This is a genomic window from Apibacter sp. B3546, assembly GCF_009827885.1.
GTDB lineage: Bacteria > Bacteroidota > Bacteroidia > Flavobacteriales > Weeksellaceae > Apibacter.
Window position 1 is genome coordinate 1 of record NZ_WINW01000004.1, and the last position, 57,671, is coordinate 57,671.

General features: G+C 28.8%; 50 protein-coding genes and 1 tRNA gene (1 of these 51 running past the window's edge). 26 read left to right on the forward strand and 25 right to left on the reverse strand.

Annotation, left to right across the window (positions count from 1 at the left end; genetic code table 11):
• Positions 1-45 precede the first annotated feature (45 nt).
• Together GFU93_RS03255 and GFU93_RS03260 are read right to left on the reverse strand one after the other, a co-directional pair.
• Positions 46-119, reverse strand: a tRNA-Arg gene (locus tag GFU93_RS03255).
• Between the two features lie 30 nt (positions 120-149).
• On the reverse strand, positions 150-3,599 hold the full coding sequence (locus GFU93_RS03260) for a DUF2723 domain-containing protein (protein WP_160567239.1): 3,450 nt from the start codon (positions 3,597-3,599) through the stop codon (positions 150-152).
• 194 nt (positions 3,600-3,793) lie between these two features.
• On the opposite strand from GFU93_RS03260, the gene GFU93_RS03265 reads away from it, so the two are divergent.
• A complete protein-coding gene (locus GFU93_RS03265) occupies positions 3,794-5,296 on the forward strand; it encodes a GH3 auxin-responsive promoter family protein (protein ID WP_160567241.1) in 1,503 nt (500 codons plus the stop codon).
• A gap of 48 nt (positions 5,297-5,344) precedes the next feature.
• Complete coding sequence (locus GFU93_RS03270) at positions 5,345-6,199, forward strand: glycosyltransferase family A protein (RefSeq protein ID WP_160567243.1); 855 nt, start codon at positions 5,345-5,347, stop codon at positions 6,197-6,199.
• 42 nt (positions 6,200-6,241) lie between these two features.
• Here GFU93_RS03270 and GFU93_RS03275 read toward each other — a convergent pair whose 3' ends face one another.
• Positions 6,242-6,958, reverse strand: coding sequence for a class I SAM-dependent methyltransferase (locus GFU93_RS03275; RefSeq protein WP_160567245.1), 717 nt, complete (start codon positions 6,956-6,958; stop codon positions 6,242-6,244).
• Positions 6,959-7,013: 55 nt separating this feature from the next.
• Between GFU93_RS03275 and GFU93_RS03280 the strand changes: the two genes are divergently transcribed.
• The 4 genes from GFU93_RS03280 to GFU93_RS03295 all read left to right on the forward strand — a co-directional run bounded on the left by GFU93_RS03280 (position 7,014) and on the right by GFU93_RS03295 (position 10,891).
• Entirely contained in the window at positions 7,014-7,901 is an 888-nt protein-coding gene (locus GFU93_RS03280; protein ID WP_160567247.1) for a glycosyltransferase, read from the forward strand.
• A complete protein-coding gene (locus GFU93_RS03285) occupies positions 7,902-9,383 on the forward strand; it encodes a lipopolysaccharide biosynthesis protein (RefSeq protein WP_160567249.1) in 1,482 nt (493 codons plus the stop codon). It begins immediately after the preceding gene.
• Positions 9,384-9,476: 93 nt separating this feature from the next.
• Entirely contained in the window at positions 9,477-10,301 is an 825-nt protein-coding gene (locus tag GFU93_RS03290) for a hypothetical protein (RefSeq protein WP_160567251.1), read from the forward strand.
• Between the two features lie 74 nt (positions 10,302-10,375).
• Positions 10,376-10,891 (forward strand): PaaI family thioesterase, encoded by a 516-nt coding sequence (locus GFU93_RS03295; protein ID WP_160542157.1) that lies wholly within the window; start codon positions 10,376-10,378, stop codon positions 10,889-10,891.
• Positions 10,892-10,972: 81 nt separating this feature from the next.
• Here the strand turns inward: GFU93_RS03295 and GFU93_RS03300 are convergent, their stop codons facing one another.
• The 4 genes from GFU93_RS03300 to prmA form a co-directional block, all read right to left on the reverse strand.
• Positions 10,973-11,926 (reverse strand): electron transfer flavoprotein subunit alpha/FixB family protein, encoded by a 954-nt coding sequence (locus GFU93_RS03300; RefSeq protein ID WP_160567253.1) that lies wholly within the window; start codon positions 11,924-11,926, stop codon positions 10,973-10,975.
• Positions 11,927-11,969: 43 nt separating this feature from the next.
• The gene (locus GFU93_RS03305; RefSeq protein ID WP_160567255.1) at positions 11,970-12,716 is read right to left on the reverse strand and encodes an electron transfer flavoprotein subunit beta/FixA family protein; all 747 of its coding nucleotides are present in this window, start codon (positions 12,714-12,716) and stop codon (positions 11,970-11,972) included.
• A 120-nt stretch (positions 12,717-12,836) separates the two neighbouring features.
• On the reverse strand, positions 12,837-13,124 hold the full coding sequence (locus GFU93_RS03310) for an ATP-dependent Clp protease adaptor ClpS (protein ID WP_105298139.1): 288 nt from the start codon (positions 13,122-13,124) through the stop codon (positions 12,837-12,839).
• On the reverse strand, positions 13,121-13,951 hold the full coding sequence (gene prmA, locus GFU93_RS03315) for a 50S ribosomal protein L11 methyltransferase (RefSeq protein ID WP_160567257.1): 831 nt from the start codon (positions 13,949-13,951) through the stop codon (positions 13,121-13,123). The genes GFU93_RS03310 and prmA overlap by 4 nt, the downstream gene beginning before the upstream one ends.
• Before the next feature lie 226 nt (positions 13,952-14,177).
• Between prmA and GFU93_RS03320 the strand changes: the two genes are divergently transcribed.
• Together GFU93_RS03320 and GFU93_RS03325 are read left to right on the forward strand one after the other, a co-directional pair.
• A complete protein-coding gene (locus GFU93_RS03320; protein WP_160567259.1) occupies positions 14,178-15,011 on the forward strand; it encodes a hypothetical protein in 834 nt (277 codons plus the stop codon).
• An 11-nt stretch (positions 15,012-15,022) separates the two neighbouring features.
• Positions 15,023-15,637, forward strand: a complete 615-nt coding sequence (locus GFU93_RS03325; protein WP_105297521.1) for a deoxynucleoside kinase — start codon at positions 15,023-15,025, stop codon at positions 15,635-15,637.
• Between the two features lie 128 nt (positions 15,638-15,765).
• Here the strand turns inward: GFU93_RS03325 and recQ are convergent, their stop codons facing one another.
• The gene (recQ, locus tag GFU93_RS03330) at positions 15,766-17,961 is read right to left on the reverse strand and encodes a DNA helicase RecQ (protein ID WP_160567261.1); all 2,196 of its coding nucleotides are present in this window, start codon (positions 17,959-17,961) and stop codon (positions 15,766-15,768) included.
• Between the two features lie 84 nt (positions 17,962-18,045).
• Here recQ and GFU93_RS03335 point away from each other — a divergent pair, with 84 nt between their 5' ends.
• The gene (locus tag GFU93_RS03335) at positions 18,046-19,008 is read left to right on the forward strand and encodes an SIS domain-containing protein (protein WP_370456876.1); all 963 of its coding nucleotides are present in this window, start codon (positions 18,046-18,048) and stop codon (positions 19,006-19,008) included.
• A 40-nt stretch (positions 19,009-19,048) separates the two neighbouring features.
• Complete coding sequence (gene tatC / locus GFU93_RS03340; RefSeq protein ID WP_160567263.1) at positions 19,049-19,870, forward strand: twin-arginine translocase subunit TatC; 822 nt, start codon at positions 19,049-19,051, stop codon at positions 19,868-19,870.
• 48 nt (positions 19,871-19,918) lie between these two features.
• On the opposite strand, the gene GFU93_RS03345 is transcribed toward tatC, so the two are convergent.
• Positions 19,919-20,767, reverse strand: coding sequence for a fructosamine kinase family protein (locus GFU93_RS03345; protein WP_160567265.1), 849 nt, complete (start codon positions 20,765-20,767; stop codon positions 19,919-19,921).
• 351 nt (positions 20,768-21,118) lie between these two features.
• On the opposite strand from GFU93_RS03345, the gene GFU93_RS03350 reads away from it, so the two are divergent.
• Complete coding sequence (locus tag GFU93_RS03350) at positions 21,119-21,661, forward strand: plastocyanin/azurin family copper-binding protein (protein WP_160567267.1); 543 nt, start codon at positions 21,119-21,121, stop codon at positions 21,659-21,661.
• A gap of 68 nt (positions 21,662-21,729) precedes the next feature.
• Here GFU93_RS03350 and GFU93_RS03355 read toward each other — a convergent pair whose 3' ends face one another.
• The 3 genes from GFU93_RS03355 to GFU93_RS03365 form a co-directional block, all read right to left on the reverse strand.
• Positions 21,730-22,497, reverse strand: a complete 768-nt coding sequence (locus GFU93_RS03355) for a hypothetical protein (RefSeq protein ID WP_160567269.1) — start codon at positions 22,495-22,497, stop codon at positions 21,730-21,732.
• Between the two features lie 591 nt (positions 22,498-23,088).
• Complete coding sequence (locus GFU93_RS03360) at positions 23,089-24,375, reverse strand: adenylosuccinate synthase (RefSeq protein WP_160567271.1); 1,287 nt, start codon at positions 24,373-24,375, stop codon at positions 23,089-23,091.
• A 252-nt stretch (positions 24,376-24,627) separates the two neighbouring features.
• Positions 24,628-26,088: an aminoacyl-histidine dipeptidase gene (locus GFU93_RS03365; RefSeq protein ID WP_160567273.1), complete on the reverse strand. Its 1,461-nt coding sequence runs from the start codon at positions 26,086-26,088 to the stop codon at positions 24,628-24,630.
• Between the two features lie 327 nt (positions 26,089-26,415).
• Between GFU93_RS03365 and GFU93_RS03370 the strand changes: the two genes are divergently transcribed.
• The 3 genes from GFU93_RS03370 (at position 26,416) to GFU93_RS03380 (ending at position 28,953) form a co-directional block, all read left to right on the forward strand.
• Positions 26,416-27,714 carry an aminopeptidase P family protein gene (locus tag GFU93_RS03370; RefSeq protein ID WP_160567275.1) on the forward strand — a complete coding sequence of 433 codons (1,299 nt, stop codon included), beginning with the start codon at positions 26,416-26,418 and terminating at the stop codon, positions 27,712-27,714.
• 29 nt (positions 27,715-27,743) lie between these two features.
• Positions 27,744-28,613 (forward strand): cupin-like domain-containing protein, encoded by an 870-nt coding sequence (locus tag GFU93_RS03375; RefSeq protein WP_160567277.1) that lies wholly within the window; start codon positions 27,744-27,746, stop codon positions 28,611-28,613.
• A 97-nt stretch (positions 28,614-28,710) separates the two neighbouring features.
• A complete protein-coding gene (locus GFU93_RS03380) occupies positions 28,711-28,953 on the forward strand; it encodes a hypothetical protein (protein ID WP_160567279.1) in 243 nt (80 codons plus the stop codon).
• A gap of 75 nt (positions 28,954-29,028) precedes the next feature.
• Here the strand turns inward: GFU93_RS03380 and GFU93_RS03385 are convergent, their stop codons facing one another.
• Both GFU93_RS03385 and ahcY read right to left on the reverse strand, forming a co-directional pair.
• Positions 29,029-30,240, reverse strand: coding sequence for an acetate/propionate family kinase (locus GFU93_RS03385; protein ID WP_160542172.1), 1,212 nt, complete (start codon positions 30,238-30,240; stop codon positions 29,029-29,031).
• 376 nt (positions 30,241-30,616) lie between these two features.
• Positions 30,617-31,930, reverse strand: a complete 1,314-nt coding sequence (gene ahcY, locus GFU93_RS03390; RefSeq protein ID WP_160567281.1) for an adenosylhomocysteinase — start codon at positions 31,928-31,930, stop codon at positions 30,617-30,619.
• A gap of 300 nt (positions 31,931-32,230) precedes the next feature.
• Here ahcY and GFU93_RS03395 point away from each other — a divergent pair, with 300 nt between their 5' ends.
• Positions 32,231-33,013 (forward strand): nitrilase-related carbon-nitrogen hydrolase, encoded by a 783-nt coding sequence (locus GFU93_RS03395; protein WP_160567283.1) that lies wholly within the window; start codon positions 32,231-32,233, stop codon positions 33,011-33,013.
• Positions 33,014-33,121: 108 nt separating this feature from the next.
• Here the strand turns inward: GFU93_RS03395 and GFU93_RS03400 are convergent, their stop codons facing one another.
• Positions 33,122-33,676 (reverse strand): RsmD family RNA methyltransferase, encoded by a 555-nt coding sequence (locus GFU93_RS03400; protein WP_160567285.1) that lies wholly within the window; start codon positions 33,674-33,676, stop codon positions 33,122-33,124.
• Positions 33,673-34,434 carry a DUF3822 family protein gene (locus GFU93_RS03405; protein WP_160567287.1) on the reverse strand — a complete coding sequence of 254 codons (762 nt, stop codon included), beginning with the start codon at positions 34,432-34,434 and terminating at the stop codon, positions 33,673-33,675. Before GFU93_RS03405 ends, GFU93_RS03400 begins: the two co-directional genes overlap by 4 nt.
• 460 nt (positions 34,435-34,894) lie before the next feature.
• Between GFU93_RS03405 and tig the strand changes: the two genes are divergently transcribed.
• Positions 34,895-36,253 carry a trigger factor gene (tig, locus tag GFU93_RS03410; RefSeq protein WP_160567289.1) on the forward strand — a complete coding sequence of 453 codons (1,359 nt, stop codon included), beginning with the start codon at positions 34,895-34,897 and terminating at the stop codon, positions 36,251-36,253.
• A gap of 796 nt (positions 36,254-37,049) precedes the next feature.
• Here the strand turns inward: tig and GFU93_RS03415 are convergent.
• Positions 37,050-37,727 (reverse strand): hypothetical protein, encoded by a 678-nt coding sequence (locus GFU93_RS03415; RefSeq protein ID WP_160567291.1) that lies wholly within the window; start codon positions 37,725-37,727, stop codon positions 37,050-37,052.
• A 145-nt stretch (positions 37,728-37,872) separates the two neighbouring features.
• Between GFU93_RS03415 and GFU93_RS03420 the strand changes: the two genes are divergently transcribed.
• The gene (locus tag GFU93_RS03420) at positions 37,873-38,223 is read left to right on the forward strand and encodes a hypothetical protein (protein WP_105297502.1); all 351 of its coding nucleotides are present in this window, start codon (positions 37,873-37,875) and stop codon (positions 38,221-38,223) included.
• A gap of 17 nt (positions 38,224-38,240) precedes the next feature.
• On the opposite strand, the gene GFU93_RS03425 is transcribed toward GFU93_RS03420, so the two are convergent.
• The 5 genes from GFU93_RS03425 to GFU93_RS03445 form a co-directional block, all read right to left on the reverse strand.
• Complete coding sequence (locus GFU93_RS03425) at positions 38,241-39,191, reverse strand: endonuclease (protein ID WP_105297501.1); 951 nt, start codon at positions 39,189-39,191, stop codon at positions 38,241-38,243.
• A gap of 381 nt (positions 39,192-39,572) precedes the next feature.
• The gene (locus tag GFU93_RS03430; RefSeq protein WP_160567293.1) at positions 39,573-40,133 is read right to left on the reverse strand and encodes a hypothetical protein; all 561 of its coding nucleotides are present in this window, start codon (positions 40,131-40,133) and stop codon (positions 39,573-39,575) included.
• Between the two features lie 168 nt (positions 40,134-40,301).
• The gene (gene metG / locus GFU93_RS03435) at positions 40,302-42,341 is read right to left on the reverse strand and encodes a methionine--tRNA ligase (protein WP_160567295.1); all 2,040 of its coding nucleotides are present in this window, start codon (positions 42,339-42,341) and stop codon (positions 40,302-40,304) included.
• A 123-nt stretch (positions 42,342-42,464) separates the two neighbouring features.
• Complete coding sequence (locus tag GFU93_RS03440; protein ID WP_160567297.1) at positions 42,465-42,890, reverse strand: DUF2752 domain-containing protein; 426 nt, start codon at positions 42,888-42,890, stop codon at positions 42,465-42,467.
• Between the two features lie 58 nt (positions 42,891-42,948).
• Positions 42,949-43,323 carry a CD225/dispanin family protein gene (locus GFU93_RS03445; protein WP_160567299.1) on the reverse strand — a complete coding sequence of 125 codons (375 nt, stop codon included), beginning with the start codon at positions 43,321-43,323 and terminating at the stop codon, positions 42,949-42,951.
• A 360-nt stretch (positions 43,324-43,683) separates the two neighbouring features.
• Here GFU93_RS03445 and GFU93_RS03450 point away from each other — a divergent pair, with 360 nt between their 5' ends.
• From GFU93_RS03450 to GFU93_RS03490, 9 genes are all read left to right on the forward strand, one after another.
• Entirely contained in the window at positions 43,684-44,613 is a 930-nt protein-coding gene (locus tag GFU93_RS03450) for a dihydroorotate oxidase (protein ID WP_160567301.1), read from the forward strand.
• Between the two features lie 72 nt (positions 44,614-44,685).
• The gene (gene udk, locus GFU93_RS03455) at positions 44,686-45,306 is read left to right on the forward strand and encodes a uridine kinase (protein WP_160542185.1); all 621 of its coding nucleotides are present in this window, start codon (positions 44,686-44,688) and stop codon (positions 45,304-45,306) included.
• A 3-nt stretch (positions 45,307-45,309) separates the two neighbouring features.
• Entirely contained in the window at positions 45,310-45,663 is a 354-nt protein-coding gene (locus GFU93_RS03460) for a septum formation initiator family protein (RefSeq protein WP_160567302.1), read from the forward strand.
• A 300-nt stretch (positions 45,664-45,963) separates the two neighbouring features.
• On the forward strand, positions 45,964-47,058 hold the full coding sequence (locus GFU93_RS03465) for an AI-2E family transporter (RefSeq protein ID WP_160567304.1): 1,095 nt from the start codon (positions 45,964-45,966) through the stop codon (positions 47,056-47,058).
• A gap of 148 nt (positions 47,059-47,206) precedes the next feature.
• The gene (locus GFU93_RS10180) at positions 47,207-48,382 is read left to right on the forward strand and encodes a class I SAM-dependent methyltransferase (protein WP_160567306.1); all 1,176 of its coding nucleotides are present in this window, start codon (positions 47,207-47,209) and stop codon (positions 48,380-48,382) included.
• 125 nt (positions 48,383-48,507) lie between these two features.
• On the forward strand, positions 48,508-49,722 hold the full coding sequence (locus tag GFU93_RS03475; protein ID WP_160567308.1) for a serine hydrolase: 1,215 nt from the start codon (positions 48,508-48,510) through the stop codon (positions 49,720-49,722).
• Positions 49,723-49,835: 113 nt separating this feature from the next.
• Complete coding sequence (gene asnS / locus GFU93_RS03480; protein ID WP_160567310.1) at positions 49,836-51,284, forward strand: asparagine--tRNA ligase; 1,449 nt, start codon at positions 49,836-49,838, stop codon at positions 51,282-51,284.
• Between the two features lie 443 nt (positions 51,285-51,727).
• The gene (gene rpoN, locus GFU93_RS03485; protein WP_105297491.1) at positions 51,728-53,197 is read left to right on the forward strand and encodes an RNA polymerase factor sigma-54; all 1,470 of its coding nucleotides are present in this window, start codon (positions 51,728-51,730) and stop codon (positions 53,195-53,197) included.
• A gap of 16 nt (positions 53,198-53,213) precedes the next feature.
• The gene (locus GFU93_RS03490) at positions 53,214-54,008 is read left to right on the forward strand and encodes a thymidylate synthase (RefSeq protein WP_160567312.1); all 795 of its coding nucleotides are present in this window, start codon (positions 53,214-53,216) and stop codon (positions 54,006-54,008) included.
• An 88-nt stretch (positions 54,009-54,096) separates the two neighbouring features.
• On the opposite strand, the gene GFU93_RS03495 is transcribed toward GFU93_RS03490, so the two are convergent.
• The 3 genes from GFU93_RS03495 to GFU93_RS03505 form a co-directional block, all read right to left on the reverse strand.
• Entirely contained in the window at positions 54,097-55,608 is a 1,512-nt protein-coding gene (locus tag GFU93_RS03495; protein ID WP_160567314.1) for a YARHG domain-containing protein, read from the reverse strand.
• 299 nt (positions 55,609-55,907) lie between these two features.
• Complete coding sequence (locus GFU93_RS03500) at positions 55,908-57,302, reverse strand: DHA2 family efflux MFS transporter permease subunit (protein ID WP_160567316.1); 1,395 nt, start codon at positions 57,300-57,302, stop codon at positions 55,908-55,910.
• Positions 57,303-57,544: 242 nt separating this feature from the next.
• Positions 57,545-57,671, reverse strand: the end of a protein-coding gene (locus tag GFU93_RS03505; RefSeq protein WP_160567318.1) for a CARDB domain-containing protein. It continues 8,195 nt past the right edge of the window; the window shows 127 of its 8,322 coding nt (coding positions 8,196-8,322); its start codon lies off the right edge, out of view — the gene reads right to left on this strand; its stop codon occupies positions 57,545-57,547.

The window sequence follows — 57,671 nt, forward strand, 5'->3', positions numbered from 1 at the left end:
TTCAGTAGGTTACTTGAATTTTAGTGTTTTTTTTTTCTTGTTTTGTGACCACGGAGGGATTCGAACCCCCAACCCTCAGAGCCGAAATCTGATATTCTATCCAGTTGAACTACGTAGCCGAAAATATTTTCTGCAAGTATACTAATAATTTAGTCTAACTTCATAATAATATTTGAAATTTCTTCTGCTTTTTCTTTTTCATATACAGAATCAATAGGATGCAAAACTTGAAGCATCTGTCCGTAGGAATACATCAAATTCTGAAGAGATACTTTTTGATCTTTCGCATTATTTTTACCTAACATCTCAAAAGTTTTTAATCTTTTATCTAAAGGTTTCATTGATTCTGTGATATATGCTATAGCTTTATCTCTTTGATTTAATTCCAGATAAGTATTTACAATATTATCAACAATAAGTGTATAATAACTAGATAGTTTACTCATATCATCGGTAGCAAACGTTTGATCGTGTAGTGGTAATGATAAATAATAATTTAATTCCTTAAAAATTTGATCTTTATATGCTTCTGCTAGTTTTAACCCTTCTTTTTCTTTTCCAATAAGAAAATAACCGGATATGATTGAGTTATAAGAAGGCGTAGCGGGATACATAGATATTGGAATCTCTTTATTGATTAACTCTAAAATATCTTTGGCCCTTTTTTTGTCTCCACTTTTAGCTAAAGCGATAGCAGCTCTTCCACAAGACATTCTATAATTTAAAATATTACTTCTACAAGTTTCATCAAAATAAGCTTTCGGATCTTTTAAATTTCCAAATTTATAATTCATAACTAAGTTATAAATCGTATTAGGATTTATTCTTCCTTGTTCCCCGTTATTGGTTTCGGGAGTGTATATAGGCACTAATTTTGAAATTAAACCTTGATACTCCAAGTAATTTTGTGCAAACATGATATTAGATTGAGAATAGGTTCCCCCTGAACTAAAATAAATGGAACGATCCCAATTGTAATTGGCAAGTAAATCCAACATAGCTAAACCGTCTTTATATAAAGCTTGTTTATTTATTGATAGTACTACCTTGTTTACCATCAATTTAGAATCTTCGGGTTTAACTATTCCATATTTTAACGCATTCTCCTTGTTTACAGGCAAAGATATTTTGTTAACAGGAATAAATCCAACATCTGTTCCTCTATAATCCCTTTCGGTTACATATGTATATAAATCTTTAATAGCAGATTGTTCCTTTTTGTTTCTAAGAAAATTAATGGCTTCTTTAGCAGATATAGTATCAGAAATTGCATATTTCTTAAATGGAAGAATATCCGCAGGTATACTGTCTGCCGGAAGATTATCAAAAATTTGCTTCCAAAAATCTCTATTTAATAAAATAACCTGATCATTAACGCCATCTCTAAATTCTTCATGAGTTAATGAAGAAGGAATACCGGGTGCTTTATAAGTTCTTCTCTGAACCTGATCAATATACCATGCAGTACCCAACAAAGTAAAATTAACCACTTTGGCATCTGACCTAAATTCTTCGGTTTCTTGTAATGCCCATAAAGGATACGTATCGTTATCTCCATATACAAAAAGTATAGGATGATTTGAATCTAAACTTTGTAAATAGCTTTTTGAAAAATCATAAGCCGTATATCTCCTGCTTCTATCATGATCGTCCCAATTTTGGAATCCAACCAGAACAGGAACTCCTAAGGCAAGAAAACCAATAATAATTCCTATTTGCCTTTGTTTAAGTTTATTTAATAAAAACATAATTGCTGTCACTCCCATCCCTATCCAAATAGCAAAAGTGTAAAAGGAAGTCACTAACGCATAATCTCGTTCCCTGGGTTCAAATGCTCTTATACTGGTGTATAAGATAATACCCACGCTAGCTAATAAAAATAAAGCTATTAAAGAAAAGTTTCTACCCGGATCTCTGTTTAGTTGAAAAAAGAATCCTACTAAACCTAACAATAATGGTAAAAAATAATATTTGTTGGTAGCTTTGTTCACATATGCTTGAGGTAATTTGTCTTGGTCTCCCAAACGTAAATTATCTAAAAATTTAATACCGCTGATCCAATTTCCTTTGGTTGATTCATAATTTCCTTGTAAATCATTTTGACGACCGGCAAAATTCCATAGAAAATATCGTATAAACATATATCCCATTTGATAGGTCATCATAAAATCCAAGTTTTGGCCTAAAGTTGGTTTTTTAACATTAATTAGTTCATTTTGTTTAGCCATTTGATAATCACGAACAGATATTTCTCCGGATTTCTTTTTCCTCACTAACTCATCAAAAACCTTTTGTGCTTCAGGATTACCAATATATTTCGAATTTAAAGTAAAATCGGGGTATCCTTCCATTAATCCGTAATTTTCAATAACACTAGGATCAGGATTATACATTCGTGGAAATATACTGACTTGCTCCGGATTAAACTTATAATTAATCCTTCTGCCTGTTTCAATATACCTGCCTGAATTTTCATCCTTTTCATAAATAGGGCCATTATCCTCGGTTCCAATAATTCCGTTAGGATCTAAATATGCAGTATAATTAGCTCCATAAAACACCGGCCAATCACCATATTGAGCCCTGTTATAATAATCCAACATACCTATTGCATTGTCGGGATCATTTAAATTAATAGGAGGATTTGCTTTAGCACGTATGGGAAGTACCACCCAACTTGAAAAACCGATAAGCATAAACAAAATCGATAAAATAATGGTATTTCCTGTTTTATATCCATGATTGGATGTATATCGTAAGGCAAAATAAAAAGCAACAATTAAAAGTATGAATGCCACTACCGAACCTGTATTAAATGGCATTTGAAGATTATTTACAAAAAATATTTCACATTTTCCGAAGAAAGACATCGTAAAAGGAAATATAATTTTAAAAACGGCTAAAAATACACCGCCAATAGCAATATTGGCCCATATAAAACTTTTCCAAGTAAAGGTATATTTTTTTGCATAATAAATATATCCTAACGTAGGAACCACTAGTATTACCATTAAATGGATTCCAACAGACAGACCGATAAGCAGGGAAATTAAAATAAGCCACTTGTTAGATCTGGAATCAGATAAATCATTTTCCCACTTACACATAAGCCACAACAGCAAAGCGGTAAAACAGGAAGCTGCCGCATAAACTTCTCCTTCAACTGCTGAAAACCAAAAAGTATCGGTAAAAGTAAAAGTTAACGCCCCTACTGCCCCGCTTAATAAGATGGTAGCGATCTGATAGGAAGTAAATTCTTTAGGTTCGGTATGTAAAAACAGAGTTTTACGAACCATATGAGTAATTGTCCAGAATAAAAATAATATGGCAAATGCACTCATAATAGCAGACATAGCATTTATAACTATGGAATATTTAGTGGGATCGCCAAAGGCTAAGATCGCCCAAACGGCTCCCAATATTTGAAAAAATACGGCTCCCGGTGAATGAGTAACTTCCAGCTTAACCGCTGAAGATATATATTCACCACAATCCCAAAAACTGAAATTGGGTTCAATTGTTAATAAATAAGTTATTGCTGCTATAATAAAAACAAACCATCCGGTAAGGTTATTTAATTTATTGTAATTTAACTTCATTTTACCTTAATTCTTGTTTGCGAATATACTAATAATATTAATTTTAAAAGTTTTCATTTTATATTTTATTCTCTTTTTATATTAATTGTTAGAAAGTTATTTATAAAAAATTATAAGTTTTATTATTCTTTAGATTTTAACATACTAAAATTAAATTACGATATTTGTTACGTGATAAATTCATACTAGTTACCATGGGTTTTTTAAAAAAGAAACTGGCACAAGGGTGGGCATCCCTTCACCATAAAAAAGAGCAAAAATGGATTGACAATCCGGTGGAAACACAAAACTATTGGTTTGAAAAACTCATTAAAGAATCTCAAAATACAAATTTTGGCGTTGATTACTCTTTTTCTAAAATAAGTTCTATTTCAGATTTTCAAAAAAATGTTCCTGTTCAGAATTATGAAACGTTAAGACCTTATATAGAAAAAATTAAATCGGGACAAGATAATATTTTATGGCCTAATAAGCCCCTTTATTTTGCAAAAACCTCAGGTACCACCTCAGGCACTAAATACATTCCTATTACTAAAGAATCTATGCCCTTTCATATAGAAGGAGCTAAAAGTGCTTTACTTCATTATATATATAAAAGAAAAAATCCTAATTTTATCAGTGGTAAAATGATTTTTTTACAAGGAAGTCCTGTTTTGGAAAATAATAATGGGATCATGACGGGAAGGCTGTCAGGAATTTCCGCCCATTTTGTTCCGAATTATCTTCAATACAATCGTATGCCTTCCTGGAAAACCAATTGCATTGAAGATTGGGAAACTAAAGTTGATAAAATTGTAGAGGAAACTGTTGATAAGAATATGACTTTAATCAGCGGCATTCCTCCTTGGCTGGTTATGTATTTTGAAAGATTGATTGCAAAATCGGGTAAATCCATAAGTAAAATTTTTCCCAATTTACAGCTTTTAGTAACGGGGGGTGTAAATTATAAGCCCTATGAAGATAAAATAAATGAATTAATTGGTAAAAAGCTGGATATTATCCAAACCTATCCGGCTTCGGAAGGATTTATAGCCTTTCAGGATGATGTGGACCATGAAGGATTGTTGCTTATGTTGAATCATGGTATTTTTTATGAATTTATTCCTTCAGAAGATACTGGTAAAAGTAAGCCGAGACGTCTTACTCTTGAACAAGTGGAATTGAATACGGATTATGCTATACTATTGACAACGAATGCCGGATTGTGGGCTTATGAAATAGGTGATTTAGTCCGATTTATCAGTAAAGATCCGTATAAAATTCTTGTGACCGGAAGAACTAAACATTTTACTTCTGCATTTGGCGAACATGTCATTTCTTTCGAAGTAGAAGAAGCTATTAAAGAAACCATGGAAGTAACGGGATGTATTGTTCAAGAATTTACTCTTGCTCCTCAGGTCAATCCTTCGGAAGGGCTGCCCTATCATGAATGGTTCATAGAATTTGAAAAACCGCCGATCAACATTGATGAATTTGAATCAAATTTAGATCAGGCTCTTAGAAACAGAAATTCCTACTATAATGATCTTATTACGGGTGCTATCTTAAGACCTTTAAAAATTTCAACTATCAAAAAAGGTGGATTTAATGAGTATATGAAAGAAATCGGTAAGTTAGGAGGTCAAAATAAACTTCCTCGTTTGTCTAATGATCGAGCTATTGCCGATAAACTTGAAAAATATGTTTTGAAAAGTTAGAACGAAAATATGGTAGTAAATTGAAATCATTTTGAAAAAACATACTATTTGAAAATTTTAGTTGTAATACCGGTATTTAATGAGTCTAAACATATATTGAAATGTTTACAATCTTTCTATGAACAATCCTATAAAAATATTGATTGGATTTTAGTAAATGATTCTTCAACGGATAATTCAAAAGAAATTATTGAAGAATTTATTAAAGATAAACCTACTTTCGGCCTTACTAATTTAATTAATAGCTCTGAACATGTACCGGGTGCAAAAGTGGTTAAAACGTTTTACGCAGGATTAAATTCAGTTAATTGGAAACAGTATGATGTTTTAGTTAAACTGGACGCCGATATAATTCTTCCCGAGAATTATTTTGAACTCATCGTAAATGAGTTACAGAATAATCCAAAAATTGGCATTATCGGTGGATTGGTTTACATAAAAAAAGGGAATCAGTGGGTTTATGAAAACATTTCAAATAAAAATCATGTACGCGGCCCCATAAAAACTTATAGAAAAGAATGTTTTATTGATATTGGTGGCCTTCGTATGACATTGGGTTGGGATAATCTCGATATATTACTTGCCCGTATGCATCATTGGGAAGTTAAAGTCTTAAAGAATCTTTTCGTAAAACATCTAAAACCAACTGCATACGTTTATCAAGAAACTAAATCCCGAAAATTGGGAGAATATTTTTACAATATCGGACTATCCAAAAAATTAGCCTTTATATCCTGTGCAAAATCTTCATGGAAAGAAAAATCTTTACGACATTTTATAATTTCATTTAAAACTTTTATTTCTTTAGAAAAAGAAAAAAAAGAACGAGTGATCACTCAAGAGGAAATGAATTTCATTCGCAAATTTCGATGGAATGAAATGATTAAAAAGTTTAAAAGGTAAATTTTTCAACTTTCCTTTTATACTATTTTATATGAAAAATTATTATTCCTTTCCTAAAAAAATTTCAATGGGTACTAGATTTAAAAGTTCTTTTCTATGTGAAGCCAAAAAAGAGTATTCCAATTGTGGAATATCTTCATTTGATATTGAATCAAAAATAGGAGGTAAAACTTCTTGGGTCGGAATTTTTTTGACTACTCCTAATCCATGATCGGTATCTAAAACACTTACTGTTAATTCAGGATGATTTTTTCTAAGAAAAACGATCGTTTTCCATACATCGCCGTTCCAAATATTTTTCCAACTTTTATGAGATGAAAATTTAATTCTTGCGTCTTCAATATTACTCGCAGGAAAGGCTGCAATTTTATCCTGAGGATTACAATCATGTAAGATTATAATTCCTTGATCAGACAAATACTTAAGCGAATTTAGCGTATCTTTGAGAGATTGACTGAAAGTGTGTAACCCATCGATAAAGGTTAGATTTATCGGATTATTTTTAAGAAATTTATGATGCACGTCAAAGAAACGATCACTGGTCATCTCAAAATATTTGTTTTTAAAATTATGGGGATTTTTAACTAAATATCTAATTTTTTTGATAAAGCTAAAATTAAAATAAGGATCCACTGCAATTCTTTGTTTTGCTCCTTTGATATTAAAAAAACATTTTCCTCTGTTTACACCGATTTCCAAATAGTTTTTAACATCATTAACTTTTATTAAATAATTTAAAACATCAACTCTAGTAATCATAAGGTTTCTACTATTTTATTATTTATATATTTGTAATAGGTTTTATATCATGTAAATGTACAACATTGTAAGTGTAATTGTTACATATAATGGGGAAAAATGGATAAAAAAATGTTTGGATTCTTTATTGGCATCTAGCATACATACAGATATTTACCTTATAGACAATGGATCGACCGATAGCACTTTAAAAATTGTCGAAAATTATCCCGCTGTAACTTATATGGAAAGTGGACGTAATGTAGGGTTTGGACAAGCTAACAATATCCTTTTAAAAAAACTATATAAAGAAAAAAACTATACCCATTATTTTCTTATCAATCAAGATGCTTGGGTAGACAAAAATTGTCTACAATATTTAGCTGATGTTTCCATCAAAAATCCAAAGTATGGTGTACTAAGTCCAATACATTATAACCATGATTTCTCTGAAATGGATTTTAATTTTAAGGAATATTTAGCGAAAAGTAAAAAGAAAAATCAAGTTATTTTAGAAACTAATTTCGTTAATGCCGCTTTTTGGTTAATTAGTAAAAAATGTTTGGAAAAGACGGGTGTTTTTAATCCTTATTTCACCCATTACGGAGAAGATAAAAATTATTGTAATCGAGTTATTTATTCCGGATTAAAAATAGGAATTGTTACCACAGCTAAAGCCAATCATGATAGGAATAAAACAACAGATTTTAGTAAAATACAAAGATTATCAAAAATAAAATTGGATTGTATACTTTTAAATCCAAATATTAATCTTTACAAAGCATATTTTGAAGCTTTTATTAATGTTTTGGGAATACCTAAATATTATTTTAAAATGCTCTCTACTAAAAATACATCCATATTATTTTATAAATTAGGGATTCACTATATACATTTGCTTTTCTCTAAAAAGATCCGATTGAATCGTAAACAACAAAAGGAAAACTTATTTAGCATATATTAAATGGGAATAGTAGCACGTCAAGGGATAAAATACAGTCTAATTAGTTATCTAAGTTTTTTACTGGGTACATTTTCAACCATTTTTATTTATCCTTCCAATCCTGAATTTTTGGGTAAATTAAGGTTCATTCAGCCATCTGCTGAACTGATCTGTCCCTTCATCCTTTTTGGACTTAGTTATGCAAACATAAAATTCCATCAAAAACTTAAAGCAAAAAATCAACAGGTCGACTTTCTTTATGCTTCAATTAAATTTGTGTGTCTCAATTTTATTTTTATATCATTAGTATATTGGATAATCACTCGAGTGATTCCAAGCATTCAAGAATCTGATTCCTGGAAAATGAAACAGTATGTTTTGCCGGTCGCTTTATCTCTTGCAATAACTCAATTACTTTCAAAATATATCTCTAATTTAAAAAGAATAACAGTTCCCGGAATTTTTGAAAATTTTTTTCCTAAACTGGGAGCTCTTACGGCTTTTATCTCCTGTGTATATATAGGAATATCACAAAAAAATGCTCTATATATTTTCGTATCATTTTTTGTGATTGCTATGATTGGGCTGGTATATTATTTTGTAAAATTAAACAAAGACCATAAGAGCGGATCGATAGATATATTGAAAGATAAAAATTTTAGACTTAACTTATTAAATTTCTGTATATTTTCAGTTCTTGGAAGTATTGGAAATAGATTGGCTCTACAAATTGACAACCTGATGATTCCCGAACTGTTGGATTTTAAACAAAACGGGATCTATTCTATTTTAACGTCTATTGTGGGTTTTCTTACCGTTCCTTTGATGGGTATTTTCACCATATCCGGTCCTATAATTGTTGAAAAGCTGGAAAATAATAGATTAGATGAACTAAATGATTTCTATAAAAAAGTATCCAAATTTTTATTCTTATTTGGTACGGTCTTGTTGTCTTGTATTTTAGTTGGAATAGACTATCTATTCTTATTCATGAAAAACGGAAAAGAATTATCGGATGCAAAAGTTATTATTTACATTCTAGGAGCAGCCACCTTATTTGATTTGGCAACAGGTTTTAACAGTAATATTATTTCCTATTCAAAATATTTTAGATTTAATATTTATGCAATGCTGTTTTTAGCGATTTTTACAATTATTTCAAATATTATTTTTATTTCGTATTTCAAATTAGGAATCGAAGGTATTGCTTTAGCAACGGCCCTATCTTTAACATTGTTTAATTTAATAAAATTAGGCTTTAACTATCGTAAGTTCGGCATTCACCCGTTTTCAAAAGAGTATATATATATAATTTTAACCGGAATAATGGGTGTTTTACTTGTAAATTATATACCCGATTTTTCCAATAATTTATTTAATTTAATTACTAAGCCCCTACTCATTTTATGTATTTTTTTCGTCGCCAATAGTGTATTTAAATTTATTCCGATAAAAGAAATACTATCCACAAATATTAAATCTTTTTTAACGGGTAAAAAATAAAATATATAATTTTTTCAATAATAATAATTAATTTTTAATGAGTTGATAGATAATTGTTGTATTTAATGTATTTTTGTTAGGTAATTTCAATACATGAAACTTTTCTATACTTATTTTTTACTTTTATTTACCATAATCATCTTTTCTCAAGATAGAAAACAAATTAAAGGAAAAGTATATATTCTTGATAAGTATCATGAAATGGTTTCCGGTATTTATGTTAAAAATCTTTCAACCAATTACACAACGTTAACCGATATAACCGGTAATTTTTCCATTCCTGCACTCATTGGAGATGCCATTACTTTTCAATCATTCAATATCGAAAAAAGAACTATTTTGGTTACCCAAGACATGTTTGATCATTTGCAAATGAAAATTCAATTAGATCTTAAAGAAAAACAATTAGAGGATATTTATGTTACTCCTTTTAAAAGCTTTGGAAGCCTTGAATTGGATGTCAAACGAATTCCAATGATGAATAAAACCAACGAGATTTTAAAAAAATTAGGCAGTTTAAATCCAACACAAAAAATGGATGGAAGTACGGATGTTGATACAGAAGCAGCAAAGTTATCTTCCATGAAATTTGGTATTGAAGGTATTTTGGATTTTATATCCGGAGAGGGTAAACGTAAAGAGCGTTTATCAATTTTTGAAGAGCAGTCAAACATAATCAAAAATGTTAGAGACTATTTTGGAGATGCTTACTTTGAAGAATTAGGTTTGAAAAAAAATGAAATCAATGATTTTATATTATATGCTTATTTAAATCATAATTTAAAATTTTATTACGATCATAATAATTACTTCCAGATTTTAAATATTTTCGATAAAAATATTCTTCTCTACAAATCAAGAAAAAACAACGAAAAAAAGATTACACCTAAAATTGGCAAACCTTATTTTCCTCAATAATGTAACCTTTCTCTATCAATTTGTATAAATAATTTTTAAACTCTATTTTTATAGGGATAAAGACATCAATTGGTATGTACAAAAAAATATATAAGCTCCTTACTACTTTGTTTAAACCCTCAACCATTTATAAATATTTTTTTAACATTTCTCCTCTTTACATAAGGACAACAGGAAATATCAAATATGTTTCAGATGATGTACATAAAATAATAGTCGAAATTCCTCTTACGTACAAAAACCGAAACTATTCGGGAACTATGTTTGGCGGAAGCATACTTTCAGCTACGGATCCTATCTATATGTTGCAGCTCATACATATTTTAGGAACTAATTATATCGTTTGGGATAAATCTGCTTATGTTGATTATATAAGGCCGATTAATAAAAAAGCCATAGCCGTATTTGAATTTCAAAAAGAAGAAATAGAAAAGATAAAAGAAATGGTTAAAAATGATAAAGAAATAGTTATCAAAAAGCAAATGAACATTACCAATTCAGAAGGTCAAATTTATTGTTATTTAGAGAAAAAAATCTATATAGCAGACAGTCAGTTTTATAAAGCAAAATTAAAAAGTAAAACTCACTGATAAATAAGTATAAATAAAAAGAATCAGCTTTGTAATTAAACTGATTCTATATAATTTATAGCTTAGAGTAATGACGATAAATTAATGAGCATCTTTAAAAGCTTTCAATTTTTTGGTCAATTCCGGTACAACTTCGAATAAATCACCAATTATACCATAATCAGCCGTTTTAAAAAAAGGTGCTTGAGGATCATTGTTTATAACGACTATGGTTTTACTTTTAGTAATCCCGGCAACATGTTGAACAGCTCCCGAAATACCGATTGCTATATATAGTTTAGGAGAAATAGTTTTCCCTGTTTGTCCTACATGTTCGGCATGAGGTCTCCATCCTAAATCGGCTACCGGCTTAGTACAAGCTGTAGCTGCTCCAAGTACATTTGCTAAATCTTCAATTATTCCCCAGTTTTCCGGTCCTTTCATTCCTCTACCCGCTCCAACTACCAAGTCAGCCACTTTAACATCTAATTTCCCTGTAGCTACTTCTTGTTGTTTTACTTGATACGTTGGATCTGCAACTGTGGTTACCGTAATTTTTTCTTCTGTACCGGCAACGGGATTTTCTTTTGCTCCCACAGAATTAACGGAAAGGGTTACAACTATAGTAGGTTCTTGAGTTTCAACAACAGCAATTCCTTTTCCTGAAAAAACGGATCTTTTCACCTTAAACGGTGTTACGGACAGCGGCTTCGAAATGGCTTGTGTAATATAAGCCGCAGATTTTTTTTTGACAATATAAGGAGCTATAGAAACACTTTCATTAGTATGTGTAAAAAGAATATAGTTACCGTCAATTATTTTTGATAAAACCGAAGCATACACTTTTGGATTAAAAGATTGCAAAGAATCATCTTGAATATTTATAACTTTAGTTGCTCCAAATTTGTATAATTGTTCTGAAGAATCCTCAGAATTTATAGTTAGTGCCGTTACTGAATCTCCAATTTCATCTGCCAAAATTTTAGCGTATGTTATTAATTCGTAGGCCTCTTTTTTATATTTTCCTTTAGAGTTTTCTATATATGCGTAAATCATTTATTTCAACGTTTGTATTACAAAATTGATTGTAAGTTTATACTTAAATTACTTTCGCTTCTTCATGAAGCAAGCGAACCAATTCATCTAAGTTATTTTTATCTACATAAACCACTTGAGATCTTGTCTTTGGCTTTTCAAATTCTGCAATGATAACCTTATTTTCGGAAAATTTAGGTTCAACAACCGTAAAGGGTTTATTTTTAGCAGTCATAATACCTCTAATATTAGGAATTTTTAATTGATTTTCAGGAACAAAACCTTCTTGACCTGCTAAAACAGCAGGTAATTCAATTGAAATTGTTTCTTTTCCATTATCTATTTCCCGTACCACCTGTATGATTTTTCCTTCAACTTCCAAACCGGTAACAGCATTAACAAATGGGTAATCTAATTCAGCTGCCACTAAACCCGGAACCAATCCTCCGTTATAATCAATCGATTCTTTACCTAAAAGTACCAAATCATAAGCTCCCTCTTTTGCTACGGCTGCAATTTCTTTAGCCACTAATTCACTATCCGTAGGTCGAATATTAACCCGAATGGCATTATTAGCACCGATTGCCAAGGCCTTACGCATTACCGGCTCAACAGTAGTATCTCCAACTGTAATAATGGTTACTTCAGCTCCCTGTTTTTCTTGAAAATATAATGCTTTGCTTAGGCAATATTCATCTTGAGGATTAATTATATATTGAATTCCATTAATATCGAATTCTTTTTGATCATTCGTAAAATTAATTTTGGATGTAGTATCCGGTACGCTACTAATAGCTACTAATATTTTCATCAACGTATTTTTTCCTGTAACTAAATTAAGTAAAAATAATAAAGTATTTTTATTTATTTACTTCTTTTACTAAGAAATTAAAGTAAATAAAATAAAAAAATATAAGAATGTTTATATAATTTAGACAATTTGTGAAGAAAGCCCTTTTTTCAATAATGCTTGATGGATCGGAGTTAGTTTTTCTAAAGATCCGGTTTTAACTTCACATTTTCCTTTGTAATGAACTAAAAAAGTACATTGTTGCGCTTGTTCTAAAGTATGTTCACATATCTCTATTAAGCAATCGATGACATAATCAAATGTATTAAAATCATCGTTATGCAAAACAATTACATGAGGAGCAGCTTCTTTTACCAACGTATCAACACTCTCCTGCTCTTTCCAATGGGGTTGATTATTGTAAATCATATTTTGTTTAATAAAATTGAAATCCAATTATTTTTACTTAATTTCTGAACAAATTTTAAGCCATTCCCGGTAGCTTCTGCAATAATGTCATCAAAATCATGTTCAAAGATACCACTTACCAATACGTATCCATTGGGGCGCAGATTTTCAACGTATTTTGATATATCTTTCAATAAAATATTTTTATTGATATTGGCTAAAATTATATCAAATGAGTGATTTCCTAATAATTCAGCATCTCCCAATTTAATATCTATATCTACTTCATTTTTTTTAGAATTTTCCAGAGCATTACCGTAAGACCATTCATCAATATCTATCGCTTCAACATAATGGGCTCCCCTCTTTTTTGCAAAAATTGCCAAGACTCCGGTTCCGCTGCCCATATCTAAAACATCTTTACCTTCAAAATTCATTGTCAACATTGCATGAAGCATGTTATAAGTGGTTTCATGATGCCCAGTACCAAAAGACATCTTTGGATCAATTTTAATAGAAAAAGGAAGATCGTTTCTGACAGGATGAAAATCTGCATGTAAATAAATTTGATCTTCAATGACTACCGGTGGAAAATTTTTTTCCCATTCTTCATTCCAATTGATATCGGGAGATAATTTTTTTTCATAAGATATTTCAACTTCAGGAGAAGACATAATAGGTAATTCCTTAATTAACTGCTCATCTTCTTCTTCAACCTTAATATAAGTTAAAAAACCCTGTTCGGTTTCAACAAAACTTTCAAAAGGCAACTCTGATAAAAACGCGATTAAAATGTCTCTCCAAGGTTCTAATGGTTTTACGTTGAAATGGTATTCTGTATATTTCATGGAATCATTTAAGTATCGCAAATTTAAAAAATTAATAGCTTATTTTCTTAAGGATCTATAAAATTCATCCACGTTATATATTATAGCTACGTTTTGTTAATGGTTGATAATCTATAGCTGAAAATCCCTATCCAATTATTGAAAATTATTTTCTTTGAGAAGATTTTTTGGAATCAAACAAGTAAAATTATTTTTTTACTTTTACTTTATTTTTTTTGAAATTTCAATGTCACGATTCATCAATTTGCTGGTTTTAGTACTATTTATCAATATTTCATTGGGACAACAATTGGTTTTACAAGATAGTATTAAAATTGAAGTTCCCGAATCGTTTAATTTTCAACAAGCAGATATCTTCAATTCATTATATTTCGTTTCTCAAAAGGATAATACTTTATTAAAATACGATCTAACTTCACAAAAAACATTTATACTTAAAAATTTTAATACATCCAAAAAGCTGTTTATCGTAAATCCTTTATTTTTAGTAACTTTTGATAAGATGAACCAAGTTCTTGAATTTTATGACGATAAGCTGATCAATACTCAGGATAATGTTTCTATTTTAACCGATCAACTTATAAATCCAGACTTAATTTATGTTCAAGACAACCATTCTTTATTATATTTTGATGAGTTGAACTCTCAAAGCTTTATTCAATACGATTACAGATCAAAAAATACAATCCTTTTTTCAAATACTTTGTCTAAAGAACTTTCAGATAATTTTGAACTAAAGGATATCTACAGTTCTAAACAATCAAAATTTCTTATTTTAAAAAGTAACAACGAATCCAACGAAGCTTATAAATACAAAATTTGTAAGCAAAATAATCAAAATGTTTATACTTATGTATTACCCAAAATGGAAGACTATGGATGGATGGAACAAAATTTTTATTGGATACATAAGGGTTATTTATATATCTATGATTTTGAAAACAAACCCGTTCAAATACCCTTGCCAAATTTAGGTGAAAAATATTATATTTTAAATAAACATTTATTTCTATGGAAATCTAAGGTTATGTACCTTTACACATTAGAAACTAAAAAATAAATTTATTAAGAATGCATATTGCTATAACCGGAAATATCGGCGCAGGAAAAACTACATTAACTAAATTATTATCAAATAATTACAATTGGATTGCACAATTTGAAGACACCGAACAAAATCCATATCTAGACGATTTTTATTACGATATGGCAAAATGGTCATTTAATTTACAAATCTATTTCTTAAGTTCTCGTTTTAAACAAATAAAAGAAATTAGAGAAAATAAGAAAAATACAATCCAGGATAGAACTATTTATGAAGATGTATATATTTTTGCTTCAAATCTTCATGAAATGGGATTGATGCAAACTCGAGATTATGACAATTATTTGAATCTTTTTAATTTAATGAAAGAGTATATCCAAGCTCCGGATCTTCTGATCTATCTTCGCGCCACCGTTCCTACTTTAGTAAATCAAATTCAAAAAAGAGGAAGAGAATACGAAACGTCCATTAGCATTGATTATCTTCAAAGATTAAATGAAAAATATGAAGAGTGGATTTCTAATTATACTGAAGGAAAATTATTGATCATCGATGTGGATAATATGGATTTTGTTGACAATAAGGAAGATTTAGGAAAAATTATTGATAAAGTAGAAGCTAATATTCACGGTTTATTTTAAAAGATTTCCGTCTTTATACGATAAAAATATACTTTCTAAAATTTAAAAAAAATAGTAAATAATTTATTAAAATTATTTACTATTTATAGTTTATAGGGTGAATAAATGTACTATTTATCCAACTAAATTTAGTTAGCAACTTCGCTAATAAATTTAATCCTCATAATTCGTAATTCATCTTCTGAATAGTCTTCTCCAAATTCATCCAACAAGACGGACATTTTATCACTTTCAGACTCCATCAAAAAATCTATAATTTCGTCTTGTTGCTCTTCATCCAATAATTCATCTACATAGTAACCAATGTTTAGTTTAGTTCCTTGATAAACAATACTTTCCATTTCATTAAGTAAATCATTGATTGATAAATCTTTTGCTTTTGCAATATCTTCAAAATCCAATTTTCTATCCGTACTTTGAATTATGAACACTTTATGGGACGATTTATTGGCTACTTGCTTAATGACTAAATCATCAGGACGTTCAATATCATTTTCTTCAACATATTTGGCAATATATTCAACGAAATCTTTTCCAAATTTCTTTGCTTTACCCTCTCCTACACCAAACACATTGGAAAGTTCTGAAAGAGTGGTCGGATAATGTAAAGCCATATCTTCCAAGCTGGGATCCTGAAATACGGCAAAAGGAGGAATTGCATTTTTCTTGGCAACTCTTTTTCTGATATCTTTTAAATCATCAAATAATTTTTTATCTAATGCTGTGCTACCCGCCGCTTGAGGAGTAACGATCGGAGTTTCCATTTCTTTTTCAAAATCAACATCCTCGGCTATAAAAATTTCCTTAGGATCATTAATAAATGTTTTGCCTAATTCGGATAATTTTAATAGTCCGTAAGTTTCTATATCTTTAGTAAGAAAATTATGGACTATAGCCTGTCTGATGATAGATTTCCAGAAATTATCCGATTTATTTTTACCAAAACCAAAATAATCTTCAAATCCCAACTTATAAGATTTGGTAATGGCTGTTTCTTTTCCAACAGCTACATTAACTAGATCTTTTAATTTTAATTTTTCTTTGGTTTTTTCAACTACAGTAAGGATTTGTTTCATTTCTTCCGTAACATTTACCATTGTTTTCGGATTCATGGAATTATCATCCATTTTTGCTCCCAAGCCATTTTTTTCGTCAAAATCTTCTCCAAAATAATGAAGTAAATATTTTCGTCTGGACATGGATGTTTCCGCATAACCTACCACTTCTTGTAAAAGTTGTAAGCCTACTTCTCTTTCAGAAACAGGCTTTGAAGCTAAAAATTTTTCTAATTTTTCAACATCTTTATAATCGTAAAAAGCAAGACAATAACCTTCTCCTCCATCCCTTCCGGCTCTTCCGGTTTCTTGATAATAACTTTCTAAACTTTTGGGTATATCATAATGAATTACAAAACGCACATCCGGCTTATCAATACCCATTCCGAAAGCTATGGTTGCACAAATTACATCCGTTTCCTCCATTAAGAATTTGTCTTGATGGGCTGCTCTGGATTTACTGTCTAATCCGGCATGATAAGGCAAGGCGTTTATTCCATTGACTTTTAATAATTCAGCTAATTCTTCTACCTTTTTTCTGCTTAAACAATAGATAATTCCGGATTTACCCGGATTGTCTTTTATATATTTTATAATTTGTTTTTCAGGATTTATTTTAGGTCTGATTTCATAATATAAATTCGGCCTGTTAAAAGAAGATTTGAAAATTTTAGCATCCATCATTCCTAAGGTTTTTTGGATATCATCCTGAACCTTTGGCGTTGCTGTAGCCGTTAGGGCTATTATAGGTGTTTTACCGATTTTTTCAATTATGAATCGTAAATTTCTGTATTCAGGACGAAAATCATGTCCCCATTCAGAAATACAATGCGCTTCATCAATCGCAAAAAATGATAATTTTATAGTTTTTAAGAACTCTATATATTCTTCTTTAGTTAAAGATTCGGGAGCTACGTAAAGCAATTTGGTTGTCCCGGATAATATATCATCTTTAACTCTTTTTATTTCTGTTTTATTTAATGAAGAATTAAGGACATGTGCTATTCCTTCACTTGAGGATATACCTCTGACAGCGTCAACCTGATTTTTCATTAAGGCTATTAAGGGAGAGACAACAATCGCTGTACCCTCTAATAATAAGGCAGGTAACTGGTAACACAAGGACTTTCCGCCACCTGTAGGCATCAATACAAATACATCGTTGCCGCTCAACAAATTCGTAATTACTTCTTCTTGCGGCCCCTTAAATGAATTAAAACCAAAAAATTTTTTTAATAATTTAGGCAAGTCTTTTTCCAAAGATTTCATTCTTAAACTTTAGTTTTTTATTAAATTTGCTGTTTATTAAATTAAATATACAACAAATTTCTTAAACAAAAAAAATTATTTATTTTGGATGATCAAATGATTTTAAAAGCAGGCAAAGATACTATTTTATTTGAAACAACCGAATTACAATCCTTATATAATCGTTTAGATGATGATTTTGTTAAAGCGATACGCTATATACTTGATTCTAAGGGTAAACTTGTTTTATGCGGAGTCGGAAAAAGTGCACATATAGCCAATAAATTAGTAGCCACCTTTAATTCTACCGGAACACCATCACAATTTTTACACGCTGCCGAGGCAAAGCATGGAGATTTAGGTATTATTTCTAAAAACGATGTGGTCATCTGCATTTCAAACAGCGGTACTTCCTCAGAAATTCAAGAAGTAGCTCCTTTTCTTAAAGAATATTCTTCGGTATTAATAGCCATGACCTCTAATAAAAATTGCTTATTGGCAGAACTTGCTGACGTGGTTTTAGATACTCAAGTGGAAAAAGAAGCCGATCCTAATAATCTGGCACCCACCACTTCAACTATAGTACAATTAGCTATGGGGGATGCTCTAGCAGTTGCCTTACTTCAGGCTAAAAATTTCACTTCTTCCGATTTTGCTAAATATCATCCGGGAGGTGCTTTAGGTAAAAAACTGCTTCTAAAAGTGGAACAATTGGTAAAACCTGACCGAAGGCCTGAAGTTCAACTATTTGCTCATCTTAAAGAAATTATCAATTCCTTAACGTATTCATCTTATGGTATCACTGTCGTTATTGAGGATCATAAGATTAAAGGAGTAATTACCGATGGAGATGTAAGAAGGACGTTAGCTAAAGATGTGGATTACAATCAAATTACAGCTAAAGATATAATGTCTGTTACACCTAAAACCATTCAAAAAAATGAATTAGCCAGTGTTGCTTTTGAAGAGCTTAAAAATAATCAAATAGGTCAATTAGTTGTACTTGATGGAGAAAATTATGTAGGTATTATAGACCTGCATACTCTATTGGATAATGGATTTAAATAATTTTATTTAAATTAGTATCTTTTTTAACTAAAAAAATTCAATGGCTCAAAAAAAAGAGAATGATAATGCGAATATGCCGTTTCTTGCTCATATTGGCGTTTTAAGAAAGCATATTTTACGATCTTTAGTGGCTATATGTTTAGGGGCATGTTTCGTTGGATATAAAATTCATTTTGTAATGGATCATATTATATTCGGTCCGATTCATAAGAATTTTTTGACTTTTAAACTTATGAATTTTTTCGGTAGGATTTTTGGTTCTAGTGATGTATTTGACATGCCCGACGAATTTCCCATCCAAGTGCGTAAAATTTTTGAGCAACTAAATACAGCCTTTTATGTATCTATTGTAGGAGGATTTATATTGGTATTTCCTTATGTTATTTATGAATTATGGAAATTTATTTCTCCCGGACTCAAACCGAATGAAAAGAAAAATTCTTTGACTTTTTTTATTTCAACTTATTTTCTCTTTATTCTCGGATGTTGTTTCGGCTATTTTTTTGTTACTCCTCTGACGATGCACTTTGGTTATTTTTTTAATATTTCCGAAACCATTAAAGTTAACATTGATCTGTCCAGTTATATACGAATTCTATTACAAACCGTATTAGGAATGGGCTTGATTTTTTTATTGCCTGTTATTGTATATGTTCTTACCAGTATCGGTATTTTAACTCCAAATTTCTTAAAAAAATATAGAAGACATGCCTTGGTTATTATTTTAATAATTGCCGGATTTATCACCCCCGGTGATATTCCTTCAATGCTCGTTGCCTCTTGTCCTTTATATTTACTATATGAAGCCAGTATATTGGTTTCTTCCTTGGTTTACAAAAGAAATAAAAGAGAAGTTTCTTAATTACGTAATATTGTAAGCATTTATAATTCTAACAAAATATAAAAATATCTAAAACTCACTTAATATACTTTTAACTTCATCTAAATAATAATTGCCGAATAAAATAGAATGAACCAGTAAAGGGTATAATTGGGTATAGGGTATACGTTCTTCCCATCCTTTTTCTAATGGGTATTTAGAATTGTAACCTTCATAAAAATCGACGGAAAATCCTCCAAACAGGCGGGTCATGCCCAAATCCATTTCTCTATGTCCATAATAAACGGCCGGATCTAATACCACCGGATTACCGGTATCTGATATTAAGAAGTTGCCACTCCACAAATCTCCATGGACTAATGAAGGAGTTTCTTTAGGAAAAATATCATCAATTTGTTGATAAAAATTTTCTGCCGCTCGTACTTCTTGATTAGTTAAAGCATTCATATCAGTCAATTTTTTTATTAAGGGTTGTAAATGATATTGAGCATAGAATTCACCCCATGTAGACGCTTTAGTATTTTTTTGAGGTAAACGTCCCACATAATTATCGCTACTGAATCCAAAAAACGGTTGAGGAATTTTATGCATCGAAGCAAGAGATTTTCCAAAATTTTCCCATATTTCTTCATTGGCTCCCCCTTTGGAAATTAATTCTAGAATCAAATATTGCTCATTGCCACTATCATCTATTTTGATAATCTTAGGGGTTCTTAACGTATGGGTTTCCTCTATAGATTTTAGTCCTTTTGCTTCCTCTCTAAGCATTCCGGGAAATTCTTTTGTACTATTGGTTTTCATGAAAAAATTTCCCTCCTCAGATTGTAAAACGTATGACTTATTTGTGTCTCCTCCCGAAATAGGTTTATAAGTAGTTATCTTAATCGGTAAACGTTTCAGTATATTTTGCAGATTCATGTTTGATTTTTTATAATTTAAAATAATATTTATTAATAATATCAAAAAATATACAAAAATGTATTACTATTTTATAATATTCTAACATACTAATATATCAATATAAAAAAACAAATAAAACTTTAAAATAATTGGATACATGCAACAATTAACTCTTAACTAATTTTAATTGTTATATCAATTTCTATGTAAATATTGATTTATATCGATATTTTAATTATAAATAGCTAATTTTAAATTTTATTCTAATAAAAAATTACTAATTTTGAAGAAACTAATTTTATACTCTTTTACATTTACTTTTCCTTAAAATCTGAACACTTTTAGTCAACCCTAAAATTTTAAGAATTTATGAAAAAAAAGATTATTCTATTAGCACTATTTTTAATAAGCTCATTAAATATTTATACTTCTTGTAATAAAAAGGATTCATCGCATAAAATTGATCCTTTATCTGCAGCCGCTTCTATGACAAAAGAAGATATTCAAAAATCCAAAGAGGAAGAGATTGCTAATCTTCCTGAAAATACTTTTATAGTAGAGGGAGATGATGCAATGCAATTTAATATACACGAATTAAAAGCAAAAGCAGGAAAACCTATAACCCTTACACTTAAACATGTGGGCAAAGCAAGTGTTAAAGATATGGGACATAATATAGTAATTATAAAACCGGGTACCAATTTTAATGATTTTGCAAATCGAGCAGCTAAGGATGCGGCTGATGATTATATTCCTAAAAATGATCCGTCGATTGTTGCTCATACCAAATTGTTAGGAGGAGGTGAACAAGATACGATAACCTTTACGATTAATGAAAAAGGAACTTATGAATATTTATGTACATTTCCCGCTCATAGTGCGACAATGAGAGGTAAACTTATCGTAGAATAAATTTTTAACTTTAAAAAAAAAAAACAGGAAGTATATTCCTGTTTTATTATTTTATATAAAAATTAAATCTATTTAATTTTTGGCGCTTGTAAATAATAATTATGGGCCGTTTTTAATATATATTCCTCATTTATATCCGAATAGTCTATGCAGCTGACTTGAGAATTTACATCGTCATTATATAATTGGCGATACACATTGGATCGAACAAATGGATAATATTTTCCTTTTTTAACTAATAGCATTAACACCGTTAATAAATCTTTATCATTTTTATCTGTTGAATTATAAAAATCAACAAGAAATGGTATGGACTCAACAGCATTAATTTCCAATAAAGCTTTTTTAAAGTTGAGACCCATAAATTGATTTTTTAAAGAGGTTTCACGTATAAATTCTTGAATATTTTTTCGATATTGTTTTAAAAACTTTTTTTGTCTTGCACTCCATTTGGGATCATTAACCGAAGTAGGCAGCTTTCCGAAAATTTTATTTTCCTCATAGATCGCTAAGGAATCCATATCTTCGCTTGAAGATTTAATTTCGGGATAAACCATAGTATAGGTAAATTTTTCTTTGATTGTCAATTTATCAAAATCTTTTTCCGATAAGTACCTATCATTATATTCATTTGATTCAATACCATTCATTGATGATAATTTTGAAATCAACTTTTCAATTTTTGATAAATTATAAGATGGTATTGAATTTTTTAAACGTTCTTCTTGATTTATACTTTTTATATTAGTTGAATCAATCGAAATGTTATTTTCAGTTTCTTGAGCAATATAAATATTAAAAATCAATAGAATAATAAGTAAAAATTTTTCTCTCATAAGCGCATATAATATTAGTTTATTTCATAATAGTAATCAATATTAAATTAAAAAGCAATATAAACCGCTCGAAACATTTTATATAAAAACTCGCTTTTAATAGTAATGTTTTAGAGTAAATCTTATGGATACTGAATTACTCTCTCAAATACCTTGCAATATAAACAATAATTTATCATAAATAGCAATTTATTTTCATAAAATAGAATAATATTTGCCCTATAATTAGCATTTTGAAATTAAAAATTAAGAATATATAAATTTTCAAATTATATTTTTTATATAAAAAAAATCATTTATAAAATTTTATAATATATAATAATGATTTTTACTGCTACAATTCTTTTTTAAATTTTAAAAACTAAATATTTGATATAGAATATATAACTATATCTAATAAAATAAGTAAATAACATAAAAGGGAGAATGATATCAATAATATTTGATTTCATTCTCCTTTTTGGTATGTTAAGTGAATATATTTATGATTCAATTATTAATTCTTCAATAAAATACAATGTTCAATATATTATTTAAATTTTATTTATAATGGCTTGAACGGAGTACTTGAAAAAAATGTAATAATAAGAATTATTTTAAATTAGATTTAATGATATTTTGCGATCTTTCAGGACCTACAGAAACTAAATATATTTTAACTCCAAGAAAATTTTCAATAAATTCTAAATATTTTTTAGCCAAAATAGGTAATTCTTCATAAGAGGTAACTTTTGAAATATCTTCTTTCCAACCGTCTAAATCTTGGTAAATAACTTCATAGTTTGCTAATTCTTCAATAGTAGACGGGAAAATATCTGTTATAGTACCTTCAGGCGTTTTATAGGCGGTTCCCACTTTAATTTTATCAAAATCACTTAATACATCCAATTTGGTTATTACTAAATGTGTAATCCCATTAATCATGCATGAATAGCGTAAGGCTACTAAGTCTAACCAACCACAACGACGCGGACGACCGGTTGATGCCCCATATTCGTTACCTATTTTACGTATAAGTTCTCCTGTTTCGTTTTCCAATTCTGTTGGAAAAGCACCGTTACCAACCCGTGTACAATAAGCTTTAGATACTCCTATTAAATTTTTTAAACTGGTTGGTGGAACCCCTGCTCCTACGGTAGTGCCACCGGTAGTTGGAGACGACGAGGTTACATAAGGATAGGTTCCGAAATCTATATCTAGCATAAGTGCCTGTGCACCTTCAAAAAGAACGTTTTTATCTTCTTTTATCGCATGATTAATTTCGTATTCTGAATCTATAATACGATTTTTAAGTTTTTTTCCAAATTCAAGATATTTTGTGTAAATATCATCAAATTTTAAAGGTTCTTTGTTAAACAGCTTTTCAAATAAAACATTTTTAATGTTAAGATTTTCCTTTATTTTAGTTTTTAAAACTTCAGGATTTAATAAATCAATGGCTCTGATCCCTGTTCTTGAAATTTTATCTTCATAACAAGGTCCTATCCCTCTTTTGGTTGTTCCAATTTGAGAACTTCCGGCAAATTCTTCTCTATAGGTATCAAGTAAAATATGATACGGCATAATGATATGAGCCCTGCTGCTGATAAAAACATGATCGGTATTTAAACCTCTTTTTTCAATTTGTTCTATTTCATTGAAAAAAGCTTCAGGATTTACTACCACCCCATTTCCTATGATACATTTTCCTTTACATTGAAGAACTCCGGAAGGCAAAAGATGTAATACAAATTTATCTTCTCCTACGTATACTGTATGTCCTGCATTATTTCCTCCTTGATAGCGTACTACATAATCTGATTTTTCCGCTAAAACGTCTGTAATTTTTCCTTTTCCTTCGTCGCCCCATTGTAAGCCGACAACAACATATGTTGACATATATAGTTTAATTTATAATAGTTTTATTATTTTATAGAAATTACTTAAAAATAGCAACTCTTTTTGCAAAATTAATTGATTATTATTAATAGCTGCTATTTTACTTAAAAAGTAATTGACATTTTATTACCATATATTAAAATATGAGCTTATTAAAATTAATTTATTTAAGCATCTTACGGATCATTATTTATTTAATGATGGTATATCTGCAAAAAATCACTTCTTCTTAACAAGCTCATAAAAGAAATTTTATTTTACCGGAATGTTTTTAAGAATTTCCAGTAAGAAATCCCAAAATTTTTGAACCGATGATATACTAACTCTTTCTTTAGGAGAGTGGGCTCCTTTAATAGTTGGCCCGAATGAAATCATATCCATTGATGGATATTTTTCACCAATAATTCCGCATTCCAATCCTGCATGACAAGCCTGAACAGAAGGTTTCTCTCCGTATTTTTTTTCATAAATACTTTCCGCCAGTTTTAATATTTCTGAAGAGGGATTTGGCTTCCATCCGGGATATGAACCGGTTAATTCAACTTTCATTCCTCCTAACTCTAATGCAGCTTCAAGTGACGTTGCTACCCACATTTTAGAACTTTCAACTGATGATCGCGTTAAACATTGTATTTCAGCCTTACCTTTTTCCAATTTTACTCTTGCAATATTATTTGAGGCTTCAACTAATCCTTTGATATCCGGACTCATTCGAAATACTCCGTTGGGAGCAGCTTGTAGACTTGAGATAAATTTATTACTGTCTTCAACGCTCAATCCTTTTTCTACATGATCTATCTGAGAAAGCTGAATATTTAGATTACTATCTATACTACTAAATTCTGATTCGATCTCTGAATATAGTTGATTAAATTGTTCTTGTAATTTGTTTTCAAATTCAGAGGATATTGAAAATATAGCAGAAGCTTCTCTAGGTATAGCATTTCTCAAGCCTCCTCCATCAAAAGAAATCAATTGAATATTAAATTTTAAAAAATCATATAAAAAACGGTTTAATATCTTATTAGAATTACCTAAACCTTTATGAATTTCCATTCCGGAATGACCTCCATGTAAACCGGACAAATTAATTCGGTAAGTTTTAGTATTTTTATTGATTTCTTTTTCTTCATAATTTGCTTTTGCTGTAACATCAATTCCTCCCGCACAGCCTATATCAATCTCATCGTCTTCTTCTGTATCCAAATTAAGCAAAATATCTCCTGATAATATATCTTTACTTAATTCGAATGCTCCGGTTAAACCGGTTTCTTCGTCAATGGTAAATAAAGCTTCAATAGCCGGATGCTCAATATCTTTTGAAGATAAAACACTCATGATGGCAGCAACTCCTATTCCGTTGTCTGCCCCTAAGGTTGTTCCTAATGCATGAACCCAATCTCCTTCATAAGTCATTTGTATTCCTTGAGTTTCAAAATCAAAATCAACATCATTATTTTTTTGGCAAACCATGTCCAAATGGGATTGTAAAACCACCTTTTTTCTATTTTCATATCCCGGGGTTGCCGGTTTTTTTATTACCACATTTCCACAGGTATCTTCAATAGTTTCTAAATGTAAAGATGCTCCAAAGTCTTTAATAAATTTAATAACTTTTTCTTCTTTTTTAGAAGGTCTTGGTACGGAGTTCAAATCCGCAAAATGATTCCATATAGACTCGGGTTTCAATTTCTTAATAGTGTTATTATTCATGTCTTATCTTAATTAAGAGGAATTTTTATTGAACAAATTTCGTTTTTTTTATAAAAAAAACCTGCAATTTTTGTCTTTAAATACATGAAAAAAAGAAAAACTTTATTTAACTTTTAATATTTAACATTTAGGCTATTCAATGATTATTGATATTATTTAGAAAAATAGCCTTTCATTTTATAAATAATGCATTTATATGCTCTTTTGAAATAATAAATTTATCTATATAACAATAAAGTAAATAATCTAAAAAAGCTCTTTTAACTTTTCTAAAATTATAAAGAGTTGAAGTATTATTGTTATTTTTGATAAATAAAAATTAGTTAAATGAATACCAGATATAATGCTTTAGACAAAGATTTATTTATTAAAAATAGAAAAAAATTTGTCCAAAGAATGGCCCCAAAATCAGTTGCAATATTCAACAGTAATGATATTTATCCTATCAGTGCAGACAGTACTCTTCCTTTTCAACAGCAACGAGATTTATTTTATCTTTCAGGAATTGATCAAGAAGAATCTATTTTAGTATTATGTCCCTATGCTTATTTAGAGGAACATAGAGAAATGCTTTTTTTACGGGAAACTAATGAACATATTGCCATTTGGGAAGGAGAAAAATATTCTAAAGAGCAAGCAACAGAAGTTTCAGGAATTAAAAATGTGTACTGGTTACAAGATTTTGATAAAATTCTTGAAATGGTTATTGTTCAAATGGATAATATATATATAAATATTAATGAACATTACAGAGCCGAAAAAGTTGTTGAAACCCGAGAAGATAGATTCATAAAAAAATTACAAAATAAATACAGAGGTCATTGTTATTTACGAAGCAATCCCATCTTACAACATCTACGCTCAATTAAAGAACTTGAAGAAATAAACGCTATTCAACAAGCTTGTGATATAACGGAAAAAGGGTTTAGAAGGATTCTTCCATTTATTAAACCGGGAGTTTGGGAATATGAAATTGAAGCGGAGTTAATTTATGAGTTTATTAAAAACCGTTCTAAAGGTTGGGCTTATACACCTATTATAGCTTCCGGGAAAAACAGCAATGTTTTGCATTATATATTAAACAATAAAGAATGTAAAGACGGAGATGTTGTTTTGTTGGACGTGGGGGCCGAATATGCCAATTATTCTTCGGATATGACACGTACTCTTCCCGTGAACGGAAAATTTACACCCCGACAAAAAGAAGTATATCAATCGGTTTTAAATGTTAAAAATGAATCTACTAAGCTTTTAATTACGGGTAATAATTGGTACAGTTACCATGAAGAAGTGGGTAATATAATGACGGAAGAATTGTTAAAATTAAATCTTTTAACAACAGAAGAAGTTAGAAATCAAGACCCGAAATGGCCCGCTTATAAGAAATATTTTATGCACGGAAATTCTCATCATTTGGGCCTTGATACACACGATTATGGTATACTAACGGAATCATTTGTACCTAATATGGTGTTTACCGTTGAACCGGGTATTTATATTCCGGAGGAAGGATTCGGGATTAGAATAGAAGATAATGTAGTGATTCAATCGAATGGAAATCCGCATAATTTAATGAGAAATATACCTATCGAAATTGAAGAATTAGAAGATCTTATGAATTCATGATACTATAAAAAACTATAAACCTTAAACCTATGTTTACTTATAAACCTATTGACCGAGTTGAAAAAATATCCAAAGAAGATTTTTATAATCAATATTATAAACCACAAAAACCGGTTGTAATTGAAAAACTGACTGAAGATTGGCCTGCTTATAAAAAGTGGAATTTTGACTATATAAAAAAAGTTGCAGGAGATAAAATTGTCCCTCTGTATAATAATGATCCGGTTAGTGCTGACAAAAAAGTAAATGAACCGGACGCCAGAATGAAAATGTCCGACTATATTGATTTACTTCAAAAAGGCCCGACTGATTTAAGAATATTCTTATTTAATATACTGAAACAAGTACCGGCCATGCAAGACGATTTTAAGTTTCCGGACTTAGGCCTAAATTTATTTAAAAATTTACCTATGTTGTTTTTCGGAGGTGCGGGTTCCAATGTTTTTATGCATTTTGATATAGATTTAGCCAATATTTTACATTTTCATTTTGCAGGTGAAAAACAATGCATATTGATGAAACCTCAAGATACGAAGTATATGTATAAAATACCATATGCTACTATTTGCAGAGAAGACATAGATTTTGATAATCCGGATTTTGATAAATGGCCCGGATTAAAATACGTTACTCCATATAAGGCTCATTTATCTCATGGTGAAATGCTATATATGCCTGAGGGTTGGTGGCACTATATGCAATATTTAACTCCGAGTTTTTCAATGAGTTTACGATCTTTGGCTAAAAGACCTGCAAATTTTGCTAATGCTGTATTGAATATTTTCATTAAAAGGAATTACGATAATTTTATGAGAAAAAGACAGGGGCAAAAATGGATTGAATATAAAAATAATAAGGCCATACTTGATACTAACAGAGCAATTCATCTTTCAAAATAATTTTTTGATAAGTTGAGCTATAATAACCTGAATTATTTTTTGTTTTGATTAAAATTAATTATTACATTTGAGCAAAACAATATATAATAATTGTATTATGGTAACATTGCTTTATATAGGCGCTTGGCCATTTGTTAAATTTATAGGATTTATTTTATTTTTATTAATTGCCTTTATAGGTTTTTGGTGTCTTACTTTTTTAGTATGTATCCTTCCATATTGGTTAACTTTTGGTATTGCAGAAAATAAAGGTAAAATAAATGCTCATATAGCTCCTGATGAGGTGAGATCTAAAACTCTTCCTCAACAACAAAATGTAGAAGTTGTTTATACAAAATAGGTAAATTATACTCAACAAAAAACAAAAGCTGCAATAATTTGCAGCTTTTGTTTTATTATCTTATATCTTTACTATTTACATTTTCTTTAAAATGTTCAAAGTTTCATTAGCTATTTCTAATTCTTCATTAGTAGGTATTATCATTATTTTAACTTTTGAATCGGAAGCCTGAACTTCTTCTACCTTTTCCGGCCCGCTCAATTCAACATTCTTGTTTTCATCCAATTTAATACCTAAATAATCTAAGTCTTTACAAATTAATGAACGCAATTGGGCATCATTTTCACCGATTCCGGCTGTAAAAGCAATCGCATCCACACCATTTAGAGCGGCTATATACGCTCCTATGTATTTCTTAACTCTATAAGAATACAAGTCTAAACACAAAATAGCGTTTGGATCACCGTTTAAATACATCTCGTCAACATCTCTTGCATCGCTTTTTCCGGTAAGACCTAACATTCCAGATTTTTTATTTAGCAGATCATCCAATTCCTCGAATTTAACTCCGCATTCTCTAACCATGTAAAAAAGAACGGATGGATCTATGTCTCCACTTCTAGTACCCATTACTAAACCATTAAGCGGGGTAAAGCCCATTGAGGTATCAATACTCTCCCCTTTTTCATTAATAGCGGTAATGCTTGATCCATTTCCTAAATGAATAGTTATGATTTTAGCTTCTTGATTATTTAAGTAATTTACGGCCTGCCTTCTTACGTATTTATGACTTGTTCCATGCGCTCCGTAAGATCTTATCTTGTAATCTGTGTAAAAATGGTTTGGAATTGCATATCTGTATGCTTTAGGTGGCATAGTAAGATGGAATGCTGTATCAAATACAGCTACTTGAGGGGTATTTGGAAAAAACTTTTGCGCAACTTCAATACCTAACAAGTTAGCAGGATTATGTAAGGGTGCTAATGCACTCATTTCATCAATTTCGTTTTTTACTTCATCAGTAATTAAAACCGGAACGTTAAATTTCCCCCCGCCTTGTACAATTCGATGTCCTACTCCTTTTATTTCTGATGGATCATTAATAACTCCAACATCTTTTGCTGTTAACAATTCAACAATAAGTTTCATTCCTTCAACATGTGTAGGAAATTCTTGATGAATTTGTTTTTTATCTGAAATACCGTTTTTCAGATATTTGTGTGTAATAATTCCGCCAGTCGTACCTATTCTTTCTACCAATCCTTTAGCAATAACGGAGTTTGAATCCATGTTAAGCAATTGATATTTAATAGAAGAACTTCCCGCATTAATAACTAATATTAACATCCTTATAATTTTTAATGCAAAAGTATAGCTTTTAAATTTTTATGCAAAAAATTAAATGGATCTTGTGGATTAATAATTTTATTATTTATCTTACTTTAATCTTTTTACTTCATAAAAGTTAGTATTTCTAATTAATATGTTTAACAGATGATTCATTTAATTATTTTAATTAAAAATGATAAATACCCAATTAAATAATACAATTGGTTTTCTTAATAAAAAATTTAATATTTATCCAAATTTTAAGGAGTGATAAGCACCTGTTTAATTTTTTATATTAATAAATAATACTTTAAAAAACCCCTAAACATAATTAGCAAATGCAAAAAAAAATCCGGAAAAATTCCGGATCATAATTAGTGTAGTAATGAATTTATTAATATCTATATTCATCCGATTTAAATGGTCCTTTAACAGGAACTCCAATATATTTTGCCTGTTTTTCTGAAAGAGTATCCAATTCAACCCCTATTTTAGCCAGGTGAAGCATGGCAACTTTTTCGTCTAAATGTTTAGGCAAGGTATAAACTTTATTTTCATAGTTATTTGAATTGTGCCATAATTCTATTTGAGCCAGCGTTTGATTGCAAAAAGAATTACTCATCACAAAACTTGGATGACCGGTTGCACAACCTAAATTTACTAATCGACCTTCGGCAAGAACAATAATATCTTTACCATTGATCGTATATTTATCTACTTGCGGCTTAATAGTAACCTTTGTAGATCCATAGTTGGCATTTAACCAGGCCATATCAATTTCATTATCGAAATGTCCTATATTACAAACTACGGTTTTATCTTTCATATTCTCGAAATGCTTACTTTGAATAATATCGCAATTTCCTGTACAAGTAATTACAATATCAGCTTTGGTAATGGCATAATCCATCTTTTTAACTTCATATCCATCCATTGCGGCTTGTAAGGCACAAATCGGGTCGATTTCAGTAACTATAACTCTGGCTCCTGCTCCTCTAAATGAAGCAGCTGAACCTTTTCCTACATCACCATATCCTGCAACTACAACTACTTTTCCCGCAATCATTAAATCTGTTGCCCTGCGTACTGCATCAACAGCAGATTCTTTACATCCGTATTTATTATCAAATTTAGACTTGGTTACGGAATCATTTATATTGATGGCCGGTAATAACAACGTACCGTTTTTTACTCTTTCGTGCAAACGATGTACCCCTGTAGTAGTTTCTTCTGATAAACCTTTAATTCCCGGTACTAACTCGGGATATTTATCTAAAACCATATTTGTTAAATCTCCTCCATCATCTAAAATCATGTTTAACGGCTTTTTATCTTCACCAAAGAAAAGAGTTTGTTCAATACACCAGTTAAATTCGTCTTCATTCATTCCCTTCCAAGCATATACAGAGGTTCCTTTAGCTGCTATAGCAGCTGCTGCGTGATCTTGAGTAGAAAAAATATTACATGAGCTCCAAGAAACTTCAGCTCCTAAAGCTTGTAAGGTTTCAATTAAAACAGCGGTTTGTATAGTCATATGAAGACAACCGGCTATCCTTGCACCTTTCAAAGGCTGTTCGTCTTTATATTCTTTACGTAAGGCCATTAATCCGGGCATTTCGGCTTCCGCTAATTCAATTTCCATTCTTCCCCAATCGGCCAATGAGATATCCTTTACTTTATAAGGGATATAATCAATTTTTGTGCTCATACTAATAAAATTTATTCAAAGTTATTAATTTAATTCACAACTTACAACTTAAATTTATCTTTAAAAATTAATAAATTCGTAGATTTGTATTATAAAAGAATAAAATCTAATAATCCATGCAGTCAGATATTAAATTTTCGCGGAGATTGAATATAGGATTAATAAATTTTTTAGGTTATAAATTGACTATTTTTTAATATTACTAATTTGATTCTTAAATATTGATGTTAAATATATTTTATAAATTGGATTAAAGTATTTATAGTATTAAAAAAGATACGTTTTTGTAAAATTTATTGTATGATTACGAATGATTTATTTGTCAATTTAATCGAATATTCTCCTCAGTGGGAAAATTGTTCTGAAAATCTTTCTTTTTTATCATTACTTTTAGAAGATTTAACTTCAACGGATCTTATTATTTTACCTGAAATGTTTAATTCAGGTTTCAGCTTAAATCCCACTACAATCGCCGAAAAAATGGACGGTAAAACAATAGAGTGGATGATTGAAATTTCTTTAAAAAAACACACTGCTATTTGCGGAAGTTTAGTAATTGAAGATAATGGCAAATTTTATAATCGATTTATCTTTGTTGCTGAAGGAAAAATAGTAACGTATTATGATAAGCGACATTTATTTTCATATGGAGGAGAAAATCGATCTTATACAGCGGGAAATAATCGCGTTGTTTTTTCCTATAGAGGATGGAAAATTTGTCCAATGATTTGCTTTGATCTTCGTTTTCCGGTTTGGTTCAGAAATACGGAGTATTATGATTTATTGATAAATGTTGCTAATTGGCCGGATTCTCGTATAGATACTTGGGATACATTATTGAAAGCTCGTGCCATTGAAAATTTATGTTATGTTTGCGGAGTAAACAGAATCGGTTCTGAACCAACCGGGCTCAATTATATTGGTCATTCGTCTATTTACACACCCGTTGGTAAAAAGTTAAATTTAACAAATAACCGTAATGCAATTTATAGTCACATTATTTCACTAGATGAAATAAAGAAATGGAGATCTCAGTATAATTTTTTAGATGAACGAGATCATTTTAAAATTTTAAATGAATAGAAAAGAAATTGAAACAAATTTATCCTTTATGAATTTTTAAAATTATTTTAATTATAAAAACTTAAATCTTCTATAATTAAGATAATTCGTATAAACATGTATTATTGGTTATTCTTGAGATAAACTAAAAAAAGAAAATCGAACATTACCGTATTTTCTGGATTCGATAAAATTTGGAAATTCGGAAAAATCTTTTCTTGTGTTATGTTCTAAAATAAATTCTCCTTGTTCGGATAAAAAATGATTCTCAAATACAGATTTTATTAAATTTTCATATTGTTTATCGTCTAAATCGAAAGGGGGATCTGCAAATATGAGATCATATTTTTTATAGCTTTCTTTTTCTAAAAAACTAAAAACATTTTGTTTTATCACATTTACTTCATTTATTCCTAAGAGTTTAATGGTATCTTGAATAAATTTAACATGTTTTCCGTTCAGTTCTACCGAGGTTATATCTTTACAACCACGCGAAGCAAATTCATAATCTATTGAACCAATCCCCGAAAATAAATCAAGCACTGAAATATCCGATATCATATATCTGTTGGAAATAATGCTAAATAATGCTTCTTTTGCAAAATCAGTTGTGGGTCTAACCTCAAAATGTTTGGGCGCAGAAATCTTCTTTCCCTTTAATTTTCCTGATATAATTCGTATCATATATCTAATAGTGTATAATTTTCTCTTTTAAAAGTGTTTTCTTCACCGGGTACTACCTTTTGAAAAAGCTTTTCAAATTTTTTTATTGCATTCAGATGGTGCGGTATGTGGTAATAATATAATATATAGGTTGATAGATCTTGGGATAAAGTGTTTGCAATAAGTTTCAAAAAATATTCTATATCCTCAATTTTTCTGTATGGATATATGTTATATAAAATTAATTTTTGATTTTCAATGATGGATACCTCAAAATAATGATCGTAAATGTGTATAAAAAAACCATTAATGTAAAGGTTTTTGTTAATTTTTGATAAAAATTTAAATCCCGTATGAGAAATTCTTATTTTTTCGGAATAAGAGGTAAAAAGAGTTTCAATTATTTCGGGATAATAAAAAACTAAAACTAAATCAAAATTGGGTATTAAATTAAATCGTATTCCTAAATTTTCTAAATGCGGAACATTAAGATTTAAAAACTTTTCTGCAGTTCTTTCTTCAAAAAATTCATTGGGAATAAGGGTAAATTTGTCATTTAATAGTGTAATGTCTAAAAAATTACACTTGGTATTAAAAAAATTATTTTTTAAGAGTTTATGTGTTAGGGTTTCTTTATCTACTTGGTTCACTAAATTTTCATAATGTATAATTTTTTTTTCATTATTTATAATATAAGAAGCTTTTTTATCTTCAAATAAAAAATTTACTGTAGTAGATAATGATGGATTGGAGGTATGTAATCGTTTACTTTTTTTCAAAGCTTGATTATTATTATGAATAGCAAATATAAATCATATCAACATCATACACAATTTTTATATACATTATAAACTTTAAGAAATTAGTCTATGGACTGGTATTTAATTAACTAATTGCATATTTTCATGGTAAAACTATATTTTCTTTTTTAAAAATAAGTGATTGATCACATTTTTTTTATTAATCTAAATAAATTTGATTAAACCATTTATAAAACTATATAATTTAAAATCCATGTTTAACTTTATGATTTATTTATTTATACAATAGTAAACAATAAGATATTAAACATTTTTTATTAATTACTTAAAAAAATACATAAAATCTAGGAAGTATAATTTTGATAAATGACAGATTTATTGAGAATTAAATATGATTTCTGTTTTATCCTTAGTATTAAAATATTTCCATTTTTTAAATAGTTTTTGTAAATTTGCCCGCTTATAAATTAGAATATAAATGAACGTTACACAAAACAAAATAGATGATTTAAATACTATTGTTAAAATCACCATTAAGCCGGAAGATTATAAACCCAACGTTGAGAAATCACTTAATGATTATCGTAAAAAGCTGAATATGCCTGGCTTCAGAAAAGGAAAAGCTCCGATGAGTATTGTTAAAAAACAATATGAAGGTGCGGTAACTTTTGAAGAAATCAACAAAGTTTTAAATGATGCTTTAAGTAACTTCATTTCTGAAAACAAATTATCCATTTTAGGGCAACCTTTGCCCAAAGAAAATAATGAATTGGATACCAATGCTCAAGATATGACCTTTGAATTTGAATTAGGATTAGCTCCTGAATTCAAAGTTGATCTTTCTAAAGCTAAAATCCCTTATTATAAAATTGAGGCTACTGAAAAAGAGATTGATGATACTGTTGCAAGAATGCAAACTCAATTTGGAGAAGTTGTAGATGCCGACGCTATTGAAGAAGGTGGAAATTTTGTAGGAGAAGTAGAAGAAATTGATGCTGACGGAAATCCTGTAGAAGGTGGTGTAAATACTACTATAACTTTTATGGTAGACGATTTAAAGAATAAAGATTCTTTTTTAGGTAAGAAAAAGGGTGATTTAATTACTATCAAGGCTCAAGATTTATTTAATGATGTACATCAACTTCAACATTTCTTTGGGCTTTCCCATGAAGATGCTCATCACTTTAATGCCAATTTAAAAATTACTGTTGAAAAAACTTCTATTAGAACAAAAGCGGAATTAAATCAAGATCTTTTTGATAAAGTTTACGGTAAAGATAAAATTAAGAGCGAAGAAGAATTAAGAGCTAAAATTAAAGAAGAAATCGAAAATTACTATAAAAAAGAATCTGATACTAAATTCATGAATGATTCTGTTGAATGGTTATTAGATACTATACAATTCGATTTACCGACTGAATTTTTGAAAAAATTCATTAAAAGCAAGTCCAAAGAACCAATGACCGACGAAGAAGCGGATGTAGAATATGAAAAATCTGCAAAAGCTTTACGTTATCAATTAATTGAAGGTCAAATTCTTTCAGATAATCAGATAAGCGTACAATATAATGATTTGGTTGAATTCACTAAAAATCAAATGAAACAACAATTTGCAATGTATGGATATGTAGATATTCCTGATTCAGAGTTAGACAAATATGTTGCGAATGCAATGAAAAATGAAGAACATGTTCGTCAATCTTCCGGCAACTTAATTCAACAAGAATTATTCAAAATTTTTGATTCAAAAATTCAGAAAAAAGAAAAAACTGTAACTTTAGAAAAGTTTGATGCAATACTGAAAAAAGAATCAGAAGAAAAGGAAGCTAAAAAATAAGTTAAAACATTGTAGTATATATAATGATATAATGTATTAATCTCATTCTTAATAATATATTTAAACAGGCTATTTTAATAGTCTGTTTTTTTATAAATTTTATAAAAAAATAAATATCATTTAATTTATTATATGTATATTGCAAAGCAAAAAGTCACCTTTTTGTGTTAAAAAGATGACTTTTCTAATAAATACTCAATCAATTATGATCTTTCAATTTCAAAATTGAGTTTTAGTGTTAATTAATTAATAATTCTTCTAAGCTTTTAGTGTTAAAGTGTGTGTGTGTTAAGTCTTAGTGTTAATTAATAATTTTAGTGTTAAAAGCGTTAATTAATTAATTCTAATAAAGTTATTAGTGTTAAAGTGTGATAAGCTTTAGTGTTAAATTAATAATTTTTAGTTTTTAGTGTTTATATCTTTATATTATGTTATATTCTATTTAGTTTTTAATTTCTTTACGTTAATCTTTATTTTCCTTAGCCTCATTTATTTGATTACAAAGTTATAGATTTTTTTCTAATATCCAAAACCGCTTAAATTCATTTAATCAATTATTGACAAAAAACTATATATTTTCAATACTGAAAAAAAAATATTTATTTGATTATTAAGCAATTATACAACAAAAAGAGACAAAAAATGAGCAATGTTAAAATTATTATAAAATTATATGTATAAAATTTTAGAAAATTTTAACTATATATTTTATCCTTGAATATTTATTTAATAGATTTTTTTCCATATAGAAATTTATAATAGCATTATAAAAATTACTAATAGATAAATTAACTTTCTATTCTTCTTTATGCTTATTGTAGGAATCCAATATTAATTTTTGTCTAAGATCCAATAACCTTTTCATATTATGGAATACTCTTCCGGTCAAGCTTCTCACCCACCCTTTCTTTTTTAGTGAAGGAAGTATTTGTTCCAATGTATCAAAATTCTTATTCATTTTTTGAATTTCCAATCTGCTTATCTCTTCATCATCAACAATAGATGTTATTTCTTCTTCAAGCTTTTTTCTAAGAAGTTTAAGTTTTTGTTTAATTCTTATAATTTCTTCCGTATTGAAATAATCATCATATTCATCAAATTTTTCACAAATTTTGTCTATTTGTTCTTGTTCTTCAGCCAAAAGACCTAATGGAGAAGCTAATGAAATTTCATTCCAAATAACTTCCAACCACTTTTCTATTTTTATATATACGTTAGCAATTGAATCTATAATGAAATCTTCATGCATTGAAAATCTGCCGGGAACTGCTTCTCCTGAAATAGTATATTTTTCATTATCCTTATTTTTAATGAAATAATTTTCATCTTTAAATAAAATATAATATTTGGGTTCTATTAAATATATAATTTTAATAGTATTTTGATTTATATCAACTTTAAAGTCAACATATTCAAATTTATCATTCTGTTTAAAAATTTCGATAATGTTCTCTAAAAAATCTTTTTGTATCATATATTGAAGCAGTTACACAACTATTTTAATTGTAAATATAAATATTTAATCTTGAAAATTATCAATATAAAACTTTTTTTTTAATTTTGTACTATTAATAAACATACCTTATTTTTTATATATTCATTATTTTATTCATTAAATTATGGAAAATAAACATAAAACTACTATTGACAGATTATTAGATTTTATGGTTTATAAAAACCTAAATGATAATAAACTAACCAAGTTAGCAAATTTATCTGTTGGACTTATCGGAAGAGCTAGAAGGAACAAGTCGGGTTTACATACAGATACTATTGAAAAAATTTTACATACGTTTCCGGAATTAAATCCTACTTGGTTGCTTACAGGTAATGGATCTATGTTATTAGATTCGAATGATATTCCTAAAGATAAACCGGTAATGAATGAGTCAGATACCCTTATTGATGAGATATTCATTACTCAAAAAGATATTATCTATATGTTGAAAAAGAAATATTTTAAAGTATAAAATATAAAATCTTATTTTTATTTTATATTTTCTATAATAGCATATACAGGAAAGTGGTCACTATACCCTCCTAAATATCTACTTCCTGTATAGGTCCGCCAAGGGGTTCCTAATTTTTCCCTATCCGGACTTTGAAGAAATGGAGGATTAAATACATTGGAATTTGAATATCTAAGTTTGCTGTTTTCATCGAAAAAAGATTTGGAAAAAATAATTTGATCAAAAAGCATCCCTTTTCCTTCATGAAAAGTACTGTATAAATCTCTTTTATATAAATTCTCAAAGGGATTATATAATTCGCGTTCTTTTAATTCTTGTATCGTTTTTTTATTCCAAAGTTGTTGATATAAATAGGTGGTGGTAGGATCTTCATTAAAATCACCCATTATAATAATATTTGCTAAGATATCTTTATCAAAAATTTCATTAATTTTTTTTCTTAATTCGTGTAGTATATGAATACGTTTAGATACATTAATATTATTTTCTCTTTTAGAAGGTAAATGCAATACAAAAAAATGAATGGTTATATTTTCTAGTTTTCCTTTTGCATACGTAATGTCTCTTGTATAATCTCTACTACCATCACTATTAAATATAGGAATTCTTATAAATTCTGAATCTTCAATAGTAAAGAATTCTTTATTGTAAAAAAAAGCAGTATCTATACCTCTTTCATCCAATGAGTCTTTATGAACATAACCATAATTAGCTTTAAACGGAAATTCTTCAAGAAGTTCATCTATCACCTTTTTATTTTCAATTTCACATAAACCAAAAAACGTTGGTAATTTTTGAGTTTCTTCTTCTCCTATCCTACTAATGGTTTTGGCTATTTTAGCTAATTTATTTTTATATCTTGAAATGTTCCAGGAACGACTACCCTGAAAAGGTAAATCGCCAATATTTTTATTATTTCCGGATTCATATAGATTTTCAACATTGTAAAATGCAATAGTATGATGCATAAATATTTTTTATATATCAAATGTATTAATTTATTATATAATGCAATATTTATTCCCAACCGTAAGCAATAATAACTATTTTTCCACTTATTGTATTACTTATTTAATTAATTGAAAGTTTTATAGCTATAGTCTTATTTACTATTGATGTTATAATTCCCGGAATTATATTTATAAATTTATCTAATACATAAAATGGTTTTAGCAGTAATTTAGATTTATAAATATATATAATTCATAAACTAAATACTTACAGTTAAACAATGCTTAATTAGAGCATATGCACTATAGATATTGTATAAGATAATGTAAAACTTAGATAAATTATAGAATTAAATCATAATTTAGAAAAGTCAATAAATTAATTTTTAAATTACATCATCAAAAAAACGACATCCAAAATTTTTGTTGCAAATAGGCTTTAAAATTATATTCCTCTATAATTTTAGACATCTCAAAAGGTATATATACCTGATAATCATTTCTTTCATCTTGCAGTTGATTTAATATAGTAATAAAACTAATATTAGAAATTATTTTTTCACCCAGGAATGCAGATATTAATAAGCCCAGTTTGTTTACTATAATTTTAGAATTTAATAAAGATATTTGAGAAGAAGAGGCAATCAAGGAATAATATTCTTCTAATCGATCTTTAAGTAAAAAAATCAAAAATTTAGAACTTGCACATTGCTTTTTTAAATTCGTTGGATCCAAAAATAAATTTGAAACACTAAATAATATATTCATCTTTCCAATACCTTTACACATGGATTCTAGCTTTTTTTGCTCTCCTTTCTCTAAAATTAATTCAAGTAAACTAGCTGTTGTAGTATGAAGGGCTTGAATAATATTTGATTCTTTTTCCTTTGAAATTTTGGAAATATTGGATATTACTTCAGGGGTAATAAATTCAGAAATTGAATTAAATAAGTATTCCATAATTTTTAGTGTTAAAATTTAAAATAAAGAATACAAAAACTATACCAATTAATAGTTTATTATAATATATAAATAAATATCATTATTTTATTTACATATAATTTAATTAATCATAAAACAAAAACCCCAAAAATAAAGGGGTTTTTATATTATTTGAATATTCGGAAATTATTTTACAGATACACCATTTTCAATGACATCATCAGGGGTTATAAATGAAAATTTTCCATCTATATTCTTTGATAAAAGTAACATCCCTTGACTTTCAATGCCTCGTATTTTTCTGGGAGCTAAATTAACAAGCACGGTAACCTGCTTACCTACTAATTCTTCAGGAGAAAAGCTTTCTGCTATTCCCGATACAATGGTTCGAACATCTATTCCTGTATCTACTTTAAATTGCAGTAATTTATCAGCTTTTTCAACCTTTTTGGCTTCCAATATGGTACCTATTCTTAAATCAATCTTTTCAAATTCATCAAATGTGATATTATCTTTTTGAGGTTCGGTCCGATTATTATTTAGAGAAGCATTCTGTTTTTTAGAATTTTCTAATTTTTCAATTTGATAATCAATTTGTTTATCTTCAATTTTATCGAAAAGAAGGGGTATAAGATTTATTTTACTTCCGGAAGGTAATAAGATTTTACCTGATTCAAGATCTTTCCATGAATGATAAGTTAAATTTAATCCATTCATTATTTTTTGAGAAGAAAAAGGTATAAAAGGCTCAGATAATTCCCCTAGATAAGCAGCAATTTGAGCTGATACGTATAAAGTTTCTTTTACTTTTTCCGGTTCATCTTTAATTTTTTTCCACGGCTCTTGCTCTTGTAAAAATTTATTACCTAAACGAGCTAAATTCATTAAAGAACTTAAACCGTTCCTGAATTCGTAGTTAGATAAATAAGTTGATATTTCTTTGGATATTTTAGAAAGATATTCTAATTCTTCGGAATGAAAGTTATTTCCAACTTCGGGTATTTCACCATCATAATATTTATTAATTAGAACAGATACCCTATTTATAAAATTACCAAAAATTCCTACTAGTTCAGAATTATTTTTAGTTTGAAAATCTTTCCAAGTAAAATTATTATCTTTTGTTTCAGGTGCATTGGCTATTAAGGTATATCGTAATGAATCTTGCTTTCCCGGAAAATCAGCAAGATATTCATGCGCCCAAACCGCCCAATTTCTTGAGGTTGATATTTTATCGTTTTCTAAATTTAAAAATTCATTAGCCGGTACATTGTCCGGTAATATATAATCCCCATGAGCTTTCAACATAGCCGGAAAAATTATGCAATGAAAAACAATATTATCTTTTGCAATAAAATGAACCAGCTTGGTTTCTTTATCTTGCCAATAAGGTTTCCAATCTTTTCCTGTTCTTTCCGCCCATTCTTTGGTAGAGGAAATATACCCTATCGGGGCATCAAACCAAACATATAGAACTTTACCTTTTTCTCCTTCTAAAGGCACAGGTACTCCCCAGTCTAAATCTCGAGTCATGGCACGAGGTTTAAGTCCCTCTTCCAACCATGACTTCACTTGACCGTAAACATTGGGTTTCCAATCTTTTTTATGACCTTTTAATATCCAATCGGAAATAAATTCTTGATATTCATTAAGAGGTAAATACCAATGCTTCGTCTTTTTTAAAATAGGCTTTTCACCACTTAACATGGAATGAGGATTGATTAATTCATCCGGACTTAATGTAGAACCACATTTTTCGCATTGATCTCCATATGCGTTTGTATTACCACATTTAGGACAGGTTCCTACAATATATCGATCTGCTAAAAATTCATTTGCTTTTTCATCAAAATATTGTTCTGTTTCTTCTTCAACGAATTTTCCATCCTCGTATAGTTTTAAAAAAAATTCTTGAGCTGTTTTAATGTGTATAGGAGCCGTAGTACGCGAATAGTTATCATACGAAATTCCTAATTCCGTAAATGTTTGCTTCATTAATTCATGATACCTATCTACCACATCTTGAGGAGTAACACCTTCTTTTTTCGCTCTTATCGTAATTGGAATTCCGTGTTCATCTGACCCCCCTATTAATATAACATCATGATCATTTCTTCTTAAAAATCGGGCATATACGTCCGCAGGTATATATACTCCTGCTAAATGACCTATATGTAAAGGGCCATTTGCATAGGGAAGTGCTGTAGTTATAGTATATCTACTCATTTAATATTATGTTTTTTGTTTAAAAAATGCAGTATGCAATCTTTAACAAAGGTACAAAGTAACAAAATACTAAAAAAGGATTATCTTATTTTTATGTTTTTATCCTATTATATTAAATTGTCTTTATTTAGGAGGAGCTAAATATATAAATGGTTCATAAGGGATATTTCTTAAAACAGTAAAAATAATTAGAAACACTAAAATCAGTATTCCAATTTCATTTGAAAATATAAATTTGATAACATACTTTTTACTATGAAAAATATACATCTGAATTGATGCAAATAATACATATAAAAGAAAAGGTAGAAAATATATTAAAATATTATAACGTGAGGCTTGTAAAAATTCTCCATGTAATAAAAAATGAAACGCCCTTTGTCCTCCACAACCCGTACAATTTAGTCCGGTTAATAATTTAAAAAGACATGGTAATGCTAAATTTGTTTTATTGGGATTTATAACATAATAATAAATACAAAAGAAAGTAATAAGAGTTAGTAAGCTAAACCACACTAAACCTCTATTTCGAAGTATTTTGATTAACATAAATTACATAAATAATTATCAATTTATTTTTAGTTACAATAAACGGTTTAAGAAAAAATTAACCATTCTTGAACCATCCTTGGTAATAAAACATATTTCCAAAAAATATAATAAAGAGAATAAGTAAAATGTATATTAATACATTGAAAAAAAAGATAATTAAAGAAATTATTGATAAAATTCGAGTGTCTTTTGATTTTAGCATTGCTCCGAAATGATCTCCGGAATTGTAAATAGTTTTTACCTCATTAGCAAATATTATAGATAAAACACCAAATATAATTCCTATTAAACTAAAAGAAAAAATATTAAGTATGGTAGAAATTATCGCTAATACCATATGATTATTGGGTAATCTATCATTTTTTTCGTCAGTTGGAACTGTCGGAGCAGCTGAATTTTCATATTGCAAATTTGAATGTTGATCTTCCATAAATAAAATTTTTTATCATATATAATTTTCTATTGAACCAATAATTTTAAATATTTATTAATTTATGAAATATATTCTTATTTGTAAATCAATATTTAGTAAAAAAATGATTAAAATAAAAATTATTTTTTATTAATCTCAATAATTACAAAAATTATACCTTTTATCATAAATTTATAATCTTAGAATGTTAATTTAAATAAATTATATTAATTAAACCATGATCCTAAAGATTATATTAGTTATAAATAAAATATTCTAAGCATCTATTATAAAGCAAGTAATAACTTTTTTAAAGAGTGAATAGTAAATAACTTTCTATTCACCATAAATATTCTGATATTTGCAAAAAATATAGTAATGATATCTTTAGAAACAACCATTTCCAATAAAAAATTCAGTAACTGTTTGATGAATGCATCGGGTGTAAAATGTATGACGTTAGAAGAATTATCGAACATGAAAAATTCAGGATCAGGAACTTGGATAACTAAAAGTTGTACCCTATCTCCTAGAGAAGGTAACCCGTCTCCTAGATATGTTGATTTAAAATTAGGAAGTATTAATTCGATGGGATTACCAAATTTAGGTTTTGAATTTTATCTTGATTATGTTCTTAATGAACACAAAGAAGGAAATGATAACTTATTTTTTTCAGTTGCCGGTTTAACGTTAGAAGATAATATAGAAATGTTGAACCAAATTGAAAAGTCTGATTTTCAAGGTTTGGTTGAATTAAATTTATCTTGCCCAAATATACCGGGAAAACCACAAACGGGTTATGATTTTGAAAGAACTGAAGAAGTTTTGAATAAGGTATTTTCATTTTATACAAAACCTTTAGGAGTTAAGCTTCCTCCATACTTTGATATGGTACATTTTGAAATGGTTGCCGATATTTTAAATAAATACCCGATTCAATTCGTAACTTGTATCAATAGTATAGGAAATGCCTTGTATATTGAAGATGAATCTGTTGTTATAAAACCTAAAGGAGGATTTGGAGGAATTGGAGGAGCTTATGTAAAACCTACTGCTTTAGCTAATGTTAGAATGTTTTATAAATTATTAAGAAAAGATATTTCTATTATCGGATGTGGAGGGGTTGAAACCGGTAGAGATGTTTTTGAACACATCTTATGCGGGGCTTCCATGGTTCAGGTTGGTACACAGTTAATGAAAGACGATACTAAAATTTTTTCTAAATTATCTTCTGAATTAAAAGAAATTATGAAAACCAAAAATTACGCTACATTATCCGATTTTAAAGGTATGCTTAAAGAACTTTAATATTTACTTTAGCTAAATTTTGGTACACTATTTTCTGCTTAAAAAAATAAACTCAAAAATATAATAAAATAAATGTTAACCATTGGTATTGCCGGAGGAACTGGTTCCGGAAAAACAACCGTTGTAAACAACATCCTTAATCAATTGGATTCCAACAGTGTAAATGTACTCACTCAAGATAATTATTATCATTACAATCCTGAGTTGTCATTTGATGAGCGTGAACTGTTAAATTACGATCATCCGAGAGCTATTGATTTTGATTTATTAATCGACCATGTAAAAAAATTAAAAGCGGGGCAAGCTATTGAAGAGCCTCTTTATTCCTTTATAACTCATTCCAGAACAGAAGATGTTACGATTATTCAACCTAAAGAAATCCTTATTGTCGAAGGAATATTAGTTTTGACAAATCCTGAATTAAGAAAAGAATTTGATGTTAAAGTATATGTCAATGTTGATTCTGACGAAAGATTAATTAGAAGAATCAGAAGAGATATTCAGGAAAGAGGCAGAGATTTAGAAGAAGTATTGAGTAGGTATCAATCTACTTTAAAACCGATGCATGAAGAATTTATACAACCCTCTATGGCTTATGCTGACATTATAATTCCAACAATGAAAAAAAATACTGTTGCAATTGATGTATTAAGTACGGTGATCCAAAATACTTTAAAAAATCGTTCTAATTAAAGAATGGAAAAAAAAGGCAATAAATCGTCAGATAAAAAATCTATTTTCGGTAAACACTGGTATTCCAGTATTTATTTAATACTCTCCATTATATTTATTATTTGGATGCTTTTTTTTGATACTAATTCTTATTTAACTCATAAAGAATTAAATAATGAAATTTCCAAATTAAAACATGAAAAAGAATATTATAAAAGTAAACTAGATTCTGAAAATATTCAGTATAAAAATTTAAAAAATAATAAAGAAGCTCGAGAAAAATATGCTCGAGAAAATTATTTTTTTAAAAAAAATAATGAAGATATTTTCATCATGGTAACGAAAGATGATTCTATAACGCCAAAATCTAACCCTTAAATCTTAGATTAATTAAAAGTTACATATTTTTTTAGATTTTTAAAATAAATACATTTAAAATGCATATTTTAACATTTATTTCGTTATAACTTTATTAATTTAATTAATAAGCTTTAAAACAACTTATATTTTTATAATTTTAAAAAAAATTAGTATAATATAAAAAGATATGATTCTATAACTTTTAACAATTTTATAGTAACTGCATCATATAAGGTATACTATATATTAAATAAAAATACCAGTTAATGGGATAAATAGCAAGAATAAGATTAATAAGGTAAAAGATATTTATAATGTATGAATTACAAAGATATTAGTAAAGGTATAATTAGCGCTGTATCCGTTATTGCACTCACAGTTCTTTTATTTTTTTTATTATGGAAAATTCGATTTGTCTTAGGCTATATTTTTGTTGCATTTGCCTTTTCTTTAATGGGAAGACCTTTAATGAATTTTCTAAGTGAAAAAGTTCGAATATCTAATACCATTTCTGCTTGTATCACTCTATTAATTATGGTGGGTACTCTTCTTACTTTTTTAAGCTTTGTAATTCCTTTAGCCATCGAACAAGCCGGAAATTTATCTTTGTTGGATACAGATAAATTACAAAATTCAATAACAGAACAAGTAAAATTAATTGATGAAGCCTTACGAAGCAAGCATATCTATTTATTTGAAGATAATTATGCACAATTATTTACTTCAAAGTTTAATTTTAAAATACATATGGATACGCTGCAAAGTGGATTTTCGATTTTAGCTGAATTAGGTATTTCCATATTTTCTGTAACATTTATTACTTTTTTCTTTTTAAGAGAAAAAGACTTATTTAACAGAATGATCATTGGTGCTGCTCCAACCAATGACATAAAAAAAGTCATTCAGGTGCTCTCTAATATTAAAGATTTATTAACTAGGTATTTTCTTGGATTGTGCTTGCAAATATGTTCTATGTTTTTACTTTACTTAGCTATTTTAGGCGGATTTAACATTAAAGATATGGTAATAATAGCTATGTTTTGTGCATTTTGTAACCTTATACCTTATTTAGGACCTTTGCTTGGTTTTTTTATTATCAATTTGCTCAGCATGAGCAGTATGTTTTCCTTAGGTATGGACTTTAATAGTCAAATTATACCTACCATATTTTGGATCAGTATTTTATATTTAATTGCCCAATTAATTGATAATGCGATTTTTCAACCTTTAATTTATGCTAAAAGTGTCAAATCTCATCCATTGGAAATTTTTTTAGTTATGCTAATCTTCGGTATTTTATTTGGTGCTATCGGTGTTACTTTCGCAATTCCCGGTTATACGGTATTAAGAGTCGTTATGAAAAGCTTCTTCAACCGTTTTAAAATTGTACAAGCCATTACAAAAAATTTGTAGTTAAAAAACTTTCAATCTTGCAAAGGTTCTCTTAATGTCTTTTGGTAAAAAATCTTTTTTAAAATTAAATAAAGTACTTTTTATAAATCAATATTTAAATTATTTACAATCATGTAATTTTGTAACTAATATATAGCATTCAAGAATTGTGATAAATACTTATTTACTACATAAAGAAGTCCAAGAATATATAACCAACCACCTAAATTCTAATATATCGGAATTAAGGTTTAAAAAATCACCTTTTACGGGGATCTCTTCTCTTGAATTAATTCAACAAATTCAAGGAAAGAAAATTTCTCAAAAAAAATTTCCATTTCTTTATGAGAATAATGAGATCATATACCCTCCGCATATTAACCTTGAACAAGCTTCATCTCAAAGTACGGCATTATTTAAACAATCAATTATAAACGGTAAAACCGGTATTGATTTAACAGGCGGTACGGGTATTGATAGTTTTTTTTTATCGGAACAAACCAATGAATTTTATTATGTCGAGCCGAATCTCGATTTGCTTGAAATAATAAAACATAATTTTACAGTACTTGGTAAAAAAAATGTGAACTTTATAAACAAAACCGCCGAGGAATTTATTTCTTCTAATTCTACACATTTCGATTTTATTTATATAGATCCATCCAGACGTGATGAAAATAAAAATAAAAAAATCGATTTAAAAGACCTATTCCCCAATATATTAAACCTAAAAGATACATTATTTAAATTTTCGAATTCCATTTTTATTAAGCTTTCTCCTCTTCTTGATCTTCAAAGAGCAATTGATCAATTACCGATTTCAAAAATTTATATTGTATCAGTTAAAAATGAAACCAAAGAATTAATAGTGCAATTGAATCCTGAGTATAAGATAAACCTATCCAATCCTTATGTACATTGTATCAATCTGGAATCAGGACAGCCTGATTATTGTTATTTTTGGCAAGAGGAAAAAATATCTCCAGTTCCCTCCTATTCCATTCCGAAATCGTACCTATATATACCCAATTCATCCCTATTAAAATCAGGAGCCTTTAAACAATTAGGTATTAAATTTTCTATAGATAAGTTACATTCCAATTCCCATATGTACACTTCAGAAAACAAAATTGAAAATTTTCCGGGCCGTACTTTTATACTTATTGAAAAAAATTTTAATCCTAAAAAAACTATTCATAAACAATTTAATATAATCAGTCGAAATTATCCGTTAAAACCTGAAGAAATTAAGAAAAAATATAAGCTTGTTGATGGCGGAACTAAGTATTTAATTTTTACACGTTCTTTACAAGGAAATATTTGCATGCTGGCAGAAAGTATCTAGATTGCCAATTTAATATAACTTAATTTTATAACATTTTATATTTTATTTAAGAAATAATTAAGATTATTAAATTTAACTTGCAAAATCATTTTAGAAGAACTAATTATTCAAACATTCATTAAAAAATGTATAAAAAAATTATATATATTATATCATTAATAAGCCTTTTTAATACAACCTTTACCAATTGCAAAAAATCAAATTACGAAGTAAATAAAAGTGTTCAGAATAAAAAACCTTCAATTCCCGGATATTACAATATAAATTTTGATTCTATATTTACTAAAAAGGATAATTATTCTCCGGAAGACGATACCATTGTATATCAGTTGAATAAATATTTCACCCATGTCTGGAAATCAAAAAATTTAAGCGGTGGTATTTTAGTCGCTAGAGGCAACACCATACTGTTAGAAAAATATAATGGATATTCCAATTGGGAAGATAAAACATTAATATCACCCCAAACCTCTCTGCATGTGGCTTCTGTAAGCAAAATTTTAACTTCTTTAGCTGTATTGAAATTAGTTGAAGCGCACAAGATAAATTTAGATCAGAAAGTAAATACCATACTTACCGATTTCCCCTATTCGGATATAACTATACATGATTTATTGACACATCGAAGCGGTCTTCCGGAATATACTCATTTGGTTGATTTGATTAACACTTGGGATAAAAGAAAGAAAATGTCCAATGAAGATGTTTTAGATTTATTTTCAACTCATACTCCATTATTACAATATAAACCGAATACTCATTTTTCATACTCAAATTCTAATTTTGCTCTGTTAGCCTTAATCGTTGAGAAAACAACCAACATGTCTTTTCCGGAAGTCATAAATACAATGATATTTACCCCTTTGGGAATGAAACATTCGTATATACTTCAAGAAAAGGATTTAAAAAAAGCTAATCTATCCTACTATCCTGACGGCAGACCCTATAAATTCAATCACCTGGATTTAGTTTACGGAGATAAAAACGTTTATACCACTCCAGAAGATCTGTTCCGATTAAGTCAGGCCATGTTTGCCTCAAACTTTTTACGTAAAGACTTATTAGATCAAATGTACACTCCGTACAGTAATGAAATACCGAACATTAAAAACTACGGATTGGGTATGCGATTAATGGTATTTAAAAACGGCAAAAAATTAATCTATCATACCGGATGGTGGCATGGAAGCAATGCCATATTTATTCATCTTGTGGATGAGAAAGTTACTATTATAGCCATTGGAAATAAATATTCAAATATGATCTATTCGGCTATTCGATTAGCACCTCTATTCGGCGACTATCCTTTACCAAATATGAATAAATATAAGTACGATTAAATTTACTTATCAATAAACAGTGTAGTAGTCAACCTTATGTATATTTGGATGGAGTAATACCATAAAATACGTTGAAATTTATTTATATTTGCTTACCGATTAAAATATATTAAATGAACGATTACAGTATTAAAGAATTGTTAGCTAAAGGAAAAAAAGCTTTACAGGAAGAAGTAGTAATTAGAGGATGGGTGCGATCTTTTCGTTCCAATCAATTTATTGCTCTTAATGATGGTTCGGGGCAAAATAATATTCAAATAATAATCAATTACAACGATTTTGATACTGAAACTTTAAAACAAATTACAACAGCATCTTCTCTTTATGTTGAAGGAAAAGTTACTGAAAGTAAAGGAGCGGGACAAGAAATTGAAGTCGTAGCCAATACAATAAAAATTTACGGATATGCTAATCCTGAAGATGTTCAGGAAACTATCTTACAGCCTAAAAGACATTCATTGGAAAAATTGAGAGAGCAAGCACATCTTCGTTTTCGCACCAATACCTTTGCTGCGGTAATGAGGGTTAGAAATGCTTTAAGTTTTGCCATTCACCAATATTTTAATAAAAATGGATTTTGCTATATCAATACTCCTATAATTACCGGATCAGATGCTGAAGGCGCGGGAGAAATGTTTACCGTTACCAATTTCAATTTAGATAATCTTCCTAAAAATGACGAGGGAAACACAGATTTTTCTCAGGATTTCTTTGGAAAAAAGACCAATCTGACCGTTTCAGGACAATTGGAAGCAGAAACTGCTGCTATGGGTCTAGGAAAAGTTTATACATTCGGACCTACTTTTCGGGCTGAAAATTCAAATACTACTCGACATTTAGCAGAATTTTGGATGGTTGAACCGGAAGTTGCTTTTTATGATTTAGATCAAGATATGGATCTTGCAGAAGATTTTCTAAAATATTGCATCCAATATGCTGTTGATAATTGTAAAGAAGATTTGGATTTTCTAAACAAACGATTTGAAGAAGAGCAAAAACAAAAACCGAAAGAAGAAAAATCGGATCAAACTTTACTTGAAAAATTAGATTTCGTATTAAATAATAAATTTATCAGACTTAGCTACACGGAAGCTATTGATATTCTTAAACATTCGAAACCGAATCAAAAGAAAAAATTCAAATATCTTATTGATGAATGGGGAGCAGATTTACAATCTGAACATGAAAGATATTTAGTTGAAAAACATTTTAAAAGTCCGGTAGTGTTATATGATTATCCGGCAAAAATAAAAGCTTTCTATATGCGTTTAAATGACGATCATAAAACCGTACGTGCTATGGATGTTCTCTTTCCGGGTATTGGTGAAATTATTGGAGGATCACAAAGAGAAGAAAGAATTGATATTTTAAAACAAAAAATGAAAGATATGAATGTTGACGAAAAGGAATTATGGTGGTATTTAGATACACGTAAATTCGGTACAGTGCCTCATTCAGGATTTGGACTTGGGTTAGAACGCCTCGTTTTATTTGTTACAGGTATGAGTAATATTAGAGACGTTATACCTTTTCCTAGAACCCCTAAAAACGCTGAATTTTAAAATTGATTAATAATTATTTTAAAGATGCTTATATTATATGTAAGCATCTTTTTTATTATTATTTATTATCATCTTAAAATTTATATTTTTTTAACTCTTCTACTATTTACTTAAAGAATTGATGAATAAAATATATTCATTACTAGTCTAAAATCCATTAAATGAAAAGCAATTTCTAAAAAATTTAATTAAATCATCTCTTAGATAACGATATTTTTATTATATGTTTACTATATAATAACTAGTAAAAATTGCTTTAAAAAAAATAAAACAACCAAAAAAAATATTGTGAAGTTTTAATTTAATATAAATTAAAAAATTTAAGACTTTAGCAAAAAAAAATTCATTACAAAAATTATGCCTTTATTTGTATCTTACATATTAATAATGTAAATTTGAATTTATAAACCTTACTTAATCTACTTTTATAAAGAAACTATTTTATGTTAAAACAGGATTTAAGACTAAAACAACTTTTAAAACTATCTCCTCAGCAAATTCAGCTAATGAAACTAGTTCAGCTTCCCACCCTTGCATTTGAGGAAGTAGTAAAACAAGAAATCGAAGAAAATCCTGCCTTGGAAGATAATTCTAATGAAGATTATTATGATTCTGCTGATTCCTTTGATTCCGAAAAAGAATATGATGATTCCGCAGATAATGAGATTATTGAAGCTCCGGATATAAATATCGATGATTATCTAAGTGATGATGAAGTACCCAGCTATCGGGTACAATCCAATAATTACAGCGATGACGATGATGATAAAGAGTTACCCTATGCTCAATATGAATCATTTCAAGAACATATATGTTCTCAATTACACACATTTAGATTAACGGAAAATGAAGAAGAAATAGCCGATTTTATTGTCGGAAATCTAGACGATGATGGCTATTTACGAAGAGATTTATCATCCATCGTGGATGATTTGGCTTTTACTCAAGGGATTTATACTGATGTTCCGACAATTGAAAAACTGTTAACTAATTATATTCAAAGACTAGATCCTACCGGTATTGGAGCCAGAGACCTCAGAGAATGTCTGTTATTGCAACTCAGAGCAAAAAATCCTACAGAATCCACGGAACTGGCTTACAAGATTATTAATGAAATGTTTGATGCTTTTACAAAAAAGCATTACAGTAAAATACAGCAAAAATTTTCCATTTCTGAAGAAAAGCTTAAATGCGCGGTGAATGAAATTGAACGCTTGAATCCTAAACCGGGAAAGGCTTTTACCAATAATTCAAAAAATACGGAACAAATTATTCCTGATTTTACAATTAGAATTGTAAACGGAGATTTGGAATTGACGCTCAATGGTAGGAATGCTCCTGAATTAAAAATTTCCAGAGAATATTCTGAAATGTTGGATACATATAAAAATACCGAACATAAGTCGAGAGAGCAAAAAGATGCGGTAATGTTTGTTAAACAAAAGTTAGATTCTGCTAAATGGTTTATCGATGCAGTTAAACAACGTCAACAAACCTTGTATGTTACCATGAAATCAATTATGGATTATCAGAAGGAATATTTTTTGACGGGAGATGAAGAACAAATTAAACCAATGATTTTGAAAGATATTGCCGAAATCACCGGTTTAGATATATCCACTATCTCAAGGGTTGCCAACAGCAAATATGTGAATACGCCGTACGGAACTTTGCTTATAAAAGATTTATTTTCTGAAAGTCTTACCAATTCAGAGGGCGATGAAGTTTCCACACGGGAAATTAAAACCATCTTACAAGAAGTCATTGAAAATGAAGACACTAAAAAACCTCTTACCGATGATAACTTGATGAAAATACTTAATGATAAAGGATATAATATAGCAAGAAGAACCATTGCAAAATATAGAGATCAACTCAATATTCCTGTAGCAAGATTAAGAAAAAAAATATAATTAAAATTCATTGTTCATGCAGGTCTATTTAGAACTTTTACAATATATATTAGATAAAGGAACTCGTAAACAAGATCGAACCGGAACGGGTACAATCAGTACTTTCGGATATCAAATGCGATTCGATTTACAAAAAGGATTTCCTCTTGTTACGACTAAAAAGCTCCATTTACGATCCATCATTTACGAATTACTTTGGTTTTTAAAAGGAGATACCAATATTAAATATTTAAACGATCATAAAGTTCGTATATGGAATGAGTGGGCAGATAAAAATGGTGATTTAGGTCCTGTTTACGGGCATCAATGGAGAAGCTGGGGGGCTCCGAATGGAAAACATATCGACCAGATATCGGAAATCATCGATCAAATTAAAAATAATCCGGATTCTCGTAGAATTATTGTCTCAGCTTGGAATGTAGCAGATATCCCTCAAATGGCACTTGCACCTTGTCATGCACTTTTTCAATTTTATGTGGCTGACGGAAAGTTATCTTTACAGTTGTATCAAAGAAGTGCAGATGTTTTTCTTGGCGTGCCTTTTAATATTGCCTCTTATTGTTTGCTGTTACATATGGTGGCTCAAGTATGTAATTTAAAGGTGGGAGAATTTATACATACCTTCGGGGACGTTCACATTTATAATAACCATATTGATCAGGTAAATCTTCAATTAACGCGTGATCCTCGACCGCTTCCAACATTGAAACTCAATCCTGATAGGAAGGATATTTTTAGCTTTAAATACGAAGATTTTTCCATTGATGGCTATGATCCTCATCCTCATATTAAAGCAGAAGTAGCTGTTTAATAATCAGATACTTTTTATTTTTATAAAGCCAATTATAAGATATAATTAATAGTATAATTATACCTTATAATTAAATAGCAGCAAACGGCTAGTTGTTATATTTAACTTCAATCATATTTAATGATGAATTTCTGCTGTCTTTTTCATTAAATATTACCGAAAGCAATCGATTGTCTTTGCCCCTGTTAGTCACTAATACCTTAACATCCGTTCGTTGTTTGATGTTTTCTATATCATCAACTATTTTATAACATTTGGTTTCCACAATTACATCATTAAATTTGTTATAGGTATAATCACAATGAAGGTCTTTATCCTTAATATATCCCGTCATTAAATTTTCGTCATCATAAATATATTCTGTAACCATGTGTTCCGATCCATCATCATCTTTATAATATTCTTTTTTAAGATTTCCTTCCTCATCGTATTCATATAAAACGGAGCTGTTAAAATCATTATTTTGATAGATATTCTTTTTAGTTATATTCTCATTTGCATCATAATCAAAATAGGCTTCTTCGGTAGTTTGATTAGCATAGTCGAGTTTCACAGATTTATAAGGTAAACCATTTTCATTATAATAATAAAAGGTATCATTTAAATCATCTATGTGCTGTATAAGAAAATCGTTATAAAAATAATTTACATACACATCTTTCTTATCCACACAATCGTGCTGAAACAAAGCAATACCCTGTTTATTGAATTCTGTTAATTTACATTTTTTACCGAAAAGACTATCTTTAACAATATATTGAATACTTTTTAGAGCCTTTTGATCATATAAAGTGTTACTGGTAGTTTCTAAGGGAATAATATGACTGTACGCTTTCTTATTAATATCTTTATAAGTAATTAATTTTTTGAATAAATTAATCATAGCTACATTATCGGATTCCAAATCATTTAATTCAATATTTTTATTATCAACAATCGGTTCATACCAATCTTGTTTGTAAAAATATTTTACATCATCCGAATTTGAAAAACGATATCCATACCTGGCAAAAATTTCATTTTTCATCAATTCCAACTCTTTCGGTTTTTTATCTTTCAAATCTTCGATACCTAAACGAGTAAATGCAGTTTGTGGATATTTTCCGGGAAATTCTTGGGGGGTTAAGATAACTTCATCATCATTAATACGACAATTCCTATTCCCGATTTTATCTTTGGTACAAACCATTAATTTGATTTTCGAATTACTTTCGTTGTGAGATTTATCCTTTTCTTTTAAAAATATAAAAGATGCTTTGACCTGATCTGAAATAAAATTACCGTCTTCAATCTTGATGTTGGTTAATTTTTGTACTTTACGGTGTAAATCTCCCCCTTTTCTGCTGTTAAAATCCAGTTTAATAAACTCACTTATTCCCTGTGCATATGTTTTACCGTCTAGATTTAAAATTTTAATGAAGTAATTTTTTGTATCATTCTTGAAATGAAAAACGGTATTTATTTTAGTAACACTATCTCCCACTTTCTCATCGACTAAGGAGGGATCAACTCTCATTCCACTTTGCGAATAAATTGTTTTTTTTTGTGCCATAAAAAAAATAGGTATACATACCATTACACCTAAAAATACTTTTTTCATATAAAAATGTTTATTAATGCAAAAATACACAAATATGTATAACCTCAAATTTACCTTATATATTTATGCCTATTTTTATATAATCATGGTTTTTTAAAAAAAACAAATTAAGCTAAAAGTTGGGTATATAAAACATTTGCATCCATAAATATCAAAAAAATTTAAATATTAATCCTATCATGAATTATATTTATTTAACCTATATTAATAATAATATAAAATTTTATTATTTTATTACAATATTAAATAATGTAATAAAAAATAAAATGAATAATTATTTTTTAATTTTTACTGTTCAGTTACTTAAATTTTTTTATTCCTGACATCTCTGCTCCATCTTCGGGATTTAGATATTTAAATGTAAAGGATGAAAGTATGGTTATAATACCCAAAATGAATAGGGTTGCTTTAAAGCTTGAACTTACTTCGTTAAATATTTCTGATTGATTGAATCCCCTTAAAATTAGAGAACTTAAGGATATTCCAAAACTCACGGATAGCTGTTGTGTAACTGAAAGTATCGTATTACCTCCACTTGCATTAGCGGGTGTTAAATCAGCCAGAGAAATGCTATTCATTGAGGTCATTTGAATAGAATTAAAAAAGCCATATAAAACTAAAATAGGAATCAACCAAAACAATGAAGTATTTTTATCCGGAAATGAAAATAATGAAATCGATAAACCTAAAATTATCGTATTCGAAATTAATAAATTTCTATAACCAAATTTCTTTACCAACGGGATTACCCAAGATTTAGCAAAAATGGTTGAAATAGCAGAAAATATAAGCATCATTCCTGATACAGTAGGAGATTTACCGAACCCGACTTGCAACATAAGTGGAAGCATCAACGGAACGCCTCCAATACCTAATCGAGTGATCAAATTTCCTATGATTCCAATTTTTAACGTCCTTATTTTAAATAAGTTTAAATCGATAATAGGCCGAACTATTTTTTTTGAATACATCACATATACACTTAATAAGCTAATACCGACGAGTAATAAAATCAAAACATTAATTATATCGGTCATTCCTTCTCCGGCAAATTCTAAACTTAACGAAAGCAATACTAAACCTAAACTGAATAAAATAAATCCGAAAAAATCAAATTTGCCTGTATTTTTTTTATAGTTTGGAAAGGCTTTCCAGGCAACCAAAATTCCTATGATACCTATAGGGATATTAATTAAAAATATCCAATGCCAACTAGCAATTTCAACCAACCAGCCTCCTAAAGTTGGACCAATAACCGGTCCTATTAATCCGGGAATAGTAATAAAATTTATAACTTTCAAAAGTTGATGTTTAGGGTAGGAATAGATCAACGTTAATCTTGAAACGGGAACCATCATAGATCCTCCAATGGCTTGCACAATTCTCATACAAACCAACATTTTCAGAGATACGGAAACTACACATAAGAAAGATCCTATGGTAAAAACAGCAATAGCTAAAATAAATATATTTTTAGATCCGAATTTATCTGAAAGCCAACCACTTAAAGGAATTAGTAATGCTAACGTTAATACATAAGCTATCAATACCGATTGCATTTCGAGGGGAGATTTATGTAAGTCTTTTGCTATGGAAGGAAGGGCTGTATTTAATATGGTTGAATCCAGAAATTGCATAAATATAGCCATTGCAGCTATCCATGGTAAATATTTTGAAACTTTTCTTTCTGTCATTTTTTATGTAAATCACAAAATAATTTTACAAACCTCTCAATATATACATTGTATTCGGTAAAGTTATAGTTTTATTATACAAAATTTGTACTGGAAATACATTTATAAAAAATATGTTAAACATTACAATAAGTATACATTTTTATATTTCACATAATTTTATCTCTGTTTAATTTTTTATAATTTATAATCTATAAAAAAAGCCCTTTTTTTAAAAGGGCTTTTTTGTGAGATTAAATCAATTATTCTACTGTAAATTTAAGTTTATATGCTTCTTTACTGTTATGTAAAATCAGATAATATACTCCACTCTGAATTGGACTTACATTAATTAGTTTCTTAAAGTTATCAGTTACTTTTATTTTTTCT

What these genes read in the sequence shown, in the direction of transcription:
- GFU93_RS03325 (WP_105297521.1), top strand. Translation starts at nt 15,023, where the DNA reads ATGCATATTGCTATAACCGGAAATATCGGCGCAGGAAAAACTACATTA.
- GFU93_RS03460 (WP_160567302.1), top strand. Translation starts at nt 45,310, where the DNA reads ATGGAAAAAAAAGGCAATAAATCGTCAGATAAAAAATCTATTTTCGGT.
- GFU93_RS03290 (WP_160567251.1), top strand. Translation starts at nt 9,477, where the DNA reads ATGAAACTTTTCTATACTTATTTTTTACTTTTATTTACCATAATCATC.
- asnS (WP_160567310.1), top strand. Translation starts at nt 49,836, where the DNA reads ATGAACGATTACAGTATTAAAGAATTGTTAGCTAAAGGAAAAAAAGCT.
- GFU93_RS03320 (WP_160567259.1), top strand. Translation starts at nt 14,178, where the DNA reads ATGTCACGATTCATCAATTTGCTGGTTTTAGTACTATTTATCAATATT.
- GFU93_RS03355 (WP_160567269.1), bottom strand. Translation starts at nt 22,497, where the DNA reads ATGAGAGAAAAATTTTTACTTATTATTCTATTGATTTTTAATATTTAT.
- GFU93_RS03415 (WP_160567291.1), bottom strand. Translation starts at nt 37,727, where the DNA reads ATGATACAAAAAGATTTTTTAGAGAACATTATCGAAATTTTTAAACAG.
- GFU93_RS03375 (WP_160567277.1), top strand. Translation starts at nt 27,744, where the DNA reads ATGTTTACTTATAAACCTATTGACCGAGTTGAAAAAATATCCAAAGAA.
- ahcY (WP_160567281.1), bottom strand. Translation starts at nt 31,930, where the DNA reads ATGAGCACAAAAATTGATTATATCCCTTATAAAGTAAAGGATATCTCA.
- recQ (WP_160567261.1), bottom strand. Translation starts at nt 17,961, where the DNA reads ATGAAATCTTTGGAAAAAGACTTGCCTAAATTATTAAAAAAATTTTTT.
- GFU93_RS03305 (WP_160567255.1), bottom strand. Translation starts at nt 12,716, where the DNA reads ATGAAAATATTAGTAGCTATTAGTAGCGTACCGGATACTACATCCAAA.
- GFU93_RS03475 (WP_160567308.1), top strand. Translation starts at nt 48,508, where the DNA reads ATGTATAAAAAAATTATATATATTATATCATTAATAAGCCTTTTTAAT.
- GFU93_RS03260 (WP_160567239.1), bottom strand. Translation starts at nt 3,599, where the DNA reads ATGAAGTTAAATTACAATAAATTAAATAACCTTACCGGATGGTTTGTT.
- GFU93_RS03425 (WP_105297501.1), bottom strand. Translation starts at nt 39,191, where the DNA reads ATGCATCATACTATTGCATTTTACAATGTTGAAAATCTATATGAATCC.
- GFU93_RS03280 (WP_160567247.1), top strand. Translation starts at nt 7,014, where the DNA reads ATGTACAACATTGTAAGTGTAATTGTTACATATAATGGGGAAAAATGG.
- GFU93_RS03490 (WP_160567312.1), top strand. Translation starts at nt 53,214, where the DNA reads ATGCAGGTCTATTTAGAACTTTTACAATATATATTAGATAAAGGAACT.
- GFU93_RS03395 (WP_160567283.1), top strand. Translation starts at nt 32,231, where the DNA reads ATGATTACGAATGATTTATTTGTCAATTTAATCGAATATTCTCCTCAG.
- GFU93_RS03300 (WP_160567253.1), bottom strand. Translation starts at nt 11,926, where the DNA reads ATGATTTACGCATATATAGAAAACTCTAAAGGAAAATATAAAAAAGAG.
- GFU93_RS03445 (WP_160567299.1), bottom strand. Translation starts at nt 43,323, where the DNA reads ATGGAAGATCAACATTCAAATTTGCAATATGAAAATTCAGCTGCTCCG.
- GFU93_RS03350 (WP_160567267.1), top strand. Translation starts at nt 21,119, where the DNA reads ATGAAAAAAAAGATTATTCTATTAGCACTATTTTTAATAAGCTCATTA.
- prmA (WP_160567257.1), bottom strand. Translation starts at nt 13,951, where the DNA reads ATGAAATATACAGAATACCATTTCAACGTAAAACCATTAGAACCTTGG.
- GFU93_RS03365 (WP_160567273.1), bottom strand. Translation starts at nt 26,088, where the DNA reads ATGAATAATAACACTATTAAGAAATTGAAACCCGAGTCTATATGGAAT.
- GFU93_RS03465 (WP_160567304.1), top strand. Translation starts at nt 45,964, where the DNA reads ATGAATTACAAAGATATTAGTAAAGGTATAATTAGCGCTGTATCCGTT.
- GFU93_RS03430 (WP_160567293.1), bottom strand. Translation starts at nt 40,133, where the DNA reads ATGGAATACTTATTTAATTCAATTTCTGAATTTATTACCCCTGAAGTA.
- GFU93_RS03295 (WP_160542157.1), top strand. Translation starts at nt 10,376, where the DNA reads ATGTACAAAAAAATATATAAGCTCCTTACTACTTTGTTTAAACCCTCA.
- rpoN (WP_105297491.1), top strand. Translation starts at nt 51,728, where the DNA reads ATGTTAAAACAGGATTTAAGACTAAAACAACTTTTAAAACTATCTCCT.
- udk (WP_160542185.1), top strand. Translation starts at nt 44,686, where the DNA reads ATGTTAACCATTGGTATTGCCGGAGGAACTGGTTCCGGAAAAACAACC.
- tatC (WP_160567263.1), top strand. Translation starts at nt 19,049, where the DNA reads ATGGCTCAAAAAAAAGAGAATGATAATGCGAATATGCCGTTTCTTGCT.
- GFU93_RS03385 (WP_160542172.1), bottom strand. Translation starts at nt 30,240, where the DNA reads ATGTTAATATTAGTTATTAATGCGGGAAGTTCTTCTATTAAATATCAA.
- GFU93_RS03450 (WP_160567301.1), top strand. Translation starts at nt 43,684, where the DNA reads ATGATATCTTTAGAAACAACCATTTCCAATAAAAAATTCAGTAACTGT.
- GFU93_RS03380 (WP_160567279.1), top strand. Translation starts at nt 28,711, where the DNA reads ATGGTAACATTGCTTTATATAGGCGCTTGGCCATTTGTTAAATTTATA.
- GFU93_RS03500 (WP_160567316.1), bottom strand. Translation starts at nt 57,302, where the DNA reads ATGACAGAAAGAAAAGTTTCAAAATATTTACCATGGATAGCTGCAATG.
- GFU93_RS03310 (WP_105298139.1), bottom strand. Translation starts at nt 13,124, where the DNA reads ATGATTTACAATAATCAACCCCATTGGAAAGAGCAGGAGAGTGTTGAT.
- GFU93_RS03345 (WP_160567265.1), bottom strand. Translation starts at nt 20,767, where the DNA reads ATGAATCTGCAAAATATACTGAAACGTTTACCGATTAAGATAACTACT.
- GFU93_RS03440 (WP_160567297.1), bottom strand. Translation starts at nt 42,890, where the DNA reads ATGTTAATCAAAATACTTCGAAATAGAGGTTTAGTGTGGTTTAGCTTA.
- GFU93_RS03360 (WP_160567271.1), bottom strand. Translation starts at nt 24,375, where the DNA reads ATGTCAACATATGTTGTTGTCGGCTTACAATGGGGCGACGAAGGAAAA.
- GFU93_RS03420 (WP_105297502.1), top strand. Translation starts at nt 37,873, where the DNA reads ATGGAAAATAAACATAAAACTACTATTGACAGATTATTAGATTTTATG.
- GFU93_RS03370 (WP_160567275.1), top strand. Translation starts at nt 26,416, where the DNA reads ATGAATACCAGATATAATGCTTTAGACAAAGATTTATTTATTAAAAAT.
- GFU93_RS03265 (WP_160567241.1), top strand. Translation starts at nt 3,794, where the DNA reads ATGGGTTTTTTAAAAAAGAAACTGGCACAAGGGTGGGCATCCCTTCAC.
- GFU93_RS03285 (WP_160567249.1), top strand. Translation starts at nt 7,902, where the DNA reads ATGGGAATAGTAGCACGTCAAGGGATAAAATACAGTCTAATTAGTTAT.
- tig (WP_160567289.1), top strand. Translation starts at nt 34,895, where the DNA reads ATGAACGTTACACAAAACAAAATAGATGATTTAAATACTATTGTTAAA.
- GFU93_RS03495 (WP_160567314.1), bottom strand. Translation starts at nt 55,608, where the DNA reads ATGAAAAAAGTATTTTTAGGTGTAATGGTATGTATACCTATTTTTTTT.
- metG (WP_160567295.1), bottom strand. Translation starts at nt 42,341, where the DNA reads ATGAGTAGATATACTATAACTACAGCACTTCCCTATGCAAATGGCCCT.
- GFU93_RS03275 (WP_160567245.1), bottom strand. Translation starts at nt 6,958, where the DNA reads ATGATTACTAGAGTTGATGTTTTAAATTATTTAATAAAAGTTAATGAT.
- GFU93_RS03400 (WP_160567285.1), bottom strand. Translation starts at nt 33,676, where the DNA reads ATGATACGAATTATATCAGGAAAATTAAAGGGAAAGAAGATTTCTGCG.